Consider the following 50,353-nt stretch of genomic DNA (forward strand, 5'->3'; position numbering starts at 1 on the left):
GTGATAGGCAACAATTTCTTTTTCTTCAGGAGAAATGATCTTGTTTTTCTTTTCCAGACCACCAATTACCCGATCCATTGCATCCTGGAAGTCCTTCATATCAACGGCTTCCTTATCGCTACGGGCAGCAATCAGAGCTGCTTCGTTACAAACGTTAGCAATTTCGGCACCAGCGAAGCCAGGCGTTTGTGCAGCCAGTTCTCTAGGATCAACATCAGGCGACAATTTGATCGGTTTCAAATGAACCCGGAAGATCGCTTCCCGTCCAATAATATCTGGCTTATCGATACTGATCTGGCGGTCAAAACGACCAGGACGCGATAACGCTGAATCAAGTACGTCAGGACGGTTTGTAGCGGCCAGAATAATGATTCCTGAATCCGTAGCAAAACCATCCATTTCCACTAACAGCGAGTTGAGTGTATTCTCACGCTCATCATTAGCACCGGGCATAGAACCACGACCACGCGAGCGACCTACTGCATCGATCTCATCAATAAAGATTATACAGGGAGCTTTCTCTTTAGCTTGTTTAAACAAATCACGTACACGAGCAGCACCTACGCCAACAAACATTTCGACAAAGTCAGAGCCTGACAGGGAGAAGAACGGAACGCCTGCCTCTCCAGCAACAGCCTTGGCAAGTAAGGTTTTACCTGTACCTGGAGGTCCAATCAGCAAAGCTCCTTTTGGGATTTTAGCGCCAAGTTTGGTGAACTTGGTTGGATTTTTAAGATAATCAACGATTTCCTTAATTTCCTCCTTAGCCTCATCCAGACCAGCGACATCGTTAAAAGTAATTTTTACCTTATTATCAGCATCGAACAAAGCAGCTTTCGACTTACCGATGTTGAAAATCTGTCCACCAGGTCCACCTGCGCCCGACATTCGGCCCAACAAGAAATACATAGCTAGTATCATCACAATCAGGAATCCCCATGTGCTGATAATACTACCAAAGTCGCTACGTTGTTCGAATTTATAATCAACCTTTTCATTAGCAGGTACACCTTGTTGCATGGCATCAAGGTCCTTCTTAAAGGTTTCGCCAGATGCTATCTGGAATTGAAAATGTGGGCCATGACCGCTACCGAAATAAGGTTTCTCGGTAAACATAGATCGGTATTTCGGGCTTTGTGCGGCTTGCTGCGTAAGCGTTACTTCCGCAATTTTATCATTCACCACCACTACTTCGGCCACTTCATGATCTTTCACCATAGCCTCAAACCGCTTCTGCGATGTCTCGCGAGTGGCCGAACTTTTGTTAAAGAACGTAATGCCAAGAATGGCGGCAATCAGCAACGCAACAATCCAACCCTGAAAGTTAGGCTTACGAGGCCCTCCACGAGGTACTAACGGATTTCTATTATTATTTTCTGCCATTTCTTCAGGTTATACAAACGGATTTCAACAAGTAACACCGTTTTACAATTGAATGTTTCTTTCACAAAACGGTTAGGATAGACGGTTAATCAGTCCGATAGACGGCCTAAAATAAACCTGTTTAATTTAATACACATAGGAAAATAGGTTGTTTAGTGTAAAGGCATTTTGCAATTAAAATACTACTCATTTACAAAACCCTCTAACTGACTACCTAATTTTCAGGACGCCACTGTCAGTTCATTATCTTCAATTAAATGAATTTCAGCATCACCCCAAAGTTGCTCAAGATCGTAAAAAGCCCGACGTTCTTTTTTAAACACGTGTGCTACGACATCGACATAATCCAGCAAAATCCATTCCCGATTTAACTTGCCTTCTTTATGCCAGGGATCTTGTTTACTAGCTTTATAAACTTCTTCTTCAATAGACGTTGAGATGGCGTCAATCTGTGTATCAGAGTTACCCGAACAAATGACAAAATAATCACAGATGGCGTTTTTAACGTTGCGCAAGTCCATTACTACAATGTCATGCCCTTTTTTTTCCTGCATTCCGCGAACAACGAAATCACGTATTTGCTCGGGGGTAAACTCTTTATTGTTATTAATTCTCATGCTTTCGGTTTAACATTGCTACACTAATCAGCGGGTACTTTGCCTAAAGGACATACTGTCTGAAGCACCATTCATTAGCTCTACTACTAAACTATACAATATTTTGTACAAAATCTATCCCAAAACGTTTTTTCTTGGACAAATAATCCAATATCTGCCAAGCTGTCAGTCTACTAACGACGAAGCGTCTGCTTTGATTGCCCAAACAGACCCAAGCGAAGGTACGCTTGTCATAACAGACAATCAAACGGCAGGGCGCGGCCAGCGTGGTAATCAGTGGGAAGCAAAGTCTGGGCAGAATCTAACCGTTTCGCTTATTCTTAAGCCTTCTTTTCTAGCCGCAACCGAGCAATTCTGGCTCAACATAGCTATTTCGTTGGGTATTTACGACGCTCTCCAACCACTCGCTGGTGATACATTACGTATTAAATGGCCAAATGACATCTATGTTGGCGATCAGAAATTAGGTGGGATTCTAATCGAAAACATATTACACGGCTATAACATCGAGTGGTCGATTGTGGGAATGGGCCTAAATGTAAATCAAACTGAATTTGGGTACTCAACTGCCACGTCGTTACAATTACAGGCTCCCCTACCGAATTCATATGATCTGCCAGGTTTACTCAGCCGTCTCTGCGAAACTCTCGAACAACGTTACCTCCAATTACGGTCGGGCCAACGAGATGTGCTAAAAATCAATTATCTACAAATATTATACCGTTACCAGGAAGAACACACATTCGAAGCCAGTGGTCATACTTTTCGGGGAACAATTATTGGTATCGATGCAACCGGACGTCTGGCCATCTCAAGCGATGATCAGGTGCAGTATTTTAATTTTAAAGAAGTGAGTTTTTTAGTGGACTAAGTGAAATAGGTGAAGTAAGTGCAGTCGGTTTATCGATTACACTTACTTCACCCATTTCACTTAGTCCACTATTTTATTGCTTCCTCTACGGGATTGCCAATGCAGCCGCTGGGTTCGAGGAGTCCAAGAAGGGCAGTAATGGTTGGGGCAATATCATGAATATGTGTCCGACGTAAAGTTTGGCCGGGTTTGACACCCCAGCCGTAGAGCAGGAATGGCACATGTGTGTCATATGCATACGTAGTGCCATGCGTAGTACCTTTGTTTCGGCCCTCAATCCAGCCAGGAGGTTGCATGACATAGAAATCACCGCTCCGATTGGGGTGATACACATTCCGAAACAGATTTTCCTGTAACAGTGGCATCGCTTCGGCGCCCAGGTTGTGCAAATTGACCACATTAACGACCGCTTTCTGCTTGAGTAAAGCAGCCCTAAGCAGTTCGTACACATCCTGCATGGCAATCTTCTTCTCGGTCAGCAGCGTATGGTTCAGATAAACCTGCTGATTGATGTATGACAACATCCACTGTCCTGGACCATACGCTTTTTCGAGCGTAGCTTTAACCGTTTCGCCAATTTCTCCATAGCTCTTTACGCCAGCCGGAATACGGTACTCTTGTAAAAAGCCGGGTGCATCGACCACACCGTGATCGGCCGACAGGAAGGCCAACCATCGTCCCTGCCCCACTGTAGCATCTAGTTGTGTAAAAATATCAGCCAGTTGTCTGTCGAGTCGGATGTAATTATCTTCAGTCTCTATGGCATGTGTGCCAAATGCGTGCCCGATATAATCGGGAGATGAGAAACTAAGGCAAAGCATATCCGTCACGTCGTGCTGTCCTAGTTGCTCACCTTTCAAAGCAGCCAGGGCAAACTCTTTCGTAATTTGATCGCCATAAGGGCTGGTGCGCAGCACTTCATATTTACTACTACCTGTCTGAACAACAAATTCATGTGGAAATACGGCCTTTGACTCCCCCGGCATTGTTGCTTCGTAGGGCTTATCATCGGAGGTACTTTCTGTGTATTGGTTCATCGCCAATGTAGTCTGCCATTTCTGGCTAATAAACTTCTCAGGAAGTTTTTGGGCATTAAACGTCTGCACCCACTGCGGTAGCTCCTGTTGGTAGAATGTACTGCTGATAAAATTACCATCTTTCGAATCGAACCAATAAGCAGCATTGGCGGCATGACCAGCGGGTAAAATAGCACCCCGATCTTTCAAGGCAATTCCAACAACTTTAGCCCGCCCATCGGTAGCAAGTTTGAGTTGATCGCCAATAGTCGTAACTAACATATTGCGGGGTGACATTTTGCCAGCAGTACCTGTATTCCCTACCGTATTTACGGTCGTATCTTCGGCACAGTATACTAAGCGACCAAGGTTCCGCTCATAAAAGTCATTGCCAACAATGCCATTAAGAGCCGGAGCAGAACCTGTGTAAATAGCAGTATGACCAGGACCAGTATATGTAGCCGCGTAATGGTAATGGTTATTCCTCGCATTGAACCCCTGATCCATTAATCGCCGAAAGCCACCCGTACCAAATTTAGAATAGTATCGATAGAGGTAATCATAACGCATTTGATCAATCACAATACCGACAACGAGCTTAGGCTTATCTAATGGTGAACGGGCAATTACAGGCGCTTTTGGGGGTTGTGCTAAGGCTGTTATCGTGAGCAAAGACGATATCAAAATGGAAGAAATCAGACGCATGAGGTCGTTTGTTGGGGGTTGGGTAACTTTTAAGCAAATGTACAAAACAAATTGTTGGACAATCTAAGGATGAACGTGAAGCCTTTATGAAGGCTAATCCGAGCAATTTCCCACACTTCTTAGTCTACCCTATCGAAAAGGGATTTTTTTTCCAACATTGTGGTTTTGATTCTGTTGACTTAATGGCAAAGTAGTTTACCCCATTGTTTGGTATGATTCAGATTTCCGGGCCTGCTACATTCTGGCTGACAGCTTTGCTGTTATTGATTATTATTTTTGGACGTTATGTCCTGTTTTCATTGACGTTCTGGTGGCTGTTCAAGGTGTCGATGAAAACCCAGTTTGCTCACCGGGCCGTGCAAACACGCCCTCGTAAGCCGGGACAGGATTGGCGTGAGATTGGCTGGTCGCTGCTAACATCACTCATCTTTACAGCTATCGCGATGGGTATGATTCTGGCTTATCAGGCTGGTTATACAAAAATCTACACAAACCTTCGTGACTATCCACTGGCGTGGTTTCCAATCAGTATAATACTGGTTTTATTCATCCACGAAACGTATTATTATTGGCTTCATCGCTGGATGCACCGGCCAGCCGTTTACAAGTGGGTTCATAAAACACATCACGACAGTATTACAACCTCACCCTGGACCGCCTTTTCGTTTCACCCTATTGAGAGTACACTGCAGGCTATTATCATTCCAGCCTTAACCTTCGTGGTTCCTCTACATATTTCTGCGGTAGGGATTATTCTGTTGATTATGACTTTATCGAGTGCGGTTAATCATCTGAATACAGAAATTTACCCTCGAAACTTTGATCATCACTGGCTAGGACGATGGCTCATTGGGGCAACGCACCATAGCTTACACCATACACAGTTTCGGTTCAACTATGGCCTGTACTTCACTTTCTGGGACAAGTGGATGAAAACGGAAAGTCCCGATTTTCACAAGCTGTTCGGAGAGAAAACAAAGAAAATGATGAATGATGAATGATGAATTCGTTATTCATTTTACTTGCTACGATCTATCGTATACTGCACAAGTTGATGTAATGATTGTCGATACGTAGAATCGGGGAAGGCGTTTAATAGCGCCTGTGCTTCGGTGACGTACTGATTCATTGCCTGGGTTGCATACTCGATTCCGCCAGAGTTTTTAACGAAAGAAATGACCTCATCAACCTTTTTTGGCTTTTCGCTTTCGTTCTTGATAATATTGATAATTCGACGTTTCTCCAGAAAACCCGCCTTATTTAGTGCGTAAATAAGCGGTAGCGTCATCTTTTTCTCCTTGATATCGATGCCTAGTGGCTTTCCAACTTCAGCAGTGCCGTAGTCAAACAGGTCGTCTTTAATCTGAAAGGCGATACCAACTTTTTCGCCGAAGATTCGGGCCTGCTCGACCATTGTTTTATCGACACCTACCGATTGTGCGCCAACGGCACAGCAGGCTGCAATAAGCGAGGCCGTTTTTTGGCGAATAATTTCATAGTAAACGGCTTCGGTAATATCCAGTCGCCGGGCTTTTTCAATTTGAAGTAATTCCCCTTCGCTCAGCTCGCGAACAGCCATCGTAACAATACGAAGCAGGTCGTGTTCATTGTTATCAACTGCCAGAAACAGGCCACGAGTCAATAGGTAATCACCGACCAATACAGCTACTTTATTTTTCCAGAGCGCATTAATTGAAAAAAAGCCCCGTCGATAGTTAGACTCATCAACTACATCGTCGTGAACAAGCGATGCGGTATGGCACAATTCTATGAGTGAGGCTCCCCGGTAGGTCGATTCGTTAATTTGTCCGCATACGCCGGCCATCAGAAACACAAACATCGGGCGGAGTTGTTTTCCTTTCCGCTTCACAATGTACTTCGTAATCTGGTCGAGTAGCATGACGTCACTCTTCATCAACCCCCGGAACTTCTGTTCGAACAATTCCATTTCGACAGCAATAGGAGCCTGTATATCAGCGACGGTAAGGGACATTATATGGGGAGTCAGTCGATAGTCGTTGGTCAATAGTCGCCAGTCGTTCGTACCTGCTGCCGACGGCTATTGACTAACGACTATCGGCTATTCTTTGGCAATTATAGTAAGGAAAGAGCAGACGCCGAAAAAGCCGTTTAGAAAACCAGACAACCTTTTCATAACTATCCGAGCATCAATTCGTTTTGTTTATTACTTGAAAACACTCAACTTACCGTCCAGGTAAGTCGTTTATGCCACCTACTTCTGTTTCGTATGATTGACAATCCAACTCCTCCCGTTCCGAAAGTAGCCGCTAGCCAGCCAAAAACAAATTCATCGATTCACGCCCTTGTATTAGGTGGAGGTTCATTGAAAGGTGCATTTCAGGTTGGGGCCGTTATGGCACTTTTTGAATCGGGCTTTGTTCCCAGTAAACTCTACGGTATTTCGGTTGGAAGTCTCAATGCAACCTTTATTGCAAATGAAGCCGCCCGTCAGCAAGCCGAAACAGGCCAGGTTGACTGGACAAAAGTAGGCAAATATTTAATTGAATTCTGGATTCGGAATATCACAAAACCCAGTGATGTGGCTGTTATCCGATCACGGTTTCGGATGGGGTATAATACCCTTATGAGCCGGTTCGATGGATTGTTGGACAACTCCCCTATTCAGAACCTTATTCGCAGCCTTGTCGATGTGGAAGCCATCAAAACGGGACCTGTAACCCTGAAAGTCGGGGCAGTTGACATTATTGAGGGCGATATGTATTATGCCGATGCCAACGATCCTAATTTTTTGGACTACGTGTATGCGAGCAGTTCGCTACCGTTTCTGATGCCTGCAGTCCAAATCGGGGGCGATCATCGACGGGCATTTCTGGATGGTGGCCTGCGCGAAGTAGCGCCGTTGCGAGTAGCTATTGAAGACGGTGCTACTGATATTGCCTGTATAGCCTGTCATGCAAAGAAAATATATAACGAGAAGTTTAATTACCGGAACCTGTTGAATTTGATGGACCGGGTAAAAGATATAACTGTCAATCAACTGGTTAATAACGACATTGCCTGGGCCGAACGCTATGCTGAACGTGAAAAGCTTCATGATCGTAGCCTCAACTTAACAATTATCCGACCAACCGAACCTCTTTTTCTAAATCTGATGAAATTCACCTCCGAGGACATTAGCAAGATGATTGTTCAGGGATATCAGGCTGGAACCGATATGCTGAAAATGAAGCGACTCAATGGTAATACGACGTTTTTACCCTAGGCAATGTGGTTACTGAGAGCGATAAGGCCCATGAACCGCCTTCACGGTAAACGATTCATTAGTATCGTCCAAAATCAACACCTGATACGATTCTCCTCCCGGTTGAACCCGGATAACAACATGGCCCGATTCGCTTTTTAACCGAGGTAATAAATCCCGAATAGCGACTTTAGCCTCTTCCTGCAAATTGGTGGCAAACACATCGCGTTCTCCCGTGTAGCTTTGTGCGGACAATATTCGCTCAAGTACATCGCGCCCCGGATGCGAGGATGCCCAGGCTGGAACCACCAGCACTCGTGGTCGCAGACTAGCCAGCAATGTTCCGTTTTCTGAATCAGCGTACCCATGATGATCGACTAATTGAACATCTACTGGCCCAGCCACATTCGCAATGGGTGTTTCAACATCGTGCCAGGGAGGTGATCCAAACTGAAGCACGCCCTGAATGTCTCCTCCAGAAAAATAATCAAAGGCACCATAACGAATCTGGAAGGCAATGCTGCACATATTTTCATTAGGGTATTCGGCAGGTTGCAAAGTCGTTAGATTAGGAAAAAGAGACCAGGTTTCGTTTCGAACTTTAGTCCAGATTTCGCCATTGACAGCCAGATTTCGAACCTCTACCGGATAGTTCTGGCTTAATTTCGGCTGTTCAACAAACGTAATCTGATCGTTCCGACCAGCCTGAAACAGTTCTACATTTAAACCTTTATGCTGAATTTGCCAATTCAGAAATCGGCGGTAATTAGCCACCATCGAATCACTGGCAAAAGAGCGTGGATAGCTATACTTTGGCCATCCTCGGTCTAGAATCTTGCGAATAGGAATGTACTCTCCTACTTCAGTAATTCCCGTCAATACATAGCCCCCTGCTCCGCGCTTAGTGACGTTTGATGGCGACCCCATATGGTCGTCATGGAAATGAGTTATAATGGCGTAGTCGATTACAGGCTCAGCTTTAAACCGTAAACTAGTTCGCACATAGCGTGCAATCCATTCGCCGGCCTGTCGATCATTTGTAGGCTTTACTGGAATATTTCGTGGTTTGTTCGTCCGCCAGTCAATCGGATTAATAGCCCCCGCATCCACTAATAGGCTGGTTCCATCCGGAAATACAATAAAGGTGGCATTGCCCTGTCCCGTATTAATGTGATGAATATCGAGTTGCCCAACCTGCCAAATAGGCAGCGATTTTCCTGGTTGTTGCGCTACTGTAGTAACGGCGTAAAACACAGTTAGCCCCAAAAATATCAGTCGAATAAATCGCATAAAAAGGCAAAGCGATTAAAATAAGTCAGCTACTTCCTGGGGCCGATCGGTAGTTAGTATATCGCCACCCTGCCTAAATACATCTCGGTAGCCAATAGCGGCCTCTGCCATTGACTTTTCATCCAGTTGATTTGGGCCATATGTACCAACAGAACACAGAATGCCGAGTTTGTGCAATCGTTCATAATAGGTAGTTGGTTGAAGTTTCTGCGGGGTTAACGCAATTAAATGGCCCGACGCCAACGGATTGCTTTCTAATTTATCCAGATCAGCCATGCTATTCACACCAACCGCTAGCCATAGTGTCGGATATTGATCACGTACCCGCTGAGCCTCCGTGAATGAATAGCAAATGACAAAAACTGAATGGATGGCATGGTGTTTCTCCACTTCTTTCATGACACGTAGTGGGTCTGTTCCTGGCTTTACATCCAATGCTAACATATAGCGATTCTTGTTCCAGATCAGTATATCGGTGAACGTTGGTATAGACTGATTAGTCAATTCTCCGGCTAGCGTTTTGAGCTTAATGGTTCTCAGCTCAGCTAGTGTCTGTTCGGCAACGGGTCCTTTTGCATTCGACTCCCGATCCAGTGTAGCATCATGAAGCAAAACAAAGCCACTGTCGCGCGTCATTCGCACATCCATCTCGATAATAGCATCAGGAAGCGCTTTTGCTGTTTTGTCGAATGTAGTGATTGAATTTTCGGTATCAGTTGAACCAGGTCCGCCCCGATGAGCTAAAATGAGCGGTCGTTTTCGACCTGGTTTATAGTGAAAAAAGGCATCAACAGCTTTACTATCGTGAAATCTGTTCTGCACTTGTGCCATTCCCTCATTCGTGATGAGGAGCATTAGTAAAATGAAAATGTTCCTTTTCATAACTCCATCTTGTTAAATAAAAAATCCCCCGTCACAGTCGCTGTGCGGGGGATTTTTAGAAATCTCAATTGGCTTAGTTAAAGATATAACGAAGACCAATTTGTGCCTGATAAACGTCACCACTGTTGAGTGAAGCGCTTTTCGTGAACGAATCTTTTAACAGAACCGTCTGCCCATTTATAGTCTGTGTAGCCAACCGATAAGAAGGTACACCTGTTGTTGTATTTACACTTACCAGAGACAATGGGTTAAACGTAGTTTGCAAATTACTTACACCCCACGCATTGTTAAGCAGGTTACCAACGTTCAGAATATCGATACGGAACTGGATCGTGTTCCGCTTGTTATTCTTACCAACCGCTACATAGAATTCCTGAATAGCTGTGAAGTCGAAACGGGCTAACCATGGGAAAGCACCACCGTTACGCTCAGCATACTGACCCCGACGGGTTTTCAGGTAAGCATTACCATCAATGTATGCATCGAAAGCAGCCTGTTGTTGCTCTGGTGAATACGTTACAGCATTAGCTCCTGTTCCTACTGTAAGTGGGCTAAATGTCAATTCCGACGCGCTTTTTGGTACGTAGATCAAGTCATTGTTGGTCTGACCATCCAAATTAAGATCCTGGCTGTAGACATATGAAATTTTGCTACCACTAGCATAAGTACCAGCCAACGTAACGGCAGTAGATCCACCAAATCGGCCACCGTAGTTCAGACGATAGTTAACGTAGCCATTGATTCGGTGACGAAGATCCTGATCAGAATACGCTGTAGTCAGGTAGTTTTGTCCGTAAATAGATGGTACGTTGGCCTGAACTGTGCTACCCACGAAAGCAAGATCACGAGCTTGTCCGTATGTATAGGCCAGCATTCCACCAAAGCCTTTTGTAACGGGTTTCTCCAGTTTGAACGTTACGATATACGAATTCCCTTTATTCGTATTTTTCAGTACGAATGCATTGGCAATCTGTGGATTGATATAACGGGCTTGAGCTACTGTATTAGCAGCACCTGTGCCGCTGCTTACTACCCCAAAAGCAGGGAAAAGAGAACGGGTATCAGGTCCGCTAAGCGTTTTAGTAGGTCCTTGCAGGTTAGCATCAATGTAGCGCAGTGCCTGAATGTTCTTGTTATAAATGGCTTCTACTGTCGCAATCAGGCCGCCTGGCAATCTTTGATCGATAGCAAGGTTCGTTTTCCAGATTTGTGGATACTTCAAATTAGGGTCCGATGCGTTGATTGTGTAAGGTAGAAGATTTTTTATAATATCGTTCAGTTTGGTTGGGTCACTCACATCAGGTGGGCGAACAGCAGCCGGTAACTTACTAGGATCGGTAACAAACGGATAAGCGTTTGTATTATTCACTGTGATAAGAGCAGTGTTAACCCCGTTATTACCTAACTGATTAGAAATCAACACTTCAGGAATACGCGATACGAAGATACCCGTACCACCCCGAATCTGTGTTGTCTTATCGCCTTTCACATCAAAGTTGAAACCTAAACGGGGCGACAGCAGAACACGGGCTTTAGGGAAAGTACCCGTTGTGATATGATAATCAGCTCCATTTTCATCTTTGAAGGTTAGACCAGCAACAATTGGGTTATTGAAATCCTTCGCCGTACTGTTATCATACGAGAAAAGATCAGCCCGCAAACCATACGTTAATTTAAAGTTTGAGTTAACCTGCAATTCGTCCTGAACGTAAGCACTATACAAGTTCCGCTTCAGCTGCTGTAACGGTTCAGCACCACCTGGAATCAACGAATAGCGTAGGTTGTATTTAGCTACCGTAACCGGCGATGTTGTACTGGTTGGGTCGCTAAGTGACGCTAAAGCCGCTGCCTTGAAGTCAGCAATGGAGTTATACACATACACCCCGTTCGATGATGGGAAGAATACGTTATTCGATGTATAGTGTTCAAAAACTAAACCCGCTGTGATCGTATGCTTACCTGCAAAATAGCTAAGGTTATCGGTGATGTTAAACGTCGAATAGTTCAACTTGTTATTCGGCGTAAATGGATCAAAACCAATGGATGTATAGGTGGTTCCACCGGGTGCGATGTCGATCGTTGGAAACAGTTGTGTTTTATACGTCCGGTCTTCGATCTGCTTGTTATACGTACCAACGAGGTCATTGGCAAATTTACCACCGCCAAAGTTAGAGGTCAACTCCACAGCCAATGAACGCGTGTTATCAGCAATGATATAACCCGTGTTCTGTGGCGAAAGCGAGGTTGGGAAAAGGTTCCGGTTACCATTACCAGCCGTGTTACTACTGTTACTGTTGCTGATAACCTGATCCGACGATGAATTGTGATGAGAATAACGAACAGATAGTTTGTTGTTATCATTGATGTTGTAATCCAACCGGATCAACCCTTTCGTACTTTTTACCTGGTTGTTGTAGTTATCAATAGCGCCCAGATCTAAATTGAAGTTCGTCTGCATGAAACTCTTCAGGTCGGCCAGATCAGAGTATAGAACGTTCGATATGTTACCCGTAGCACCATCTTGTTTGGCAACATAGCTCAAGGCTGGTGTGCTACTGGTGAACTGTTCTGCATTGATGAAGAAAAACAGTTTATTTTTGATAATTGGTCCACCCAGGCGGAAACCCCATGTTTTTTCATCCACATTGACTGTACCAATCGAATTACCAGCTGCTGTGTTACCAACCAGCCCTTTATTACGGAAAAGATGGTAAACCGAACCGGAGAAATCATTGGTACCCGAGCGAGTTACTGCGTTGATACCAGCACCCGTGAAACCTGACTGGCGAATATCGAAAGGAGCTACGTTAACCTGAATCTGATCTAAAGCATCAATAGATACAGCAGTTGTACCTGTCCGTCCACCGGCTAATGCTGAGCTACCTAAACCAAATCCGTTGTTAAATACAGAACCGTCAATCGTGAAGTTATTGAAACGTGGGTCCTGACCAGCAAATGACTGGCCGTTACCATACGGATTGTATTTAGTAATATCGGTAAGTGTACGACCAATTGTAGGCAATGTATTGATCGCTTCCCGACCAAAAGAAGAAGCAGCTCCCGTACGATCCGAACTAAAAATATCATTCCGGTTACCTGATACAACCACCTCATTTAGGCTGGTTCCTTCATCAGCCAGTTTGAAGTTAGCATCGGCAGTCGTTCCTAAGCTTGCGAAAATATTTTCTTTAACCTGCTCTTTGAAACCGACAAATGTTACAGTTATAGTGTAAGGACCACCTACCCGAACGTTGGGAAACGTGTAAAAACCTGACGTGTTGGAAATCGTACCATAGCGACTCCCCGATGGCGTATGAACTGCCACCACTGTTGCTCCAGGTAAGCCCTCCCCTTTTGAATCGGTCACTCGACCATTAATAGCCGATGACGTTACCTGAGCCATAGCTCCGCTTCCGCCGAGTACAGCCAACAGTATACTGCCGATCAGCATAAAAGCCACTCGAAATTGCAGTAGTTTTTTAGACATAGAAGTGTTTGTTTTGTTAGTAAGTAATGAGATTTTCACCCATCAGATGTTTTCTCAATTTAATGACAAATATGCTATTTTTTTTGAGGCAAAAAAGTGAGCCTTCTTAAAAAAGTACCACCTTAGACAAATCAATAGACAAAATTCTACAAATAATCTCATTTTAAAATGCTTACGTTCTATATTAACGATTATCATATTGTTAAGTACAGATTACCATTTAGATAGCTGTCAGGTAGAGTGTGGTAGTTTATCAAGTAAGGGTATAATTATATCTACCTAATTTACCTCATCGGTCGTTTCTCTCTCTTAGTTTTGTCCTCTTATGCTATCAACTGATAAGTCGGCTTTCAAGCTCACCCAATACAGCCACGGCGCGGGTTGTGGTTGCAAAATCTCGCCCAAAATTCTGGACCAGATTCTGCATACAAATGCAACTGCTTTCCAGCCACGTTATGTCAGTTTACTCGTCGGAAACGACTCCCGCGATGACGCTGCTGTCCTTGACCTTGGCAATGGTGAAGCCATCATTAGTACAACTGATTTTTTCATGCCTATCGTCGACGATGCCTTCGATTTCGGGCGAATTGCGTCGGCGAATGCCATCAGTGATGTTTATGCCATGGGGGGCGAACCGATTATGGCTATAGCGATTCTGGGCTGGCCATTAGACAAATTACCGCCCGATGTTGCAGGACAGGTGCTCGAAGGTGCCCGTGCAGTCTGCCTGGAAGCAGGTATTCCCCTCGCTGGTGGTCATAGCATCGACTCCCCCGAACCAATTTTTGGACTGGCTGTAACCGGAAAGGTTCGACTCGATCACCTCAAGCAGAATAATACAGCTACTGAAGGATGCCAGTTATATTTAACTAAACCTCTTGGCGTCGGAATTCTGACAACCGCTCAGAAAAAAGGAATTCTTAAGTCCGAACACGCTCCCATAGCGCCTGTTCAAATGGCTCAGCTTAATAAATTCGGGGCCGTTTTAGGAAAACTACCGTATGTGAAGGCTCTGACCGATGTAACGGGATTTGGCCTACTAGGGCATCTTACCGAAATGGCTGAAGGGTCTGGGCTAAGTGCGATTATCAATTTTGATACGGTTCCTAAACTGGCAATGGTTGAGGAGTATCTGGCGCAGAATAGTTTCCCCGGCGGCACTGTTCGTAACTGGGATAGTTATGGCCATAAAATTAGTGAACTAACTGAAGTACAACGCTATATTCTGGCCGACCCCCAAACTTCTGGAGGTCTACTTATTGCCGTTGAGCCGGGAAGTACGGAAGAATTTGAACGCGTAGCTCTGGAAAACGGGTTTACACTACAACCGTTTGGTGAGCTAGTCGAACAGCGGGAAAAAGTTGTTTATGTAAATTGATTTTTAAGCCGCACCGGCGGACTGTCAATGGCAACTAAGGTCTTCTTTGCCGGTCCGCCGGTGCGGCTTAACTTTGCGCCCTTTGTGTTTAAGGCTATGAAATTATTTTCCCGTCAAACCGGTGAGACCGGTCCAGCCATTGTTATACTACACGGCGTTTTTGGGTCATCAGACAATTGGCTGACTATCAGCAAAACAATTGCTGCACGCGGCTATCGTGTATTCGCTCTTGATCAGCGAAACCACGGCCAATCACCCAGAAGCAACGATCAGGATTATCAGAGTATGGCTGTCGATCTGCGTGAATTTCTTATTGACCATAATCTGGATAAGCCTATTCTGGTTGGCCATTCCATGGGTGGCAAAACGGTCATGCAGTATGCTATGCTTTATCCTGGCACCTTTCAAAAACTCGTTGTTGTCGACATTGCCCCAAAGTTTTACCCAGTTCACCACGCTGAGCTCATCCGTGGCCTAAAAGCCATTGACCTTGCCAGCATAAAGGGGCGTAACGAGGCCGATGCTGTTTTGCAACAATACGAGCCTTTGCTTCCGGTAAGACAGTTCCTTCTAAAAAACCTATATCGCAACGAACAGGGCAAATTCGATTGGCGAATCAATATTCCTGTTATCGAGCGTGAACTACATGGCATTGGCGAAGAGCTAATAAATCCTAAAATCGTTACCGAGCCAACCTTATTTATGCGGGGTAGCGAATCGCCTTATATTCTGGATGAAGACATTCCGGTTATTAAACGCATTTTCCCAAACGCTCAAATTGAAACCATTCAGGGTGCAGGTCATTGGGTTCAGGCTGAAAAACCTGTCGAGTTTGTAGAGGTATTAATGAAGTTTATTGCTTAACGCTCCTTAAATATGCCCACCCTCTACCTCATCCCCACTCTGCTCGCCGATGATACAGTCAATGAGGTATTACCTCCGCATGTACAGGAAATCATTGAAAAAACCGACGCTTATTTTGTCGAAAATATTCGCTCAGCCCGGCGATTTATTAGTGGCCTGAAAACAAAGCGTGTTATTGACGAAACAACCTTTTTCGATCTCGATAAAGACACTCCTCACGCAGACACGCGCCGACAAATTCAGGAATTAACTGAACGCAAACGAAATGCGGGTGTATTGTCAGAAGCCGGATGCCCAGGCGTTGCAGATCCTGGTGCCGTGGTCGTTGGCATGGCGCATTCATTAGGATGGCGGGTTGAACCACTGGTTGGCCCATCGTCTATTTTGCTGGCTCTAATGGGGTCAGGTATGAGTGGTCAATCATTTGTGTTTCATGGCTACTTACCTATCGATCGGCAGGATCGCGCCCGTACGGTACGTCATCTTGAAAAAGAAGCACAACTCCGGCAGCAGACCCAGATTTTCATGGAAACCCCTTACCGAAACGATGCACTCTTCTCGGATGTTCTGGCCAATTGCCAACCCAATACACGCTTGTGTGTAGCTAGCAATCTGACCGCGTCCGATGCCTTCATTCGTACACTCACCATCAGGGAATGGAAATCACAGGTGCCTGACTTACGCAAAAAACCAACAGTGTTCCTACTTTTGTGAAAATATAGTAGTAAGTCAACGAGTAGTAAGTTGTGAGTGGCGAACTGTATCGACGTAAACAACACTTACCACTTATTTACTTACCACTTACTAACTGGTATATGGTTCAAGCCTTCGAATTTTCTCCGTTTCACGAAAATACCTACATCGTTTCTGACGATACTACCGGTGAGGCAGTTGTCATTGACCCAGGCTGTTATGAACAGGTGGAAAAAGAAGCGCTGGCACGATTTATAACGGATCACAAACTCAGCCTCAAGTACCTGCTACTTACCCACTCTCACCTCGATCACGTCTTTGGCGTTGCCTATGTGAAACGCAAATTCGGAGTCAAAGCTTACCTCCATGAACTTGACATGGTGATCTACAACGACGTACCGACGCGGTGCGCCCTTTACAATCTGCGCGGCTATGAACCCTCCGAAATTGACGCCTTTCTGAAAGAGGGTGACCAGATTCGATTCGGTAATACAGTTTTAGATGTCATCTTTGTGCCAGGGCATGCACCGGGTCATGTGGCGTTTGTAAACCATGCAGACCGTTATGTGATTGGTGGCGATGTATTATTTCGGGGAAGCGTTGGTCGAACGGATTTTCCGTATTGTAATCATGCAGATCTCATCAATAGTATTCGAACTCAGTTTTTTACACTACCCGACGATTACATTGTTTATCCCGGCCACATGGAGCCAACGACAATTGGCCAGGAAAAACGAACAAATCCGTATGTAAAAATGTAGAAATGGGTCAAACGGGCCAAAAGCCCGTTTTTACATATATGAAACTACTCAAACACTTACCAAATGCTATGACCTGCGGCAACCTGCTGTGCGGGTGTATTGGTTTGGTCATGACTCTACGTGGTCACCTGGAAACGGCTTCCTGGCTAATTATGCTAGCCGCTGTTCTCGATTTTGGTGACGGGTTCGTAGCTCGACTGGTACATGTATCTGGTCCGTTTGGGAAGGAACTGGATTCATTGGCCGATGTTGTAACCTTTGGTGTTTTACCTGCCACGATCGTCTTTCAGCTTGCCTGGTTTCAGGAGTTAGATTTCATTTCTTACGGGGCATTTCTGATTGCCGTTCTGGCAGCTTTACGACTAGCTAATTTTAATATTGACACACGCCAGTCGGAGTCGTTCATTGGGTTGCCTGTTCCGGCCAATACGATGCTTATTGCTGCTTTCCCGCTAATGGAACGCTATCAACCTCAGTTCGATGCAATTTGGAAAAACGATATTGGACTCGGAATGATGATTGCGTTCTCGTTCATGATGGTATCTGAAGTACCTTTATTTGCGCTTAAGTTCAAGTCTTTTGGCTGGGCCGAAAATCAGATTAAATACAGTTTTCTAATCGCTTCTGTACTACTCCTGTTATTTTTGCAGTTTGCAGCCATCCCGCTGATTATTCTGCTTTATATTGTTCTATCACTTTTTTCTAAAGAGCGAACGAGCGAACGGGTGAACGAGTGAAGCCTGGTCACTCAAAATTCATTCTTTCACTCGTTCACCCTTTTCACTGCTTCAAATGAAATACATCGCTGAAATTAACATTATGACCCGTTCGGAAATTCTGGACCCACAGGGTAAAGCCGTTAAGCTGGGACTTCATAATCTCCAGATGGACACCATCGACAATGTTCGTATTGGAAAGCACATCCGGCTCGAGGTAGATGCAGAAACCGAAGATCAGGCTCGCTCTACAGTCGATTCGGCTTGTCGCCAACTGCTCGCCAACCTTATTATGGAAGAGTATTCATTTGACTTGCACACAGCTTAAAAGGCAACCATTGTCTTTTTCCGGCAAGAATAGTACAATCGGTTTATTCAAGAGAATAGCCACCACAAAAAGTACTATTTTTGCCAATTATTTTGCTAACAGCGAATGAATACAATTTATTCAAGTATTAAGGGATTAGGCTTTTACGTTCCGGATAACATTGTTACCAACGACGATCTGACCCAATATATGGACACGTCGGATACCTGGATTCAGGAACGGACAGGCATCAAACAACGACGATACTTCACCCCCGGAAAAGACACCAATGCCAGTATGGCAACGGCAGCCTCGCGTATGGCACTCGACCGCGCCAATGTTGCGGCCAAAGATGTTGATCTGATTGTGTACGCGACCATAACGCCAGATTATTATTTTCCGGGTTCGGCCTTCCTAATGCAACGCGAATTAGGGTTGGAGGGCATTGGTGTAATCGATATTCGAAACCAGTGCTCAGGCTTTGTATATGCCCTCTCCATTGCCGACCAATTTATTAAAACGGGAATGTATAAAACCATTTTGGTGGTTGGAGCTGAGATCCAATCAACATTTCTCGACAAAAGCAATGCAGGCCGTGGCGTAGCGGTTATTTTTGGGGATGGGGCCGGAGCGGCTGTTTTACAGGCTACTACCGATCCTGATCATCGGGTTCTATCGACCCATCTCCACGCCGATGGACGCTATGCAGAAGAACTGTATGTACGTGATCCCGGTAGCAGCCGCGAAGGGCGTTGGATCTCCGAGACAACCCTAGCAGAAGGTAACTATAACGTGAGTATGAACGGAAATGCCGTTTTTAAACACGCTGTAGTACGATTTATGGAGGTGATTAATGAGAGCCTGGAGGCCAATGGTTATAAAGCAAAAGATCTGGCTTTGCTAGTACCACATCAGGCAAATATCCGTATTTCGGAATATGTCCGTCAGCAGATGAATTTGCCCGAAGAAAAGGTATTTAATAATATTCACCAATACGGCAATACTACTGCAGCCTCGATTCCAATTGCTCTGACAGAAGCCTTCGAGCAAGGCCGCATAAATTCGGGTGATTTGGTTTGCCTGGCTGCCTTTGGGAGCGGTTTTACGTGGGCTTCAGCTCTTATTAAATGGTGAAGTAGTGAAGTGGGTGGAGTAAGTAAAACCACAATTGCACTTACTCCACCCACTTCACTAATACGTCCCTATCGACAGCATAACCAACGTACAGGCTTCTATAGGTTCGATACCTTCGGCTCGAAGTTGTCTCTCAAATTCTGGATTTTCGGCACCTGGGTTGAAAATTACCCGACGGGGTTTCAGGCTTTTAATATAGTCGTAAAGCTTGGGTTGGTTTTGTGGTCCAACATACATTGTAACGGTATCAATGTCTTCGAGAGCTGGTTGACCTACATGAATTGGATTTCCTTCTATTTCACCTTCCTGTAGGCCCAGCAATTCTATGTTATGGCCATGACGAAGTAAACGGTAAGCAGCTAGGTTAGCATAGCGCCCTGCCTTTTCAGTGGCTCCCACTACTAATGTTTTCTTTACCTGAGCGTTCATTTTTCTACGGATATACACATTAGGCGTACATCCCCGTACATTTTTAACCAATCTACTGTACGGGTGGTTTCGAAGTATACGATTCTTTGTAAAAAACAGGAATAAGTACCGTTACTTCTAAGCAAAGTCAGGTCATTATCAATAGCTTATATTATTGATCATTTGCTTTACCAGTTTCGGGGCGGTACAATCAATATATCAATAAACTAACAACTATTTTCTCATACAGTTGTTAAGCACTCATTAACTGGGTTTAGCCTGTTCGATTGTGATTTACGGCTGACCATAAAAACTATTTCGGTCATGGATGCCAAAGGGAACCAAAGCTTCTGGAATGAAAAATGGGTACCAATTGTGTTTGAAGGAATTGAGAATCCTCCTCGTTATGAGGTCTCAAATTATGGAAGGCTACGCAGTTTTCAATCAGCTCCCACAACACGTGCTGCTAGTGTAGCCGTCAATACCACTGGAAAGCCAATAAAAGGATCTGTTATTCAGGGCTATCGGTCTCTTAATATTCGTTCGGGAGGCAAAACGTTTAATCGATACGTTCATAAATTAGTGGCTGAACAGTTCCAGAAGCGAGACCAGCCTGATCAGACTTTCGTCATTCACCTCGATCATGACAAGCAGAATAATTATTACCAGAATCTGCGATGGGTGACGAAAGACGAAATGATTGAACACAATCGAAATAACCCTAGCTTGAAAAACCGACAACTACCCCGACAGACCCGCAATTACAAACTGACGGAGAGCAAGGTTAAAATCATTAAAAAATTGCTGCTTAACGATAAAAACCGGCTAAAAATGATTGCCAAACAATTTGGCATCACGCATACGCAACTTAATCGTATTCGGTCGGGCGAAAACTGGAAACACGTTACTATTGAGTAGAATCACACGTAAGCAGATTAGTGTTGTATCATTCTTATCTGCTTAGGCATCTGTCAAAAATTTAGGGGTTGTCAGGTATGATTCACCAATTGTAATCATACCTGACAACCCCTAATTATACTTGCTAAGCCTTGAGAACCTTAAACCTGGCAATTTAGTAGTTCACTGACTCGCCAACCAAGGGGCCTGGAACGCCTGCCAACGGTAGCGATACAAAAAACGATGTACCAACATCCTCGGTGGTCTCAAACCAGATTGTGCCACCGGCATGTTCAACTCCCCGTTTGGCAATAGCCAGTCCTAGTCCCGACCCGCCCCGTTTCGTACTGAAGTTAGGCAGGAATACCTTATTCTGGATTGCCTCCGGAATGCCAGCCCCATTGTCGTGAATTTCAATCTGCACAGCGTCGCTATTCGTATAAAGCTTCAGATCAATAACGGGTTTTCGATCAGATGGAACTGACTGGATAGCATTGATCAGCAAATTAGTTAGGATACGACCAATGAGTTGCCGATCACCGACAACCATAACGGGACCAGCGGTGATTTCCCGCCGAAGCGTAATTCGTTTATCGTCGCCATATAAATCGGCCGTTTTATTGAATACCCCTGCCACTTCAAAAATTTCCTTTTTAGGCAATGGCATTTTTGCAAACTCAGAGAATGATGTGGCAATATCACTCAGATTGTCAATCTGGTCTAAGAGCGAGTCAAATGTCCGTAAAATAATTCGGTGAGCTGGGTCATTGGTCCCACTCGAGGAGTTTTTCGAATTTGGAAACGTTCGTTGCAGATGTTGCAATGTAAGTTTCATAGGGGTAAGCGGGTTCTTAATTTCGTGAGCTACCTGCTTGGCCATTTCGCGCCAGGCCGATTGTTTTTCGGTCTGTGCCAGCGCCTGCTTGCTTTCTTCTAACTTGAGTAGCATCCGATTGTATTCCCGGATAAGTAAGCCAATTTCGTCGTCAGATTGCCACGGTAAAGGATCATTAGGAAGCTCAAGATTGGTTTTCCTGATCTTCTGCGTCAGCAACCGAAGGGGTTTCGTCAGCATATGGGATGCGAAGTAGGATAAGATCAGAAAGAATAAAAACAGAGCTGTAAAAATGCTCAGTGAGGTAGCAATAACTTCAATAATTTTCCGATCGAGTTCAGGTTGCGCATAAAAATAGGGAATGCTCAATACACCCAGTAACCGACCGTCGTACGATTTGATACCCGCATAGGCCGTCCGATATTGCTTACTTCCCAGCGATTCATCAAGCAGAATTTGATTTTCTTTATCCTCAATAATGTGAATGTAAGCAGCCGGATTAATTCGTTTGGAGAGATACCCGCTCTCGTAGATGAGTGGGCGTGTGGAGGTGTAAAGCTGCCCTTTCGTATCAAATAGGTTAATGTCAATGTTAGCGTCGCGGGCAATCTTACTTAGCTCCTCTTCCATCGACGCCTTACTGCGCTTTTTTGTATAGAGGTGTTCATCCAGGTATACCAGGAAGTTGGTGGCGATATTACGCGTATTGCTTATATATGTATTTTTCTGATTATCAACATAATTAGAACTGATGACGCCCAGAATAATAAGAATCACAAAGATTAAAGGCAGAAAAAAAGCCAGATTTAGCAGGATCTGAATCCGGGTCGAGTAATTAATATTGAACTTAGAGAATCGGTAATTGATGGCATAGCCTAAAATCACCAGAATAACCGTCAGGACGAGTAATAGATAAAGAAAAGAGAAATTGGAAAAGATATTTCTAAACGGATATTCCGGCGACGACACCACAACGATATGACCATCATGCCCACGTTGAGCAACATGCTGATACTTGTTGCTCAAAATTCCAGTCGTATATAGGGTTGGATTGTCGAGCAATGTCAAATCAAGCTTTCGGTCATAATTATAACTACCGGGGCCACTATACAGCAATCGGTGCTGTGCGGGACCTAAGGCGGGACGACTTAAAGACGGGCCGGAGAAAAATGCATAACTATACTCCTGTGTATCTGAATTTTGCGTAAATTTTGTATCTACCAATAGTTCAGGATAAACACTTTTGGGGCGTTCATTTCGCAAACGGAGATCCAGCACAACATACCCTAACGTATCATGTGCAGAGACGCCCTCAGGTTGAATTGTAGTCGACGCTGTGGTAGGCCGAGGGATCGCCACAAAGCACACATACTGCTTAACAAACTGATTATCAACTTCATTTACAAAGTAAACGCCTGGGTATTCCGTTTTGTAATTAGTTTGACGGTAACGACTCGTCAAGGTAGACAAGGAAATAGGATCTGGGCTAATGTCGAGCGGCCGACCATTCGCTCGAAATGAAAATACTTCAATATCATACTTATCAAAATATTTATCTAAATGCAGGCTCTTCACCCGTTGCTGAATACGCTCCCGCACCAGCAGGGTATCCGTCTGCAAAGCACGGCCGATTTCAGCATCCTTTTGAATAGACTCTTGTGCCTTACTCATCAAAAACTCTCCAAACACATCATTTTCTGCTAGAAGCTGGGCCGCAAATTCCTGCTCATGATTCAATTGTTTTCTAATCTCTTGATTATAAACAACATATGCAGTCATAACTGCACAAATAAAGGCAGCTAAAAACAGATAGATAGACGTTTTATAACGGAATGTATAGAGTGTTTTTGGAAGCTGACTAATGTAAATAAGTAGGAAATAGGCACCATTTAGTAGAAAGACACTTTCTAAAGGACCGCCCACAATAAGCCAAAGTCCGCTGCTTAGTGCTGTACCGGCCACAATCAATAATAAGCCAATGCCAATATGATTAAACTGATTATAACGCAAAAAAAGGCTGGCCAATAAATGAGTTACCAGGAAGTAAATACAAGAGATGGTTATAAAAACCACCAGACACACAATTTTTAGAAACGAAAAATGGATATTTAAGGTGATATCAAGTGTAAATTGAGACTTTTCATAGATATTATTTAGCTCAATATAACATAGCGAAAACACCGCATAACTCGCAACGACGCATCCTACCGATAGCACTAATTTTAGCCACTGCGGCCGATGCAGTAAAAACATGTAGGTCTTCGAACGGTAATAATACCGGACCCAGTAGAACGCTAGTACAGCAATCACTAATGCATTGAGCAACAGGTCACCCAGGGAAGGTACCAGAACAGACGACGCATAATATTTAGGATTAAACAGATCTGTCTCGATAAATAAAAATGGTACGCCAAAATAAAGCATGGCTGCCCTTAGTACCAGCAAATAAATGGCTAGCCAAGCAAAACCCCATTCATACTGACGTTGCTTCTTGAGCCGAATCATCAGCTGTAGCACGTACATTCCCAGAAAAACAATGAACAGTGTAGCCAGGATGACGGTATTAACAGGCGTAGAGTGATTACGATAAGCGTCTACCTTCGGCGGTTCTACGGAGAATAGGAAAGCCGAAGTGTTATCGTAAATGGCCTGATAAGTACTTTGGCGTTTATCGATAACAGACTGAGGATCGAGCGCAAATAAATCTGGATTATAGCCCGATTGCAGGTACGTATTATTACTATGATAGTAGCGGTAAATATTCACTAGCGAGAATACATCCAGTACATCTGTACCAATAGGAACACGTCGATGGCTAACCACATAGCGCCCCTGCTCAAATTCAATTAATTTAGGTGTTGTCGTTACAGAGGCTAGTTGAGAAAAATCCGGAATAAATCGATAGTCAGACCAATAGACTAATTGTTTATTTTGAAATACGAAGTAAGGATAATGAGTAGGCAGTTCAAATAGATTGGTAAATGTTGGCTTGGAACCGCGCTGCAATAAACTAGTTACGCTGTCTAGATCAGCAGTACTAATCTGCATTTCTTCTTTCACCCGTTGCTGAACAGCACTCACATATTGCTCATCCGTTGCCCCAGGCGCATTCTGCTCCAGCAAGAAGAAGCACAAGACCGATAAGCCTCCAGCTAATGCTGCTAATAACAGGAAGATATGTTTCTCGATACGCTTCACCAAATGGGCAGTATTGTCTTAGTTAAAAACAATCCCTAAAATCATGCCAAGTTTTTAATAGTTAATTAATAATCGGTAGAAATCAGTCATTAAAAACGATAAACTATTAATTATCTGCTAATGCTTCTCAACCGTATATCCGCCCGATTCGTAACCAATTTCAGCCCCTAGTACATAAAGTAAATGTTTACGATCAATAATGACCTGTACTCCTTCAACGTTATACAATTCGTCGGTGGGGCCGGGAAGGTCAAATCCTAATAACCAGGATGAGCCACAGCCTCCCCCACGGACACCAATACGCAATCCATACTCGCCGGGAATTTTATTAGCCCGTAATGTGTCCAGAATTTGTTGGCGCGCTTCGGGCCGAACAGAAACGGGATTATCGATTGTCAACATAATTTGTATGAGGTTTATGGTATTCGATTGCCAATTCACTTGCACTAGCTACCATAAACTGTTAAAACCCTTTTTTCAAAATTACCCATTTTTGCGGAACGACGTTCCTTCTTTCTATGGATCTATTGAGTGATTTCCTTAAACTGATCGTACCATCAGGATTAGTACTATATGGTATGTATCTAACTGTAAAACTATTACTGGAGCGAGAAGCCGACCATAACCGATACAACGTACAGGCGCGTTATACGGAAACTGTTGTTCCTATTCGATTGCAGGCATATGAGCGGATGGTTCTATTTCTGGAACGTATTAGCCCTAATAATTTATTGTTGCGACTTGGTGGTAGTTCCACGACCGTACTAGAGTTTCAACAACGGCTTTTACAGGAAATTCGGGAGGAATACAACCATAATCTATCACAGCAAGTGTACATGAGTCAGGCTGTTTGGGATCAGATTCAGGCCGCTATGAACGAAGTCATGACACTTGTCAATCAGGCATCGGGCGATACTCGCCCTGACGCGCCTGCTCTCGAACTATCGAAGCGAATCTTCGAACGAATTATTCAGCGAGACAAACAGCCTACGTCCGAGGCCCTTCATGCATTAAAGGCAGAGATTCAGGCAATGTTTATGTAATGTAGTGTGGGCGGATGCCCACATTATGTTAAAATACCCCGGCCGATAGCATCAAAGCCTTTTGCAAAGCCGCCTGATTTATCGGAAGAGCGACGCCTTCATTCGCCAGTGTTTGAATAATTTCTTCAGTTGGCAGATTACCCGTTAAGTCATCAGCAGCCATTGGACAACCGCCAAAACCCCGTAAAGCCCCATCTATCCGCTGGACACCTGCTCGTGCTACAGCGCTGATTTTAGCATGAGCTTCGCCAGGGCGGGCGTGTAGATGCGCCCCAAATTCAACGTTGGGAAATGCATTGATCAACTGACGAAAAAGTGTTTCAATAGTTTCGGGGACAGACGAACCCACGGTATCCGATGGAGCAATGATCGTAATACCCAACTGGATTAATTGTTCAGTAAACTTACTTACTAAATCTGGACTATAAGGGTCGCCATAGGGATTCCCAAAACCCATTGACAAATAAACAACCAATTCCTTGCCTACCCCAATACACAACTTCTGAATTTCGGCAACTTCAACAAATGCCTGCGCAATTGTCTTATTTGTGTTACGTTGCTGGAAGGTTTCTGAAATTGATAAAGGAAAGCCTATGTACTGAATTTGCGGATACAAAGCAGCTTCCTGGGCACCACGCAGGTTAGCGACAATAACCAGCAATTTCGTTTTGGTTTTCGACAGGTTAAGTCCAGCCATAACTTCAGCCGTATCGCGTAGCTGCGGAATCGCTTTGGGCGACACGAAACTACCAAAATCCAGTGTATCGAAACCAACTTGTAGCAGCGTGTTCAGATACTGGATCTTGAGTTCTGTCGGCACAAAATGGTCCAGCCCTTGCATGGCATCGCGGGGACACTCAATGAGCTTCATCGACGAGTTAATTGACGCATGAGCACGGCCAGCACTACCATCACAACAGCGCAAATGGCCAGCCCACCAGCTTCGCGAGCCATTTCGATGTTCATGCTACGCATGCCTACTTCGCTAAACAAAAAACCTTCGAATTTGGGAGGCCATTGGTAAAAAGCCGCACCAATATAAATTCCGCCCATTATTGCAAAAAACCACCATTGGCCAATACCCGCATAGGCCATAAAACAGGCTATTGCAGCAAAGCCGTAAATTGGAATCCAGACTTGTGGATCAGGGTCATTATACTGAAAGGCCGCAAATAAAATGAAGAGCAACCCAAAGACGATAGAAAAGATTTTACGCATTTTATTTTTTAGTTAATTGGTGGAGTAAGTGAAATGAGTGGAGTGGGACTTAGGTTTCACTTAATTCACTCACTTCATCAAAAACTCAGTTACAATACTCCGCCACTGCGTTTGCCGCATCGGAATAACCCAATACTTGAGCTTGTTTCAGGTTTAGGCATCCGCTTTCCCGCGCATTTTGCAACAATTGAGCAATCCCCAACCCGTAAAACGCCTTGCCGAACTTTGGATCAGCCGTTGCCGCCTTCTGAAAATCAATCGTAGCGGCAACTAGTTTTTTTTGTTGAAACTGTAGATTTCCCCGATTATATAAAGCGAGTGCGTTTGTCGAATCTAATGTTATCGCCTGAGAAAAATCGGTCAGTGCCGGCTGAATCTGTCCTTGTGAGGCAAATAGCTGCCCCCGATTCAGAAATAATTCAGCACTAATATGGCGACTGGTATCGGGCGCGAATTTGATCGCATCCGAATAATCTTTTAAAGCCCCCGTCAAATCATTCTGAGCTACTTTGAGCAATCCCCGATTATAGTAAGGCCGATAAAAATTAGGGGCTAGTTTGATAGCCTGATCATAATCGAGGGTGGCATTGGCATATTCTTTTAGTTCAAAATAGGCAACACCCCTTGAATTGAATGCCTCTGAGTTGTCATTGTCGGCTTCGATAGCCTGATTCAACGCCTGTACAGCTTCCCGAAACTTGCCTTCTTTCAAATAAACCCGCCCCTGCCCAACGTAGTTATCAGATGAATTACAGGCAGATAAGAGGACTAAGGCAGAATGAATAATGTAGAGTGATAATCGCTTCATTGGAGAATGAGCGAATGCGTGACTGAGTGAATGACCGGGCCGCCGGAGCGGTGACTAAAATCACCGGGCATCTATTCACTGCTCCAGCGGCCCGGTCATTCACTCAGTCACGCATTCGCAATTATTTTTAATTTGGACAAAGGTACGCGTGAAATTTGGTCGTTTGACTAACAATTGCGTAACTTTGCATCGGCAAATCGGTGCTACCAGCTCCTGCTGAATCCCCCAGGTCTTGACCGAAGCAAGGGTAGGTGGTCGTAGCGGTGAGACATTGGTTTGCCATTTTTTATTTCCGCTCTGTGCGGTTATGCTGTTTAGCGGGTTATGCGTTTAGCTGTATCAAACCGCTAAATTCTCTAAACCCAAAATGGACCTGCTTAGCCAACTCACCGCTTCCTTTCAGAATTCATTCCATACCGACCCGTTGCTGATTTGCTCGCCCGGTCGCGTTAATCTCATCGGCGAACATACCGACTACAACGAAGGTTTTGTCCTTCCAGCCGCTATAGACAAAGCAATTTATCTAGCCGTTGGGCTCCGTTCCGACAATGAGCTGCATTTTGTAGCCCATGACCTGAACAAAACGTATCAAGGCACCCTCAACAACCTGACTCCTACACATACTTGGGCCGATTATCTGCTTGGAGTAGTCACACAATTCCGGCTTTCGGGCCATGAGATTGGTGGCTTTAATTGTGTATTTGGTGGTACGATCCCAATGGGGTCAGGGCTTTCGTCATCAGCGGCTCTTGAGAATGGAGTTGGGTTCGCTCTCAACGAATTATTCAATACAGGACTTGATCGAATCGCGTTGGTTAAACTCTCTCAACGGGCCGAAAATGAGTTTGTTGGAGCCAAGGTTGGTATTATGGATATGTTTGCCAGCATGATGGGCAAGGCCGATCATGTGATTAAACTGGACTGTCGATCGCTCGAATACACCTATGCTCCTTTGCAAATGGATGGCATCAGCATTGTCCTCTGCGATTCTCGAGTGAAGCATTCTTTAGTAAGCTCAGAATACAATACACGCCGGTCTGAATGTGAAGCAGGTGTTCGATTTCTACAGGCATTTTACCCTGAAATCAAGAGTCTGCGCGATGTAACGATGGCAATGCTAGATCAACATTTGCGCGATACAGAGCCGTTAATTTATCGTCGGTGTGCCTATGTGGTGCAGGAAAACCAGCGCTTACTAGATGGAGTAACCGCCCTTGAGGCAAATGATATAGCTACGTTTGGCCAACTGATGTACGGTTCTCATGAAGGACTAAGTACATTATATGAAGTCAGTTGCCCAGAGTTAGACATTTTGGTAGCTATTGCCCGTCAACAACCAGGCGTGCTGGGGGCTCGCATGATGGGCGGGGGATTCGGAGGATGTACCATTAATCTGGTCAGTGAAGAAGCTCTTGACTCATTTACTGACTTGATTATGAAACAATACAAAGCCCAAACGGGTAAAGATACGTACCTTCACGTCTGCAAAATCCAAAACGGAACGAGTATAGTTAGTAAGGCAGTCGATCTTAATAAGTAAATGGACTAAAAAACAGCTTATAGATTTACTGACCACAGACAATTAATTAACTCTATTTTACCATGAAATTTTTCATTGACACAGCCAATCTGGCTGACATTAAAGAAGCCCAGGACATGGGTATTCTAGACGGCGTTACAACCAATCCTTCATTAATGGCTAAAGAAGGTATTACGGGAAAAGACAGCGTAATGGGCCATTATAAGAAAATCTGTGAAATCGTTCAAGGCGATGTAAGTGCAGAGGTTATCTCGACTACCTACGACGAGATGATCAAGGAAGGCGAAGAATTGGCTGATATCGACGAGAACATCGTGGTAAAGGTGCCAATGAGTGGCGATAGCATCAAAGCCATTAAATATTTCTCGGAAAAAGGCATTCGTACAAATTGCACACTGGTATTCTCAGCTGGCCAGGCTCTGTTGGCCGCTAAAGCGGGAGCTACTTATGTATCGCCGTTTGTAGGTCGTTTAGACGATATTTCGACTGACGGTATGGCCCTAATCGAGCAGATTGTGAATATCTACACGAACTACGGCTACACAACCGAAGTACTAGCTGCATCTGTACGCCACCCAATGCACGTTATTCAGTGCGCCGAAATTGGTGCAGATGTTATGACAGCACCATTGAGCGTTATTAAGATGTTACTCAATCACCCTCTGACTGACAGTGGCCTCGCTAAATTCCTGGCTGACCACGCAAAAGCCGAGAAAAAGTAAGTTTGAATTACGATTTACGAAGTACGACCGCGCGGACGGCCCCGTTACGATTAGTCGTTATGTGGTACCGTAAATCATACTTCGTAAATCGTAAATCGTAAATCCCTATGTTTTCCACTGAATCCGTCCTTACACTCGAACACGCCGATATCTATCAAGGCAAGAAGTTGGTCTTAGGAGATGTATCGTTTCAGATTAATAAGGGAGATTTTGCCTATCTTATTGGTCGAACCGGGAGTGGAAAATCATCCTTATTAAAGACCTTATATGCCGATTTGTGGCTTCAGAACGGTAAAGGCATTGTAGCCGGTTATCCCCTCGATTCACTCAAGCCACGCGATGTCCCACAGCTCCGCCGGAAAATCGGAATCGTTTTTCAGGACTTTCAATTATTTTTTGATCGCTCCGTAGAAGATAACTTAAAGTTTGTTCTCAAAGCAACCGGCTGGTCAAACAAGGTTGATATGAACAACCGCATTGCCGATGTGCTCATGCAGGTCGGCTTGGGAACAGCCCAGAAAAAAATGCCTCACCAACTCTCAGGCGGTGAACAACAACGTGTAGTTATTGCCCGTGCTATGTTGAATGAGCCTCTCATTCTCATTGCCGACGAACCCACGGGTAACCTCGACCCGGCAGTATCTGATCAGATTATGAAAGTATTTCAGGCTATTAACAACGCCGGAACTGCTGTACTCATGGCTACACACAACTACGACCTGTTGCACAAATATCCTGCCCGTGTATTACGCTGTCAGGAGGGGCAAGTAATAGAATTAGGAGGGTAAGTTAACTTCAGGACTGAGTAAGCAGGCAGACTTCGCTTCTTTAGAAATTGTAAATTCTATTGAATAGATAGCATTGGCTATCAGTACAGTAGAGTGCATAGAATCTAACGTTGCATTAGTTCTTCAGTCCTATGAATTTTGACCGTCGTCATTTCCTTAGCTTATTTACTGCGCTCACCGGAACCTCTTTACTACCTATAAGTAACCCAATTCAAGCCGGGTCAATTGTAAAATCATTTCCAATTGCCTGTAATTCCTACAGTTGGCTGACTTTCTACGGACGGCAAGGCAAAACCTGGATGGCCGACCCTGATACTTCATTAGCAGAACTTGCACAATCGGGCTTAACAGCGTATGAACCAGCTATAAACTCTGCTGAAGAAGTGACCAAACTGATTCCGCTGTTAAAGAAATATAGACTAGGAATGCCCTCTTTATACGTCAATAGTACACTTCACCGGCCCGAGGAAGCACAAAAATCCATTGATACAGTATTATTAATTGCCGATGCTTCACGACCTGCTGGAACCACTATTTTCGTTACTAATCCCAGTCCAATTAAATGGGGTAGTAACGACGATAAAACGGATGCTGAGCTGGTCGAGCAAGCCCGAAATCTGGATCGTCTGGGCGACGAGTTGCGTAAGCGTGGCATCACGCTAGCCTATCATACCCACGCGCCCGAACATCGGCAAGCCGCCCGCGAGTTTCACCATATGCTTCTGGCAACCGATCCTAAAAATGTATCGCTTTGCCTGGATGCACATTGGGTTTATCGGGGATCAGGTAACTCACAGGTAGCGTTATTCGATGTCGTAAAACTCTACGGAAAACGTATTGTTGAAGTACACATTCGTCAATCGCGCGATGGCATCTGGCAAGAGACATTCAGTGATGGTGACATCGATTATCGTCGACTCACTACTGATCTGAAAACGCTGAATATTCGGCCCTTACTGGTTCTTGAGCAGTGTTTAGAGAAAGGGTCACCGAATACAATGGGACCAGTGGAAGCACACAAACAAGACCTGACTTATACAAAAACCGTTTTCTCAGGGTTGTTAGGATAATGAAACAAACTGGTCAATTGACTGTTATTCATCGTACACTGCACAATGCAGTTTATTTATGAATTACCAAGTCAATTAAACTCACGTTATTATTATGCAACCCAATATAGGCCTTGAGAAAGATGTTCTAAAACAGGACAATACACTGTTGAACGACTTCCTGTCTGATCTGCACGTACTTTACATTAAAACCCGAAAATACCACTGGAATGTTGCCGGGCCGAACTTCATGGAGTATCATAAATTCTTTGAAAGTCAGTATAAGGCTATCGAAGCAGAAATTGACGAAGTGGCCGAACGGATTCGCCAATTGGGCGGTATACCTTTGGCTACGATGGCCGAGTTTATTCATAATACAAGTCTGAAAGAAGACTCCGGAAAGCCAAAAGATACGGCTGAAATGTTCAAGAATCTCTTGTCTGACCATGAGCAAATCGTCCGGGAACTTCGGGATGACGTTGATAAATGTGCCGACGAATTGAAAGATGCAGGTACAGCCGACTTTTTGACGGGTCTGATGGAGGCCCATGAAGCTATGGCCTGGATGTTGCGCAAGTATCTTTCGTAGTAGAAATAGCATAAAAGGAAGAGTGAGTAGTGTAGCCTAATGAGTATTAGGAATATTTCCTATATTCATCATTCTGCATTATTCACTCTTCACTTTTTTATCGTGCCCAAATCTCTTTCCATTCGCTCTGGTCTTGGCAGTGTCTTATTTTGGTCGGTTATTTCAGCCGCATTTATTGGTCCTGGATCTGTTACAGCCTGTGCAATAGCTGGTTCAAAGTATGGTTTACACTTGCTATGGGTGCTCACCTTTGCTACTCTTGGCACAGTCTGGCTACAAGAAGCAGCCGCTCGCATTACTATTGCTACAGGTAATGATTTAGGCCAGGTCATTACGCAAACGTATACCGGAACACGCGGGCGCTGGGTTTCCTGGACATTATTCCTTGCTATTTTTTTTGGTTGTGCTGCCTATCAAGCGGGTAATATACTCGGGGCGGTGGCAGGCCTATCCCTACTTACAGGTCTGCCTGTTCCCATACTTACAATTGGTATCGGCTTGATTTGTATCGCCTTGTTATGGATTGGTTCAACCCAGAATTTGGCCAATTTCCTGGGCATAATTGTCTTCGCTATGGGTGGGGCTTTTGTCTACGTAGCGTTTGGAACACCCGTCACGTCCATCGAATTAACGAAAGCGCTAATTACCCCGAGCTTTCCAGACAACTCACTCCTACTCATTAATAGTCTGATTGGAACGACTATTGTACCCTATAATTTGTTTTTTGGATCAAGCATTGTGCCTGGCCAATCATTAAGCGAAATGCGATTGGGGATTTGGGTGGCGGTCGTATTAGGCGGAATCATTTCGGTTGTGCTATTGCTGGCCGGATTGCTTATTCCTGGCGATTTCTCCTATCCACACATGGCGCAGGTAATGACCGATCGGTTGGGCACATGGGCAGGATCTTTATTTGCTTTTGGTTTATTTGCGGCTGGTTTTGCCTCCTCATTGACTGCTCCACTGGCCGCAGCCGTAACTGCCCAAAGCTTGTTAGGCGTTCGAAAAAATTCATCAACCTACCGTGGTATCTGGATCGTAGTTATGCTAACAGGTTTAATCTTCGGTTTACTAAATGTAACCCCCATCCCGGTGATTGTAGCGGTACAGGCCATCAACGGTATTTTACTCCCATTTGTAACAATTTTCTTATTTGCCGCTGTTAACAATCGAAAATTGTTAGGAGATACTTATACTAACTCGCCGGCTCAAAATTTGTCAATGGGGCTGGTCGTACTCGTAACAGCAGCATTGGGACTTTGGAACGTCTGGCTAGCATTTCAATAAGTAAGGGGCTCAGGCATAGTGTAAACGCTATGGCTGAGCCCCTTACTCCAGGTAAAATTATTTACTTCTTTTTATTTAGTCGACGGTTCTGCTGTTCCAATCGCTCAATTCGTTTTTGCTGCTCAATCAAGTGAAGCGTCAATTCTTCGTTTTTCTTCACCAACGTAGCCAACAGTTTAGTGAGGTCAACGCCTTCCTTTACCATTTCACTAGCACTTGGCATATCAGGCAAATGCTTGTTTTGTTGAACATATTGCTCTACCTCCGCCAGTGACTGCAATTTGTAGGTTGGTGCAAATACATAATCAGCCCATTGGCGTTCTGATACAGGTTGTACATGCATCGCCAGCGCCGAAAGCCGGGCGGCTAAGGTAACATCACCTTTGTCGTTAACAGTTAGAAATTTACCAGCAGTCGCATCGCTTGGTTGTGAATTAGCTGTCATATTTGTCAACCGAAGGCCGCTACGTCCATCTGTACCTGCAGTAAGTTCAAGTCGATTCTGCGGAGTTGACGTACCAATACCCACATTGACATTATTTCCCAATACCATCGCATTGCTGCTCAAAACGCGGGCATTCGCTCCAATAGCCGTTGCATTCGATAATCCTACGCCTACACCAACAGCATTGGCACCCAGTAATGTATTGTCCTGACCGTCCACAGTCTCAAAACCAGCATTGGGCCCAATAATCAGGTTACGACTGCCACGTTGATTGAGTTGCCCAGCATTATAACCTATAAACACATTATCACTACCATCGGTATTGAGTTTACCTGATTCAACGCCAACAAACGTATTATGACTGCCAGTCGTATTGGGGAAACCAGCTTTATAGCCAAAATAAGTATTGTATGATCCGCTTGTATTACTTTGCCCAGACATACTACCCATAAATGTATTATATGTCCCTGTTCCACCAATGGTAGCGGTGGTACTCTGTCCAATAAATAAATTATTGGTCCCATTAGGCGACTGGAAACTAACAACCTGATTGTCAGGCGTGATAATCTGACTTTGGGCTAATGTCTTTGTGGCTAAGCCGGTGGTTAGAACGAGAAGAGTAAAGGTAATGTGTTTCATAAGTAAAACTGGATATGGAAATAATGATAAATATAGCAATTTTCGTTCCGTTTTTTCTTGTTCCTTTAATTTACAATTAATTGAAATATAGTGAATAACGACACTATATAAGCTATCGAAAAAACAGAAGTAGAATAAGCAATGAATTTTTGTATTAATAGATCGAAGTTGTGACATTTAAACTTCTTCTTAGTAAGATTTATCGCTATTTTATTTAGCGGTAGCTAATTACTACCCTTAGATAAAACTATTGTTTTTCTGACAAAACATAACAACGTGATTATGTAACTTTACTGTAAGTAAACTTCAGTCACTTGCTTCGATTCATTCGACCATGAAGCTTTTTTCTATTATTAATTATGTGTTGGTTACTAGCTTTCTAGCCAGCATTCTAAGTAGCTGTGCTCCAACTCTTACAACTACTTATCGGCTCGAACCCGTTTCGGGGGATGTAGTAACAATTGATGGTCGCCCAGTTACTAAATCCGAGCAAAATAGTGTGGGTGTAGTTGCTTCGTTTGAGCGAGATGAGTTAGAGTTTGTTGTACTGGATGTCGAAATAAAAAATCATACAGACCACCCTATTGAAGTCAATCCGGCTGATTTTCATTTTGTAGCTCTGGGTTCTGCACAGGATACACTAGCAGATATACAAAATTCAAATGCAGTACTTGCTCGCTCAGCGGCCGATCCTGCCTACGAAGCTGGTCGTATGGGTATCAAACGTAAAGAGGAGGAAAAACGATTAAAGCGCGCTAAAGTAATAAACACCATTCTAATGGTGGCCACGATTGCGTCTGATGTTTCGTCGTCAAGTAATAGTCGTTCGTACCGAGAATATACCAACAATCGAGTTGTTCATAGCCTTGCCTATCAGGGGATTGCCGTTAAACGGGCTGTTGACTATAGTACATTTGCTAATCGAATGCAACGCTATGACTACGAAGAATACCGCTGGCGGGAATTAGCCCTCAAAGCAAATACATTGGCTCCTGGGGAATCAGTTCGAGGGCTTGTATATCTGCCCAAAGTACAGTCTGCAAAGTATCTGGCCATCAACTATACCATACCCGAACAAGCTAGTGTACCACTGCTCTTCAAACAGGATTTAGTTCAACAAAAGAACGCTCGGAAACGACGGTAAGTAAGTTCAGTTCTGCTCACCAATCGTCGTCATCATCTTCAAACGCCTGTTGCGCTCGCTGCAATTCCTGTAAAGCCTTCAAGTTATTTTGCACTTTAGCCAGTGCAATACCTATTTCGTATAATTCAGAGGCTTTATCCCGCTCGTCCAATTCAGCGTAAAGCGCGGCTGCATGATAATAAGTGGGCAGATAATCAGGGTATTCAGTGACTAGCTGGTCAAAATAAATACGCGCTTGGTCGGGTCGACTACTCATATATTCCATGGCCAATGCATAAACATTGAATGGATTACTCGGTTCTTCCTCTACAAACTGCATTAATTGCTGAATGCGCTCATTGTTCATACGCTCGATAAAAATAGTATGCTTGCATACTATTTTTTTAAGATTGTTTGTATTTTTGAATCGTAAAATTAGTCAACAGTCCTCAGGCGATAGGTATGTACTAACATATAATCTACTGAAAACTATTAATCAGGGACTAGACATTACAATCACTACAAAACCCGATTAAACATGAAAATATTAGTGTGTGTGACAAGTGTGCCTGACACCACCACAAAAATTGCCTTTACAGACAATAACACCAAGCTCAACAAGGCAGGCGTAACTTTCATTACAGGGCCCTATGACGATTATGCGTTAGCACGAGCTGTTGAGCTCAAAGAAAAAACGGGTGCTACAATAACTGTTCTGAACGTTGGACAAGCGGACTCTGAACCTGTTATTCGTAAATGTCTGGCCATTGGGGCCGACGATGCCATCCGAGTAAATGCAGAACCTACCGATGCTTATTTCGTAGCTGAACAGATTGCAGCAATTGCCAAAGAAACTAGCTATGATCTGATTCTAATGGGTCGCGAATCTATCGACTACAATGGTGGCCAAGTTCATGGTATTGTTGGCGAGATGCTTGGTATACCCTCAATCTCACCCGTTATGCTCCTTGATCTTGATGGAGATACAGCCAAAATTACCCGCGAAATTGAAGGTGGGAAGGAAAGCTTAGAAGCTAAGTTACCATTAGTACTGGGTTGTCAGGAGCCTATTGCCGAATGGAAGATTCCAAACATGCGTGGCATCATGACTGCTCGAACTAAACCTCTCAAAGTAGTTGAACCGACTGGCACTGATAAACTTACGACTGTTGCCAGTTATGAGCTCCCAGCACCCCGTGGCGCCGTAAAAATGATTCCTGCCGACGAAGCTGAAAAGCTCATCCAATTACTACATACAGAAGCTAAAGTAATTTAATTGCATTCGGCTTTCGGAATAAGGTTCAGCTAACAAGCTTAGGAACCAAAGACTGAAAACCATAAATCGAAAATTCTTTTATGTCAGTTCTCATATTTGCCGAATTAGACGAAGGTAAGATCAAGAAATCCTCTCAAGAGGCTATTTTCTACGGAGCCAAGGTGGCTCAAATGACAGGCACATCGGCAACAGCCATTATTATTGGAGCGGCCGATGACTCAGAATTGGCCTCTGCTGGACGTTTCGGAGCTACAAGCGTTCTACATGCCACAGATACTAAATTAAACGAGCCTAATGGTATGGCCTACGCTACAGTGGTAGCCGCAGCTGCCCAGCAGGAAGGAAGCAAGGTTATTGTACTGGCTAAATCATCGCTTGCCGACGCTATGACAGCTCGTCTGGCTGGTAAACTCAAAGCTGGTTTGGCTGCAAACGTAATTGCGCTCCCCGATTTATCGACCGGTTTTCAGGTCAAAAGTAGTATTTATACGGGGAAAGCGTTTGCCAACAATGACTTGAAAGCTGATATTAAAATTTTGGCTATCAAGAAAAATACCATTACACCCGAAGAATCAGAAGCCACAGCTCCGGTCAGTGCATTCACTCCAGCGTTAAACGACTCAGATTTTGCCATTTCGATAAAAAGCACGGAGAAATCATCGGGCGATATCTTGCTTCCTGAGGCAGATCTGGTCGTATCAGCTGGACGTGGATTGAAAGGACCTGAAAATTGGGGTATTGTTGAAGATTTGGCTAAAGCATTGCATGCCGCAACTGCCTGTTCGAAACCAGTATCTGACTTGGATTGGCGTCCTCATTCCGAGCATGTAGGCCAAACAGGCCTCAAAATAAGTCCTAATCTGTATATTGCCTGTGGCATATCGGGCGCAATACAACATCTCGCCGGAGTAAACTCCTCCAAGGTAATTGTTGTTATTAACAAGGACGCAGATGCTCCTTTCTTCAAATCGGCAGATTACGGCATAGTTGGTGATGTATTCGATGTGCTACCTCGTTTGACGAAAGCAGTAAAAGCTCTCTAGCCAGGTATTGTCAGTTGGAGGTAATTAATGAGGTTTTATTAAAAACTTACGATTACCGATGACGTTTGGCTGATGACAGAAGGCTAAAAATTGCTAATTTCGCACCGTGGATAAGATTAAGCTGGAAATACTAGGACTATCGCCCAGCCAGTCGCAATCGGGTTCGTTTGCGTTGGTATTAGGCGAAGAATATGGCAACCGACGATTGCCTATCATCATTGGCATGTTTGAAGCACAGGCCATTGCTATCGAAATAGAAAAAATTGTTCCGAACCGTCCTATGACGCATGATTTGTTCAAACAGTTTGCCGAACAATTCAAATTTACGGTTCGTGAAATCATGATCTCTGATTTAAGAGAAGGTATCTTCTTTGCTAAAATCGTTTGTTTCGATGGTGTCCGGGAGTCCGTCGTTGATGCCCGCCCATCAGATGCGATCGCCATTGGTATCCGATTCAATGTACCGATCTATACAAACGAGTCTATTTTGTCAGAAGCGGGCATTACTGCAAGCGGCAATGATGAAGAGGAACAGGAAGAACTTGTACGTTCCTCGAATCGTCCTTCTACCCGGTCGTTTGGCGATCAGTTGAAGAATGCTTCTTCTGAAGAACTTCAGCGAATGCTCGAAGAAGCTCTCGGCAATGAAGAGTATGAACGAGCAGCTAAAATTCGTGATGAAATGAGTAAACGTAACTAATTACCAAATCTTACATAAACAATGAAAGCCATCCAGTCGGATGGCTTTCATTGTTTATGTAAGATTTAAACTTATTTTCTCCTTTTCTTCCTGACCACTAATTCCCGATAGCCAAAAACTGGATCGACCTCTCGTGCATATGTTATATCGGTCATGACTGCAATCACCAGTTCGGCAGTGGTATAAATTTTACAACCTTCCATTAAATGGCCTCCCAGGGTTCGACCTGTTGAATCTGATACTAATAAATGGATATGGCTTCCATTTGTTGAGAGTGTACCAACTAAGGAAACAATTTCAAAATGGCCTCGCCACAGACTAGACTCTGTCTGATTAGCCAGTCGCAAGCTTACATCAGTTAAACTACCCACACAAGTCAACACGGCTCCTGCTTCGACGCGTTCCTGATGCACGAAAGTATCTAATTCCTTTTTTAAATCCTGTCCTGGTCGCAGCCGGAATGAGTACGTCTGCGTCATTGTCGAAACGACTGGAGCAGTTGGCGGGTAGGGTTGCGCGTTAAGCATTAGTATAAAATTGTAAAATAGAACCAATAATATAAAAACTCGCATTTGTACGAATGGATTGGAAACCATACAGAATTGTAAAGACACAAGGTCGACTTCCGAGATAAAATCGCTATTTACCTCGACTTTATCTCCTTCAATAAACCTAATAATACAATAACAGAAAAACCGGAAGCGTTGGCTTCCGGTTTTTCTGTTATTGTATTATTAGCATTTTGTTATTCAACTCCAAACATTACATCTGACCGGCGACCACTGTTACCAGCCCGGCGACGCGTTGCCTTTTTCTTAACGGGCGCTGGAGGAGCAAGCAACTTAGCTTTCTGATCATCTGTCAGCGGCTTCAGGTCAGTGATTGTGTAGCTGTTATCACTAATTGTTGTATTGAAGCTACCCACTGTTTGTTCAGGCTGGCCATTGCATGGCAGTTTCGTAACTGTGAATACAGCGCGGAAGTACTGAACCTGTGGACGTACTCGGCGACCTTTGAAGCGAATAGCGTTGCCACTTTCAATTTTCGCTTTCTCTGCTTGCAATTGCTGAGCTATACCACCTGGCAATTCGTTAAGATTCAGGATAACGGTATTCGTATCGAACTCAACTACATTGTCTGCCAAGCGACGGTTCAGACCACGGTAACGCAGGCGAGTAACCGTGTCTCCAACTGAGGTAACGGTACCGTTACAGTAACAGACGTTAGCAACTTCGCGGGTGTAAGGTGTACGGTAGTAAACTTCCAGACGCTCTAGACGGTGACGATATTCACATTCTGGCTGAACAATATTTCTTGGGCGAACGCTGGAGAAGCTTGTTGTTACAACTTCGCTCATACAAGTACCGCACTTGGCAGTCTGCTTATTATGAACCGTTACGTAATAGAAACCAGGGTTCAATTGACCATTTGAGAAATAGGCTGTTGGGAATGTGAGCGTTGTATCAGTCGTATTTTCTAATTGAGCAATTACTTGATCGGTATTACCTGCTACGACTGAATCCGGGCGATAATATAAACGAGCTGTAAAGGTTTCGTTTTTCGGATTTGGAGTCGTGCTGCGCCAGCTAATAACTGGAGCGGTAGCAGCGGTGTTAACCGGAGCGGTAGTTCCATCAGCATAAGCTAGTGATGCACCTTTGAGCGAAGCGCCATTGAATCGAACACTCAGCTCGGGAATCTGCTCGCAAGTTGGGCAGGAAACTGGAGCTTTGGGGATAAGCTTTTTCTGAACAAATCCTTTCCGAACTGCCAGCCCAACACTGAAGCCACCATGATTACGCTTAAATTCATATAGCTGATCATCAACACCATTGACAATCAGGTAATTTAATTTCGTAATAAAGCCTTGGCCCTGTAGACCAATATTCCAGTTATTCTTGAGTGGGAAGAAAATAGCCAAGGACCCCAGAGCACCTAAATGATAAAGGTTAGAGCTTGGATTAACCGATCGGATAAGTCCTCCACCATCTACAAAAGAAGGAACCGCTGGTAGTGTTAGCGTTGACGGCGTATAGGCTGAAATAGTGGCAGCCTCTGTACGGAACAGACCGCCACGAGCGGCTGCTTCAATAAAGGTTACAGCATCAGGATTACGGCGGCTACGAGCGATCGTAAACTGAAGAACTGGCCCAACCGTCAGGAACATATCTTCAGAAGGACGCTGCCGAATTGTTACCTGCGAACTATTGAATCCTCGTGCAGCTGCCAGTGTATACAGATAATCACGGTATATACTACGTGTAATGTAGTTGCCATACCCAAAAGCTGCACCTAAGCCAAAACGGAGTCGGCGAGTTGCAGGGGTTAAGTAATAGTCAGCATTAGCAGTAATGTTAAAACCAGCCCCGTTATAGAGAGTATTATCTCTTTTATTTGGGCCAAACGTGTTTTCCCATGTACCACAATATGCGAAGTTAGGGCCTGCATATAACCCTACTCGCCAAGGCGATAATCGCCGAACTAAAATGAATGTTTGAAAGGTTGTGTCGCAGTCATCGAGTTCAGCCACATCACTAGCCTGCGCTTTGAAATCGCTTCTACGAAGAGTGTCGGTATAAATACCTTTCCCCAAACGATAGATATTCTCGCGCGTGTAATTCCCGCTGGAAGTAGTCGCAGCGGGTTGAACCCGGACTGTATCAGCCTGTTGAGCAAGACTGATAGATGGTATTGCAAAACTTAGCAACACGAGTCCAGCCAGCATCCTCAGGGGGTGTTGTTGGATAAATGTTCGCATATTTATTGAGTTAATTTGACGCAATGATTCTAATTAAACTTTTATTCTCCCAAATGTGACCGTAGAAACTTAGGGAACGGTTCTTCCACACATTTGTGGTTTATTCCGCTTTGTCAGCCAAGCATTTCTACAGGTAAGACTGACTAGCAGTCCGAACGTATACCCTATATGACTAACTTTCCGGCTAAATGTTTCTCAGGTTTCACAAAAAAAATTGCAAGTTGCATTTACACGAAAAATATTTCCATAAAAATAGAATCGAATGAATTCGACCAACAACTTACTTTGTCGTCCATCAGACAACATATATGGGTAAATAGAGCTTATTCCTTATTTTTCTGCAATGTTAAGACCGAATTGTAAAAGTCAATTCATACTTCCCATTTTTTTTAAGCATCTATTGCCAAATAGTAAAGTAAACCAAGGCAGTGGACTAGCAATACTACTAAATTGTCCAAATTGTGTTTAAAACTTCCTCAGTTTTATTGACGGTCAATAATAGTAATAATCAAGTGATAAAAAAACAATTCCTTGGTTAACCGCTGAACAAATAACTTTTTCTTGCCATTGTCTTAATTCTTCCGCAATTTCTTCTATTATGAGTACTACAACAATTGATTATTTTCACCTGAAGATAAATATTGGCTACATCTACTGATGGTTATCTAGCGGCAAAGAAAGTATACAGGAATTGTCTTACTCAGTGAGTCGCGTCAATAGAAGTTTGGTATCCGTTGGCAAAGGTAAATGCATATCACAATAAATAAGTAACCTAAAATAAAAATTATTTTTATTACAAAAAAACTATAAGCTCAGTTTTATCGATGTTTGAATCAGATTTGTAGTGCATTTTGCAATGATTTTACCGTCAGGAGCTACAATTCGTCCCTCACAATGAATAATATTCTTGCCTTCTCGTATAACTTCTGCTGTTGCAGTAATGATATCACCAAGGCGGGCTGCATGCAAAAAATCAATGGTCAGGTTAACTGACGTATAGGCATATTCGCGTCCAAGTGCAAACACCGTTGCGCCAACCAAATCATCCAGAATGGCTGATGCAGCCCCACCATGGAGTACATTAGCTGGATTAGTTAATTCCTTACGAACAATATAATCGACTACCATACGTCCATAATCGACAGCTCGTATTGTGCCATTGAGCCAGCGCCCAAAAGGCGATATGCTACTACGCATGTCTTGACCAATCTGCGAACGAAAGAAGGTAAGACGAGGGTTTATTAAATTGTCCATATCCGGCAAAAATAGCATTAAACTAAGTCACAAGCCCGCAAGCCGCTATTATTTGTGGATTTTCTTGGGAGGTTTTCAAGACTTATGTTACTTTTGAGCGATTATTAATACGCCTACTCGATTACTTCGTATGAATTACACGCTTACGCAGCTTCCCGACCGCACTACGAAACCTCGCCAAAGCGGATTAACGATGGTGATGGACAAAGGGCTAAGCCTGCGGGAAGTAGAGGATTTCTTATCTACCTCTGCTGACTATACTGATATTGTTAAATTAGGTTGGGCAACATCATTTGTTACACCAAAACTTAAGGAAAAATTAGCTATTTATCGGGAAGCAGGTATCCCTGTTTATTTTGGCGGAACCTTGTTTGAGGCCTTTGTAGTACGTAATCAGTTTGATGAGTACCGCAAATTGCTGGATAAATACGGCATGGAATATGCAGAAGTGTCGGACGGTTCGATTGATATGGCTCAAGACGATAAATGTGACTACATCCGTAAACTCGCTACTCAGGTAACAGTATTGTCAGAGGTAGGTTCCAAAGACGAAGCTAAGATTATACCGCCTTATAAGTGGATTCAATTGATGAAAGCCGAGCTTCAGGCTGGCTCCTGGAAAGTAATTGGTGAAGCCCGCGAAGGCGGAACTGTTGGCTTATTTCGATCAAGTGGTGAAGTACGTCAGGGGTTAGTTGAAGAAATTCTGACGCAAGTTCCATTCGAGAGCATTCTGTGGGAAGCTCCCCAAAAAGAACAGCAAGTTTGGTTCGTGAAGCTACTTGGCGCCAATGTCAATCTCGGCAATATTGCCCCCCACGAAGTTATTCCTCTAGAAACCATACGATTAGGTTTACGGGGTGATACATTTACGCACTTTTTAGAAAAATAGCCAAATGGTCGTCAGTCAATAGTCGATACTACCCAGGCGACTTTGATTATCGACTATTGACTGACGACTTCTTTTTATGGATCTTATAAAATCACTGATTGATTTTTTACTTCACCTCGATCGCCACCTCGATCTGTGGGCTAACGAATATGGCGTGCTGCTCTATGCTATTCTGTTCCTGATTGTTTTCACGGAGACAGGGCTTATTGTCATGCCGTTATTACCCGGTGATTCGTTGTTATTTGCTGCTGGCGCCTTGGCTGCCCGGCCAACGAATGACTTGAGTGTTTGGGTAATTATTCCGCTCCTGATCGGAGCTGCACTATTAGGTGACAACGTCAACTACTTTGTGGGTCGATTTTTAGGGACACAGATTAAATCACGGCAGCGAATCTTGTTTTTCAAACGTGAATACATTGCTGAAACCGAAAAGTTTTATGCCAAATATGGTGGTCGAACGGTCATTATTGCCCGATTTATCCCTATCGTGCGCACAATTGCGCCTTTCGTAGCTGGGGCCGGTAGCATGACGTATGGAACGTATATTAAATTCTGCATATTGGGAGCTGCTCTTTGGGTAACGAGCATTTCACTACTTGGGTACTTTTTTGGCAATTTCCCCATTGTTCAGAAAAACTTTGAATTAGTAGTGTTTGGTATCGTTGGGCTTTCGGTGGTACCAATTATCATTGAGTTTTTTAAGAAACGCGCCTAGTACCAGTCAATTGATTTTAGGTATGCCACGGCTAAACGCTGTGGCATATTGTTTTTAATCCTATTAACATGAAGCGTTACGGTCTTATTGGTTTTCCACTCACGCATTCGTTCTCACAACGATACTTTACCGAGAAATTTGCTCGTGAAGGAATTACAGACAGTCGTTATGACTTATTTGATATGCCAGACATTTCGGCCTTAGCAGACCTTCTTGAATTACCTGACCTGCAAGGACTAAATGTAACGATTCCGCATAAACAGGCTGTACTACCTTATTTAGATCGCCTGGATATATCAGCCGAAAAAATTGGTGCTGTAAATGTAATCAAGCTGAATGCAGACGGTTCTCGAACAGGCTATAACTCCGATTATTACGGCTTTAAGCAATCGCTTACAGATTGGTTAGCCGCACTTCAGCGTACGCCAGCAAATCTTCAGGCATTGGTACTTGGTACTGGTGGGGCTTCCAAAGCCGTTACTGTCGCCCTGGCCGATTTAAGTATTCCTTATAAATTCGTATCACGAAAAAAAACAGCTGAGACGCTGACTTATGAGGAATTAACAGAAGTCATAACTGAGTATCCGTTAATTATCAATGGTTCGCCGGTTGGAACCTACCCTCGAGTCAGTGAAGCACCTGCTTTACCCTACTCGCAACTAACTGATCAGCACTTGTTGTATGATCTGGTCTATAATCCAGCGGAAACTCAGTTTATGAAACTCGGCCACGAACATGGGGCTGCTGTACATAATGGCTTACGCATGCTGGAGCTTCAGGCTGAGAAAGCCTGGGAAATTTGGCAACTATAGTATTTTTCCTACTTCGATAAACCCAAAACAAATGCCTCTCTTAGTTTTTGCCAATATCACTGCTCGTCCCGGAGCCGAAGTTGATCTTAAAAATGCCTTGCGTGAGTTAATTTTCGATGTAAGAAAAGAACCGGCCTGTCAGCTTTATGAATTGTATGAAAGCGCAGAACATCCCGAACGGTTCATCATGCACGAACTCTGGGACGACGAAGCTGGCCTTCAGGCGCACAGTCAAATGCCCCATATGGCAGCGTTTGGGATAAAAGCAAAAGATTGGCTTGCCAAACCTGCTGAACTAACAAAAGTTACGGTTTAGCTATCCGGTCAGGTTCGTTTACCAATGAAGAGGGCAGAGAAGTCGAAAAATTTACAGGCAGATTTCCTTCATTCGAGCATCATCCATCACAAATACGTTAAAGTCAACCTGCCCCCGAATACCCTTAACCCAGCCATTCTGGTTGTGTTGCCAGAGATAGAGTTTATCGGCATTGTAACTACGTAGGTGCTTAGTCGAGTAATCAGCTATCCATAGTGGGTACTCGTCCAGATTTCCTTTAATATAACGCCGGTAAAGATTACCGTTTGTATAAATAATTGGGCGGATCTGATAATGCTCTTCAATGGTTTCGAGCCATAATCGTAGGCCGTTAACAATCGTCTCGTCTGACTGACCATTAATTACCTCGAAATCAACTACCGGTGCAAAATCACCTGGGCTAAGATTTACATGTTGAATAAAATTATTGGCTTGCTTAAGTGGGTCACGCGTGGGATGATAAAAATGATAGGCTCCTCGGTGCATAGCTATTTTTTTAGCCTCGCGCCAGTTTTTGTCAAAATGTTTGTCGGCTAAAGTCGCTCCTTCTGTTGCTTTGATAAAGACAAATTGTAATCGAACGCCTTCTGCTTCCATTTGTTGAACCCGCGCCCAGTTAATACGATCATTATGTCGTGATACATCAATACCGTGAATGCCGTATCGCATAGGTAATCGAATACCAAATGCTTGTACAAATCGCCAATCCAGTTCATCAGCCTGTCGCGACCGAACAACCCAAACACCTGCCAAAGCAAGTAGGAATGCCGCAATCCATAGGCCGTATCGCCGAAAGATGATCTTGACCAGTACGCGAAATTTCATGTAAATAGTTGACTTTACAGGCCAAAATTACGGTTTTATCCCCAAACCTCTCAAAATCAGAGAAGCCCTTTGCCTAGGCAAAGGGCTTCTCTGATTCATAATTTACTGATAGCTGTAGCATACAGGCAATAGGACTGCCTTATTTATTCGGCTGGGGAGTAGTCCGTAAATAGGGCTTGACAAACGTCACGCCTTTTGGAAATTTAGCTTCCAGTTGATCGTTCGGTACAGCGGGAGTTACAATCACATCCTCACCTTCCTGCCAATCGGCGGGTGTAGCTACCTGATAATTGGCTGTGAGTTGTAGCGAATCGATTACTCTTAGTAACTCGTTGAAATTACGTCCTGTTGAGGCTGGATAGGTTAAAGTCAGTTTGATTTTCTTATCAGGCCCAATAACGAACACCGAACGCACTGTTGCTTTTTCGCTAGCATTAGGGTGAATCATGTCGTAAAGTGTAGCTACGCTCCGGTCTGGATCGGCAATGAGGGGAAAATTAACTTCCGAGCCCGTAACATCTTTAATGTCTGGGGTCCAGCGATTGTGCGACTCCAGGTCGTCGACTGAAACAGCAATAACTTTTACATTACGCTTTCCAAATTCATCTTTAAGTAGGGCTGTTTTACCTAGTTCGGTTGTGCAAACAGGAGTAAAATCGGCAGGGTGAGAGAATAGCATCCCCCACGAATTACCCAACCATTCATGAAAATGAATGTGGCCTTGTGTTGTGTCGGCCTCAAAATCGGGGGCAATATCTCCTAAGCGAAGTGACATATAAATAGTGGTTTAGTTGACAATCCCTATCTAGTTAATATAGTAGGCAAAAAACGGAAAACCGGCAGTGAGCCGGTTTCATCAGCAAACTTAAAATAAACGATGCTAGTTCGCAATTTTTAAAATTCCTCGTTCAGAAATCAGATCAATTTATCTTCCACAGCCATCCTAACCAGCTCGGCAGCATTACGAACCTGTAACCGGCGCATCATATTGGCCCGATGGTTATCTACAGTTCGGACACTGAGTTGAAGTTTTTCTGCTATTTCGCGGCTACTCATACCTGCTACCAAAAACTGTAAAATCTCTTTTTCCTTGTTGGACAGCTTCGATTGTCGTTCTGTACGACTGTGACGGCTCCCTTTTTTGAGTTGCTGCATGTAGCCACTCAGAATAATAGAAGCAACAGGTGAACTGTAGTATTTTTCACCTGCGGCAATGGTACGGATCGCTTTAATCATCTCATCCGATGACGAATCCTTCAGAATATAACCATAAGCACCAGCCTCCACACTTCGCAGAATATAATCTTCATTGTTGTGCATAGACAACATCAGCACGCGCACATTTTTGTATAGCCTACTGACAACCTGAGTGGTCTGAATACCCGACATACCAGGCAGGGAAATATCCATAAGAATCAGATCAGGCAGTTGTTCTGGGGTTGCCTGATGCGCTTTCAGCTTATCAAGAGTTTCTTCGCCATCATTGGCTTCATCAATAATTTCCAGACCGTCTGCCTGTTCCAATAAGAGTCGAATGCCATCCCGAACAATAGAATGGTCGTCCACCAGCATTAATTTAGTAGGTGTCATGATGAGCAAGTTGGGTTTGATAGGGTATACTGATCTGCAGTTTAGTACCTTTCCCCGGAGTAGAATTAAGTTTAAATTTACCGTTTACCAGTTTAGTTCGTTCCTGTATGTTATGCAGCCCCTGAGACGGAGGCCGTAACATTGACGACTGCGGGCTATCACCATTGACTTCCTGAATCGGTTTCATTAACTCATTAACCTGGTTTTTGCGAGGTACACGAAAGCCCTGGCCATCGTCACTCACAACTAATTGTAAGCTGTTTCCGCGCTCTTTTAGTTCGATATGGATATGAGATGGGTTTGCATGCCGAACCGCATTACTGACCGCTTCCTGGGTCACCCGATACAGCATAATCTCAATATTTTTATCCAAACGAGGCATATCGGCTGTAAAGTTTGTTTTAAAGGTAACATCGAGCGATTCACTACGGTCATGTTCGGCCAGCATTTTAATGGCAGGCACAACGCCAAAATCACTTAATACACTAGGCATCAAGTTATTAGAGATCGTCCGGGTTTCCTGAATAGTCTGAGTGACCAGACTCTTTAATGTCTTTAAGTTTTTAGAATAGGCTGTTGTACCATTTTGTTCATTGACAGCAGCTCGAGTCAGGCCCGCTTCGAGTCCCTCAATTTGCAGTTTAATGGCTGTGAGCATCTGCCCCAATCCGTCATGAAGTTCTCGCGACATTCGTTTGCGCTCTTCTTCCTGACCAGCAATTAAGTACGATGTCCTCAGTTTCTGATCATCAATCTGTTGTTCATACTGTTGCTTTGTGGCTTCGAAGAGTTTCTGGCGGGTTTCTTTTAGCGACTTATTGGCACTTAACAGTTTCTTGTTAGCAGCTGCCGTTTGACTCTCAGCTTCAATCAACTGAGCGAACGTTTGTTTAAGTTTTCGGGCTGCAGGCCTGAAAATCAATAGGCCAATACCGATGAGGGCAATCAAAGTAAAGATGTATAAGTATAATTCTGTAGAACGTAATAATGCGAGCATGGATCTCTGCTCTCCGTTACAGACCACCACAATCCGGTCAATCTTCTCTAAAAATGGCTTTTCGTTGGCGAGCATCAATTTAAGACTAGCCTGTACATCGGGCTGTTTTACTTCATCAAACCGTTGCAGACGCATTATTCGATGGGCGCTCTGTTGAAAAGCTTCAAACTCTGGGCGAATGCCAGCATACAATCGATTTAATGTATCCGAATAGATAATCCGTATCTTAGGATCGTCCGTACGACCTTCCCGAGTTTGCAAATGGAAACGTTCAAAAACAGGAAATAACCGTCTCAATTCGGCTACATTTTCCTCAAAACTGGATTGCTCACTAGCATCGGTTACCTGGAGCACCTGCTTTACAATCTGCTGACTCTGGTGTCGTTGGAGCGCAGTATGGCGGATGACGCTCATTTGCTGTTCAATAGCTCCGAAGCGCCATTGTGTTAGCCCCTGCCCTACCGTTAGCAAAACGGCAAGGATAATGAACATCGTCATATACAAACGAGTGAACCGAACGGGAATTACCGAACCGTCTTTTGCGTTATCGTTGAGTGAATCGGACACGGCAGCGTGATCGAAGCTAAAGTGAATTATAAAAGTAATCTTTTTTGTAGTTTTACCTTTGTTTTCTACCGTTAAAGTCTTTCAACGCCATGAACCGTTTAGTAATTGCTTTCCTCTGCGTGTCGCTTATAGCCTCCGCTTTTCGTCCCGCTATCTTACCAATCGAACGAATTAAGCCCAGGGTAGTAGCTCCCGTAGCTGCCGAACCGGTGAAATTGTCGTGGGAAGTTCTTCGCGATGTTACCTTCAAGAAAAAATGGTATGCCGAAGAATCGGTATACATGCTCTATCCCACTTTTGGTCAGAGCATCCAGAAACTGAATGGAAAGACAGTCGACTTAACAGGTTATGTGCTTCCAGTCGATCTCGAATCGAATATTTATGTACTATCGGCATTCCCATATAGCGCCTGTTTTTTTTGTGGGGGCGCGGGGCCAGAATCGGTTGTGTCTCTGAAATTCAAGAAGTCTGACAAAAAATTCAAAACAGATGAGCGCCGTACTTTCCGAGGTACACTTAAGCTTAATGCAGATAACATCTACGAACTCAATTACATTCTGGCCGATGCAGAAATGATTGAGCAATAGGGTACAAGTTTTTAGTATAAAAAGCCTACTCTTTCCATAATAGAGCAGGCTTTTTACGTTTAGGCAATTAAGGCATTAGACTAACCATAAGCTGCGTTAAATTAC

General features: G+C 44.0%; 49 protein-coding genes (1 of these 49 running past the window's edge). 27 read left to right on the top strand and 22 right to left on the bottom strand.

The window, feature by feature from the left end; genetic code table 11:
* Positions 1-1,383, bottom strand: partial view of an ATP-dependent zinc metalloprotease FtsH gene (ftsH, locus tag GO755_RS37370; protein ID WP_157590548.1) — the 5' portion only. Its footprint begins 648 nt before the window's first position; only the first 1,383 of its 2,031 coding nucleotides appear in the window; its start codon is at positions 1,381-1,383; its stop codon lies beyond the left edge, outside the window.
* Positions 1,384-1,604: 221 nt separating this feature from the next.
* The gene (rsfS, locus tag GO755_RS37375; RefSeq protein ID WP_157590549.1) at positions 1,605-2,000 is read right to left on the bottom strand and encodes a ribosome silencing factor; all 396 of its coding nucleotides are present in this window, start codon (positions 1,998-2,000) and stop codon (positions 1,605-1,607) included.
* 103 nt (positions 2,001-2,103) lie between these two features.
* On the opposite strand from rsfS, the gene GO755_RS37380 reads away from it, so the two are divergent.
* Complete coding sequence (locus GO755_RS37380; RefSeq protein ID WP_157590550.1) at positions 2,104-2,871, top strand: biotin--[acetyl-CoA-carboxylase] ligase; 768 nt, start codon at positions 2,104-2,106, stop codon at positions 2,869-2,871.
* Positions 2,872-2,939: 68 nt separating this feature from the next.
* Here the strand turns inward: GO755_RS37380 and pafA are convergent, their stop codons facing one another.
* Positions 2,940-4,592: an alkaline phosphatase PafA gene (pafA, locus tag GO755_RS37385; protein WP_157590551.1), complete on the bottom strand. Its 1,653-nt coding sequence runs from the start codon at positions 4,590-4,592 to the stop codon at positions 2,940-2,942.
* A gap of 212 nt (positions 4,593-4,804) precedes the next feature.
* On the opposite strand from pafA, the gene GO755_RS37390 reads away from it, so the two are divergent.
* Positions 4,805-5,593, top strand: coding sequence for a sterol desaturase family protein (locus GO755_RS37390; protein WP_157590552.1), 789 nt, complete (start codon positions 4,805-4,807; stop codon positions 5,591-5,593).
* Between the two features lie 17 nt (positions 5,594-5,610).
* Here the strand turns inward: GO755_RS37390 and GO755_RS37395 are convergent, their stop codons facing one another.
* On the bottom strand, positions 5,611-6,585 hold the full coding sequence (locus GO755_RS37395) for a polyprenyl synthetase family protein (protein WP_157590553.1): 975 nt from the start codon (positions 6,583-6,585) through the stop codon (positions 5,611-5,613).
* Between the two features lie 255 nt (positions 6,586-6,840).
* Here GO755_RS37395 and GO755_RS37400 point away from each other — a divergent pair, with 255 nt between their 5' ends.
* Positions 6,841-7,836, top strand: coding sequence for a patatin-like phospholipase family protein (locus GO755_RS37400; protein ID WP_157590554.1), 996 nt, complete (start codon positions 6,841-6,843; stop codon positions 7,834-7,836).
* A gap of 9 nt (positions 7,837-7,845) precedes the next feature.
* Here the strand turns inward: GO755_RS37400 and GO755_RS37405 are convergent, their stop codons facing one another.
* The 3 genes from GO755_RS37405 to GO755_RS37415 all read right to left on the bottom strand — a co-directional run bounded on the left by GO755_RS37405 (position 7,846) and on the right by GO755_RS37415 (position 13,474).
* On the bottom strand, positions 7,846-9,105 hold the full coding sequence (locus GO755_RS37405) for a ComEC/Rec2 family competence protein (protein ID WP_157590555.1): 1,260 nt from the start codon (positions 9,103-9,105) through the stop codon (positions 7,846-7,848).
* Positions 9,106-9,120: 15 nt separating this feature from the next.
* A complete protein-coding gene (locus tag GO755_RS37410; protein WP_157590556.1) occupies positions 9,121-9,987 on the bottom strand; it encodes a glycerophosphodiester phosphodiesterase family protein in 867 nt (288 codons plus the stop codon).
* Between the two features lie 73 nt (positions 9,988-10,060).
* Positions 10,061-13,474, bottom strand: coding sequence for a TonB-dependent receptor (locus GO755_RS37415; RefSeq protein WP_157590557.1), 3,414 nt, complete (start codon positions 13,472-13,474; stop codon positions 10,061-10,063).
* A 325-nt stretch (positions 13,475-13,799) separates the two neighbouring features.
* Here GO755_RS37415 and selD point away from each other — a divergent pair, with 325 nt between their 5' ends.
* From selD to GO755_RS37450, 7 genes are all read left to right on the top strand, one after another.
* Positions 13,800-14,852, top strand: coding sequence for a selenide, water dikinase SelD (selD, locus tag GO755_RS37420; RefSeq protein ID WP_157590558.1), 1,053 nt, complete (start codon positions 13,800-13,802; stop codon positions 14,850-14,852).
* Between the two features lie 96 nt (positions 14,853-14,948).
* Positions 14,949-15,716 (top strand): alpha/beta fold hydrolase, encoded by a 768-nt coding sequence (locus GO755_RS37425; RefSeq protein WP_157590593.1) that lies wholly within the window; start codon positions 14,949-14,951, stop codon positions 15,714-15,716.
* Between the two features lie 12 nt (positions 15,717-15,728).
* Positions 15,729-16,430 carry an SAM-dependent methyltransferase gene (locus GO755_RS37430; protein ID WP_157590559.1) on the top strand — a complete coding sequence of 234 codons (702 nt, stop codon included), beginning with the start codon at positions 15,729-15,731 and terminating at the stop codon, positions 16,428-16,430.
* 101 nt (positions 16,431-16,531) lie between these two features.
* Entirely contained in the window at positions 16,532-17,170 is a 639-nt protein-coding gene (locus GO755_RS37435) for an MBL fold metallo-hydrolase (protein WP_157590560.1), read from the top strand.
* A 38-nt stretch (positions 17,171-17,208) separates the two neighbouring features.
* On the top strand, positions 17,209-17,907 hold the full coding sequence (gene pssA / locus GO755_RS37440) for a CDP-diacylglycerol--serine O-phosphatidyltransferase (RefSeq protein ID WP_157590561.1): 699 nt from the start codon (positions 17,209-17,211) through the stop codon (positions 17,905-17,907).
* Between the two features lie 55 nt (positions 17,908-17,962).
* Positions 17,963-18,214: a phosphoribosylformylglycinamidine synthase subunit PurS gene (gene purS, locus GO755_RS37445; RefSeq protein WP_157590562.1), complete on the top strand. Its 252-nt coding sequence runs from the start codon at positions 17,963-17,965 to the stop codon at positions 18,212-18,214.
* Between the two features lie 105 nt (positions 18,215-18,319).
* Positions 18,320-19,327, top strand: a complete 1,008-nt coding sequence (locus GO755_RS37450) for a 3-oxoacyl-ACP synthase III family protein (RefSeq protein ID WP_157590563.1) — start codon at positions 18,320-18,322, stop codon at positions 19,325-19,327.
* Between the two features lie 57 nt (positions 19,328-19,384).
* Here GO755_RS37450 and GO755_RS37455 read toward each other — a convergent pair whose 3' ends face one another.
* Entirely contained in the window at positions 19,385-19,756 is a 372-nt protein-coding gene (locus tag GO755_RS37455; protein WP_157590564.1) for a CoA-binding protein, read from the bottom strand.
* A 303-nt stretch (positions 19,757-20,059) separates the two neighbouring features.
* Here GO755_RS37455 and GO755_RS37460 point away from each other — a divergent pair, with 303 nt between their 5' ends.
* The gene (locus tag GO755_RS37460) at positions 20,060-20,653 is read left to right on the top strand and encodes an HNH endonuclease (RefSeq protein ID WP_157590565.1); all 594 of its coding nucleotides are present in this window, start codon (positions 20,060-20,062) and stop codon (positions 20,651-20,653) included.
* Between the two features lie 154 nt (positions 20,654-20,807).
* Here GO755_RS37460 and GO755_RS37465 read toward each other — a convergent pair whose 3' ends face one another.
* Positions 20,808-24,665 carry a sensor histidine kinase gene (locus GO755_RS37465; RefSeq protein WP_317166036.1) on the bottom strand — a complete coding sequence of 1,286 codons (3,858 nt, stop codon included), beginning with the start codon at positions 24,663-24,665 and terminating at the stop codon, positions 20,808-20,810.
* Between the two features lie 117 nt (positions 24,666-24,782).
* Complete coding sequence (locus GO755_RS37470; RefSeq protein ID WP_157590567.1) at positions 24,783-25,067, bottom strand: HesB/IscA family protein; 285 nt, start codon at positions 25,065-25,067, stop codon at positions 24,783-24,785.
* A 116-nt stretch (positions 25,068-25,183) separates the two neighbouring features.
* Here GO755_RS37470 and GO755_RS37475 point away from each other — a divergent pair, with 116 nt between their 5' ends.
* Positions 25,184-25,708 (top strand): DUF7935 family protein, encoded by a 525-nt coding sequence (locus GO755_RS37475; RefSeq protein WP_157590568.1) that lies wholly within the window; start codon positions 25,184-25,186, stop codon positions 25,706-25,708.
* Positions 25,709-25,736: 28 nt separating this feature from the next.
* On the opposite strand, the gene GO755_RS37480 is transcribed toward GO755_RS37475, so the two are convergent.
* From GO755_RS37480 to GO755_RS37490, 3 genes are all read right to left on the bottom strand, one after another.
* Positions 25,737-26,579, bottom strand: a complete 843-nt coding sequence (locus GO755_RS37480) for a hydroxymethylglutaryl-CoA lyase (protein WP_157590569.1) — start codon at positions 26,577-26,579, stop codon at positions 25,737-25,739.
* Complete coding sequence (locus GO755_RS37485; RefSeq protein WP_157590570.1) at positions 26,576-26,926, bottom strand: transmembrane 220 family protein; 351 nt, start codon at positions 26,924-26,926, stop codon at positions 26,576-26,578. The genes GO755_RS37480 and GO755_RS37485 overlap by 4 nt, the downstream gene beginning before the upstream one ends.
* An 85-nt stretch (positions 26,927-27,011) precedes the next feature.
* Positions 27,012-27,734: a tetratricopeptide repeat protein gene (locus tag GO755_RS37490; RefSeq protein WP_157590571.1), complete on the bottom strand. Its 723-nt coding sequence runs from the start codon at positions 27,732-27,734 to the stop codon at positions 27,012-27,014.
* A 367-nt stretch (positions 27,735-28,101) separates the two neighbouring features.
* Here GO755_RS37490 and galK point away from each other — a divergent pair, with 367 nt between their 5' ends.
* From galK to GO755_RS37520, 6 genes are all read left to right on the top strand, one after another.
* The gene (gene galK, locus GO755_RS37495) at positions 28,102-29,274 is read left to right on the top strand and encodes a galactokinase (RefSeq protein WP_157590572.1); all 1,173 of its coding nucleotides are present in this window, start codon (positions 28,102-28,104) and stop codon (positions 29,272-29,274) included.
* A 62-nt stretch (positions 29,275-29,336) separates the two neighbouring features.
* On the top strand, positions 29,337-29,996 hold the full coding sequence (gene fsa, locus GO755_RS37500; protein WP_157590573.1) for a fructose-6-phosphate aldolase: 660 nt from the start codon (positions 29,337-29,339) through the stop codon (positions 29,994-29,996).
* Between the two features lie 107 nt (positions 29,997-30,103).
* Positions 30,104-30,784: a cell division ATP-binding protein FtsE gene (locus tag GO755_RS37505; RefSeq protein ID WP_157590574.1), complete on the top strand. Its 681-nt coding sequence runs from the start codon at positions 30,104-30,106 to the stop codon at positions 30,782-30,784.
* Positions 30,785-30,915: 131 nt separating this feature from the next.
* A complete protein-coding gene (locus tag GO755_RS37510) occupies positions 30,916-31,854 on the top strand; it encodes a sugar phosphate isomerase/epimerase family protein (RefSeq protein WP_157590575.1) in 939 nt (312 codons plus the stop codon).
* Positions 31,855-31,948: 94 nt separating this feature from the next.
* Positions 31,949-32,422 (top strand): Dps family protein, encoded by a 474-nt coding sequence (locus GO755_RS37515; protein WP_157590576.1) that lies wholly within the window; start codon positions 31,949-31,951, stop codon positions 32,420-32,422.
* Positions 32,423-32,524: 102 nt separating this feature from the next.
* A complete protein-coding gene (locus tag GO755_RS37520; protein WP_317166037.1) occupies positions 32,525-33,709 on the top strand; it encodes an Nramp family divalent metal transporter in 1,185 nt (394 codons plus the stop codon).
* Positions 33,710-33,770: 61 nt separating this feature from the next.
* Here GO755_RS37520 and GO755_RS37525 read toward each other — a convergent pair whose 3' ends face one another.
* Complete coding sequence (locus GO755_RS37525; protein ID WP_157590578.1) at positions 33,771-34,793, bottom strand: hypothetical protein; 1,023 nt, start codon at positions 34,791-34,793, stop codon at positions 33,771-33,773.
* A gap of 334 nt (positions 34,794-35,127) precedes the next feature.
* On the opposite strand from GO755_RS37525, the gene GO755_RS37530 reads away from it, so the two are divergent.
* Positions 35,128-35,937, top strand: a complete 810-nt coding sequence (locus GO755_RS37530) for a cupredoxin domain-containing protein (protein WP_157590579.1) — start codon at positions 35,128-35,130, stop codon at positions 35,935-35,937.
* 16 nt (positions 35,938-35,953) lie between these two features.
* On the opposite strand, the gene GO755_RS37535 is transcribed toward GO755_RS37530, so the two are convergent.
* Positions 35,954-36,283 carry a tetratricopeptide repeat protein gene (locus GO755_RS37535; protein ID WP_157590580.1) on the bottom strand — a complete coding sequence of 110 codons (330 nt, stop codon included), beginning with the start codon at positions 36,281-36,283 and terminating at the stop codon, positions 35,954-35,956.
* Between the two features lie 171 nt (positions 36,284-36,454).
* On the opposite strand from GO755_RS37535, the gene GO755_RS37540 reads away from it, so the two are divergent.
* The 3 genes from GO755_RS37540 (at position 36,455) to GO755_RS37550 (ending at position 38,935) form a co-directional block, all read left to right on the top strand.
* Positions 36,455-37,192 (top strand): electron transfer flavoprotein subunit beta/FixA family protein, encoded by a 738-nt coding sequence (locus tag GO755_RS37540; protein ID WP_157590581.1) that lies wholly within the window; start codon positions 36,455-36,457, stop codon positions 37,190-37,192.
* Positions 37,193-37,272: 80 nt separating this feature from the next.
* Positions 37,273-38,235, top strand: coding sequence for an electron transfer flavoprotein subunit alpha/FixB family protein (locus tag GO755_RS37545; RefSeq protein ID WP_157590582.1), 963 nt, complete (start codon positions 37,273-37,275; stop codon positions 38,233-38,235).
* A gap of 106 nt (positions 38,236-38,341) precedes the next feature.
* On the top strand, positions 38,342-38,935 hold the full coding sequence (locus GO755_RS37550; protein WP_317166038.1) for a bifunctional nuclease family protein: 594 nt from the start codon (positions 38,342-38,344) through the stop codon (positions 38,933-38,935).
* Positions 38,936-39,006: 71 nt separating this feature from the next.
* Here GO755_RS37550 and GO755_RS37555 read toward each other — a convergent pair whose 3' ends face one another.
* The 3 genes from GO755_RS37555 to GO755_RS37565 form a co-directional block, all read right to left on the bottom strand.
* Positions 39,007-39,462 carry a PPC domain-containing DNA-binding protein gene (locus GO755_RS37555; protein WP_227687256.1) on the bottom strand — a complete coding sequence of 152 codons (456 nt, stop codon included), beginning with the start codon at positions 39,460-39,462 and terminating at the stop codon, positions 39,007-39,009.
* Between the two features lie 218 nt (positions 39,463-39,680).
* Positions 39,681-41,660 (bottom strand): hypothetical protein, encoded by a 1,980-nt coding sequence (locus tag GO755_RS37560; RefSeq protein ID WP_157590595.1) that lies wholly within the window; start codon positions 41,658-41,660, stop codon positions 39,681-39,683.
* Between the two features lie 837 nt (positions 41,661-42,497).
* Positions 42,498-42,947, bottom strand: coding sequence for a PaaI family thioesterase (locus tag GO755_RS37565; protein ID WP_157590584.1), 450 nt, complete (start codon positions 42,945-42,947; stop codon positions 42,498-42,500).
* A gap of 130 nt (positions 42,948-43,077) precedes the next feature.
* On the opposite strand from GO755_RS37565, the gene GO755_RS37570 reads away from it, so the two are divergent.
* The 4 genes from GO755_RS37570 to GO755_RS37585 all read left to right on the top strand — a co-directional run bounded on the left by GO755_RS37570 (position 43,078) and on the right by GO755_RS37585 (position 45,682).
* Positions 43,078-43,839: a phosphosulfolactate synthase gene (locus GO755_RS37570; protein ID WP_157590585.1), complete on the top strand. Its 762-nt coding sequence runs from the start codon at positions 43,078-43,080 to the stop codon at positions 43,837-43,839.
* Between the two features lie 76 nt (positions 43,840-43,915).
* The gene (locus GO755_RS37575; protein WP_157590586.1) at positions 43,916-44,554 is read left to right on the top strand and encodes a DedA family protein; all 639 of its coding nucleotides are present in this window, start codon (positions 43,916-43,918) and stop codon (positions 44,552-44,554) included.
* 68 nt (positions 44,555-44,622) lie between these two features.
* Positions 44,623-45,366, top strand: coding sequence for a shikimate dehydrogenase family protein (locus tag GO755_RS37580; RefSeq protein WP_157590587.1), 744 nt, complete (start codon positions 44,623-44,625; stop codon positions 45,364-45,366).
* Positions 45,367-45,397: 31 nt separating this feature from the next.
* Positions 45,398-45,682: a putative quinol monooxygenase gene (locus GO755_RS37585; RefSeq protein WP_157590588.1), complete on the top strand. Its 285-nt coding sequence runs from the start codon at positions 45,398-45,400 to the stop codon at positions 45,680-45,682.
* Between the two features lie 51 nt (positions 45,683-45,733).
* Here GO755_RS37585 and GO755_RS37590 read toward each other — a convergent pair whose 3' ends face one another.
* From GO755_RS37590 to GO755_RS42085, 4 genes are all read right to left on the bottom strand, one after another.
* Entirely contained in the window at positions 45,734-46,507 is a 774-nt protein-coding gene (locus GO755_RS37590; RefSeq protein ID WP_198175049.1) for a glycoside hydrolase family 25 protein, read from the bottom strand.
* A gap of 139 nt (positions 46,508-46,646) precedes the next feature.
* Positions 46,647-47,282 (bottom strand): peroxiredoxin, encoded by a 636-nt coding sequence (locus GO755_RS37595; RefSeq protein ID WP_157590589.1) that lies wholly within the window; start codon positions 47,280-47,282, stop codon positions 46,647-46,649.
* Positions 47,283-47,422: 140 nt separating this feature from the next.
* Positions 47,423-48,079 carry a response regulator transcription factor gene (locus GO755_RS37600; protein WP_157590597.1) on the bottom strand — a complete coding sequence of 219 codons (657 nt, stop codon included), beginning with the start codon at positions 48,077-48,079 and terminating at the stop codon, positions 47,423-47,425.
* Positions 48,080-48,083: 4 nt separating this feature from the next.
* Positions 48,084-49,661 carry a sensor histidine kinase gene (locus GO755_RS42085; RefSeq protein ID WP_317166039.1) on the bottom strand — a complete coding sequence of 526 codons (1,578 nt, stop codon included), beginning with the start codon at positions 49,659-49,661 and terminating at the stop codon, positions 48,084-48,086.
* A gap of 89 nt (positions 49,662-49,750) precedes the next feature.
* On the opposite strand from GO755_RS42085, the gene GO755_RS37610 reads away from it, so the two are divergent.
* Positions 49,751-50,248, top strand: a complete 498-nt coding sequence (locus tag GO755_RS37610) for a DUF3299 domain-containing protein (protein WP_157590590.1) — start codon at positions 49,751-49,753, stop codon at positions 50,246-50,248.
* The last annotated feature ends 105 nt before the right edge of the window (positions 50,249-50,353 follow it).

Origin of the sequence: Spirosoma arboris, from assembly GCF_009754945.1 — a bacterium.
Lineage (GTDB): Bacteria > Bacteroidota > Bacteroidia > Cytophagales > Spirosomataceae > Spirosoma > Spirosoma arboris.

Bases quoted from the DNA above. Each gene is read 5' to 3' on its own strand.
- GO755_RS37390 (WP_157590552.1), top strand. From the start codon at position 4,805: ATGATTCAGATTTCCGGGCCTGCTACATTCTGGCTGACAGCTTTGCTG.
- GO755_RS37555 (WP_227687256.1), bottom strand. From the start codon at position 39,462: ATGCTTAACGCGCAACCCTACCCGCCAACTGCTCCAGTCGTTTCGACA.
- GO755_RS37400 (WP_157590554.1), top strand. From the start codon at position 6,841: ATGATTGACAATCCAACTCCTCCCGTTCCGAAAGTAGCCGCTAGCCAG.
- GO755_RS37480 (WP_157590569.1), bottom strand. From the start codon at position 26,579: ATGAAGCTCATTGAGTGTCCCCGCGATGCCATGCAAGGGCTGGACCAT.
- GO755_RS37530 (WP_157590579.1), top strand. From the start codon at position 35,128: ATGAAGCTTTTTTCTATTATTAATTATGTGTTGGTTACTAGCTTTCTA.
- GO755_RS37455 (WP_157590564.1), bottom strand. From the start codon at position 19,756: ATGAACGCTCAGGTAAAGAAAACATTAGTAGTGGGAGCCACTGAAAAG.
- GO755_RS37575 (WP_157590586.1), top strand. From the start codon at position 43,916: ATGGATCTTATAAAATCACTGATTGATTTTTTACTTCACCTCGATCGC.
- GO755_RS37485 (WP_157590570.1), bottom strand. From the start codon at position 26,926: ATGCGTAAAATCTTTTCTATCGTCTTTGGGTTGCTCTTCATTTTATTT.
- GO755_RS37580 (WP_157590587.1), top strand. From the start codon at position 44,623: ATGAAGCGTTACGGTCTTATTGGTTTTCCACTCACGCATTCGTTCTCA.
- GO755_RS37490 (WP_157590571.1), bottom strand. From the start codon at position 27,734: ATGAAGCGATTATCACTCTACATTATTCATTCTGCCTTAGTCCTCTTA.
- pafA (WP_157590551.1), bottom strand. From the start codon at position 4,592: ATGCGTCTGATTTCTTCCATTTTGATATCGTCTTTGCTCACGATAACA.
- GO755_RS37415 (WP_157590557.1), bottom strand. From the start codon at position 13,474: ATGTCTAAAAAACTACTGCAATTTCGAGTGGCTTTTATGCTGATCGGC.
- GO755_RS37450 (WP_157590563.1), top strand. From the start codon at position 18,320: ATGAATACAATTTATTCAAGTATTAAGGGATTAGGCTTTTACGTTCCG.
- GO755_RS37435 (WP_157590560.1), top strand. From the start codon at position 16,532: ATGGTTCAAGCCTTCGAATTTTCTCCGTTTCACGAAAATACCTACATC.
- GO755_RS37570 (WP_157590585.1), top strand. From the start codon at position 43,078: ATGAATTACACGCTTACGCAGCTTCCCGACCGCACTACGAAACCTCGC.
- GO755_RS37425 (WP_157590593.1), top strand. From the start codon at position 14,949: ATGAAATTATTTTCCCGTCAAACCGGTGAGACCGGTCCAGCCATTGTT.
- GO755_RS37535 (WP_157590580.1), bottom strand. From the start codon at position 36,283: ATGAACAATGAGCGCATTCAGCAATTAATGCAGTTTGTAGAGGAAGAA.
- GO755_RS37600 (WP_157590597.1), bottom strand. From the start codon at position 48,079: ATGCTGGTGGACGACCATTCTATTGTTCGGGATGGCATTCGACTCTTA.
- GO755_RS37590 (WP_198175049.1), bottom strand. From the start codon at position 46,507: ATGAAATTTCGCGTACTGGTCAAGATCATCTTTCGGCGATACGGCCTA.
- GO755_RS37560 (WP_157590595.1), bottom strand. From the start codon at position 41,660: ATGCTGGCTGGACTCGTGTTGCTAAGTTTTGCAATACCATCTATCAGT.
- GO755_RS37540 (WP_157590581.1), top strand. From the start codon at position 36,455: ATGAAAATATTAGTGTGTGTGACAAGTGTGCCTGACACCACCACAAAA.
- selD (WP_157590558.1), top strand. From the start codon at position 13,800: ATGCTATCAACTGATAAGTCGGCTTTCAAGCTCACCCAATACAGCCAC.
- GO755_RS37515 (WP_157590576.1), top strand. From the start codon at position 31,949: ATGCAACCCAATATAGGCCTTGAGAAAGATGTTCTAAAACAGGACAAT.
- GO755_RS37475 (WP_157590568.1), top strand. From the start codon at position 25,184: ATGGATCTATTGAGTGATTTCCTTAAACTGATCGTACCATCAGGATTA.
- pssA (WP_157590561.1), top strand. From the start codon at position 17,209: ATGAAACTACTCAAACACTTACCAAATGCTATGACCTGCGGCAACCTG.
- GO755_RS37525 (WP_157590578.1), bottom strand. From the start codon at position 34,793: ATGAAACACATTACCTTTACTCTTCTCGTTCTAACCACCGGCTTAGCC.
- GO755_RS37470 (WP_157590567.1), bottom strand. From the start codon at position 25,067: ATGTTGACAATCGATAATCCCGTTTCTGTTCGGCCCGAAGCGCGCCAA.
- GO755_RS37395 (WP_157590553.1), bottom strand. From the start codon at position 6,585: ATGTCCCTTACCGTCGCTGATATACAGGCTCCTATTGCTGTCGAAATG.
- GO755_RS37410 (WP_157590556.1), bottom strand. From the start codon at position 9,987: ATGAAAAGGAACATTTTCATTTTACTAATGCTCCTCATCACGAATGAG.
- galK (WP_157590572.1), top strand. From the start codon at position 28,102: ATGGACCTGCTTAGCCAACTCACCGCTTCCTTTCAGAATTCATTCCAT.
- GO755_RS37545 (WP_157590582.1), top strand. From the start codon at position 37,273: ATGTCAGTTCTCATATTTGCCGAATTAGACGAAGGTAAGATCAAGAAA.
- GO755_RS37595 (WP_157590589.1), bottom strand. From the start codon at position 47,282: ATGTCACTTCGCTTAGGAGATATTGCCCCCGATTTTGAGGCCGACACA.
- rsfS (WP_157590549.1), bottom strand. From the start codon at position 2,000: ATGAGAATTAATAACAATAAAGAGTTTACCCCCGAGCAAATACGTGAT.
- GO755_RS37430 (WP_157590559.1), top strand. From the start codon at position 15,729: ATGCCCACCCTCTACCTCATCCCCACTCTGCTCGCCGATGATACAGTC.
- GO755_RS37565 (WP_157590584.1), bottom strand. From the start codon at position 42,947: ATGGACAATTTAATAAACCCTCGTCTTACCTTCTTTCGTTCGCAGATT.
- fsa (WP_157590573.1), top strand. From the start codon at position 29,337: ATGAAATTTTTCATTGACACAGCCAATCTGGCTGACATTAAAGAAGCC.
- GO755_RS37460 (WP_157590565.1), top strand. From the start codon at position 20,060: ATGGATGCCAAAGGGAACCAAAGCTTCTGGAATGAAAAATGGGTACCA.
- GO755_RS37610 (WP_157590590.1), top strand. From the start codon at position 49,751: ATGAACCGTTTAGTAATTGCTTTCCTCTGCGTGTCGCTTATAGCCTCC.
- purS (WP_157590562.1), top strand. From the start codon at position 17,963: ATGAAATACATCGCTGAAATTAACATTATGACCCGTTCGGAAATTCTG.
- GO755_RS37510 (WP_157590575.1), top strand. From the start codon at position 30,916: ATGAATTTTGACCGTCGTCATTTCCTTAGCTTATTTACTGCGCTCACC.
- GO755_RS37405 (WP_157590555.1), bottom strand. From the start codon at position 9,105: ATGCGATTTATTCGACTGATATTTTTGGGGCTAACTGTGTTTTACGCC.
- GO755_RS37505 (WP_157590574.1), top strand. From the start codon at position 30,104: ATGTTTTCCACTGAATCCGTCCTTACACTCGAACACGCCGATATCTAT.
- GO755_RS37585 (WP_157590588.1), top strand. From the start codon at position 45,398: ATGCCTCTCTTAGTTTTTGCCAATATCACTGCTCGTCCCGGAGCCGAA.